General features: G+C 33.9%; 52 protein-coding genes. 36 read left to right on the forward strand and 16 right to left on the reverse strand.

Annotated features, from left to right (window positions below; genetic code table 11):
• Nucleotides 1-273: 273 nt before the first annotated feature.
• On the reverse strand, nt 274-855 hold the full coding sequence (locus tag ACODSB_RS20675) for a Crp/Fnr family transcriptional regulator (RefSeq protein WP_053472331.1): 582 nt from the start codon (nt 853-855) through the stop codon (nt 274-276).
• A 300-nt stretch (nt 856-1155) separates the two neighbouring features.
• Here ACODSB_RS20675 and ACODSB_RS20680 point away from each other — a divergent pair, with 300 nt between their 5' ends.
• From ACODSB_RS20680 to ACODSB_RS20695, 4 genes are all read left to right on the forward strand, one after another.
• On the forward strand, nt 1156-1596 hold the full coding sequence (locus ACODSB_RS20680) for a GlcG/HbpS family heme-binding protein (RefSeq protein WP_256635960.1): 441 nt from the start codon (nt 1156-1158) through the stop codon (nt 1594-1596).
• Nucleotides 1597-1807: 211 nt separating this feature from the next.
• A complete protein-coding gene (mgrA, locus tag ACODSB_RS20685) occupies nt 1808-2803 on the forward strand; it encodes an L-glyceraldehyde 3-phosphate reductase (protein ID WP_488938407.1) in 996 nt (331 codons plus the stop codon).
• A gap of 27 nt (nt 2804-2830) precedes the next feature.
• Entirely contained in the window at nt 2831-4294 is a 1464-nt protein-coding gene (locus ACODSB_RS20690; protein WP_488938408.1) for a glycoside hydrolase family 30 protein, read from the forward strand.
• A gap of 10 nt (nt 4295-4304) precedes the next feature.
• Nucleotides 4305-4958 carry a hypothetical protein gene (locus ACODSB_RS20695; protein WP_488938409.1) on the forward strand — a complete coding sequence of 218 codons (654 nt, stop codon included), beginning with the start codon at nt 4305-4307 and terminating at the stop codon, nt 4956-4958.
• Nucleotides 4959-5025: 67 nt separating this feature from the next.
• On the opposite strand, the gene ACODSB_RS20700 is transcribed toward ACODSB_RS20695, so the two are convergent.
• The gene (locus tag ACODSB_RS20700; RefSeq protein ID WP_488938410.1) at nt 5026-6051 is read right to left on the reverse strand and encodes a hypothetical protein; all 1026 of its coding nucleotides are present in this window, start codon (nt 6049-6051) and stop codon (nt 5026-5028) included.
• A gap of 197 nt (nt 6052-6248) precedes the next feature.
• Here ACODSB_RS20700 and ACODSB_RS20705 point away from each other — a divergent pair, with 197 nt between their 5' ends.
• From ACODSB_RS20705 to ACODSB_RS20740, 8 genes are all read left to right on the forward strand, one after another.
• Nucleotides 6249-6764 carry an RNA polymerase sigma factor gene (locus ACODSB_RS20705; RefSeq protein WP_053472336.1) on the forward strand — a complete coding sequence of 172 codons (516 nt, stop codon included), beginning with the start codon at nt 6249-6251 and terminating at the stop codon, nt 6762-6764.
• A gap of 49 nt (nt 6765-6813) precedes the next feature.
• Nucleotides 6814-7713: a FecR family protein gene (locus ACODSB_RS20710; protein WP_488938411.1), complete on the forward strand. Its 900-nt coding sequence runs from the start codon at nt 6814-6816 to the stop codon at nt 7711-7713.
• An 84-nt stretch (nt 7714-7797) separates the two neighbouring features.
• Entirely contained in the window at nt 7798-10245 is a 2448-nt protein-coding gene (locus tag ACODSB_RS20715) for a carboxypeptidase-like regulatory domain-containing protein (RefSeq protein WP_488938412.1), read from the forward strand.
• Nucleotides 10246-10573: 328 nt separating this feature from the next.
• Nucleotides 10574-11491 carry a COG4315 family predicted lipoprotein gene (locus ACODSB_RS20720; RefSeq protein ID WP_488938413.1) on the forward strand — a complete coding sequence of 306 codons (918 nt, stop codon included), beginning with the start codon at nt 10574-10576 and terminating at the stop codon, nt 11489-11491.
• Nucleotides 11492-11720: 229 nt separating this feature from the next.
• Nucleotides 11721-12116, forward strand: coding sequence for an OB-fold protein (locus tag ACODSB_RS20725; protein WP_053472340.1), 396 nt, complete (start codon nt 11721-11723; stop codon nt 12114-12116).
• Between the two features lie 2 nt (nt 12117-12118).
• Nucleotides 12119-12961 carry a DUF5777 family beta-barrel protein gene (locus ACODSB_RS20730; RefSeq protein ID WP_488938414.1) on the forward strand — a complete coding sequence of 281 codons (843 nt, stop codon included), beginning with the start codon at nt 12119-12121 and terminating at the stop codon, nt 12959-12961.
• A gap of 11 nt (nt 12962-12972) precedes the next feature.
• A complete protein-coding gene (locus ACODSB_RS20735; protein WP_488938415.1) occupies nt 12973-13323 on the forward strand; it encodes a cytochrome c in 351 nt (116 codons plus the stop codon).
• Nucleotides 13324-13334: 11 nt separating this feature from the next.
• Nucleotides 13335-13880, forward strand: a complete 546-nt coding sequence (locus ACODSB_RS20740) for a YceI family protein (RefSeq protein ID WP_488938416.1) — start codon at nt 13335-13337, stop codon at nt 13878-13880.
• Nucleotides 13881-14353: 473 nt separating this feature from the next.
• On the opposite strand, the gene ACODSB_RS20745 is transcribed toward ACODSB_RS20740, so the two are convergent.
• Complete coding sequence (locus ACODSB_RS20745; protein WP_488938417.1) at nt 14354-15334, reverse strand: aldo/keto reductase; 981 nt, start codon at nt 15332-15334, stop codon at nt 14354-14356.
• A 180-nt stretch (nt 15335-15514) separates the two neighbouring features.
• Between ACODSB_RS20745 and ACODSB_RS20750 the strand changes: the two genes are divergently transcribed.
• Both ACODSB_RS20750 and ACODSB_RS20755 read left to right on the forward strand, forming a co-directional pair.
• The gene (locus ACODSB_RS20750) at nt 15515-16408 is read left to right on the forward strand and encodes a helix-turn-helix domain-containing protein (protein ID WP_488938418.1); all 894 of its coding nucleotides are present in this window, start codon (nt 15515-15517) and stop codon (nt 16406-16408) included.
• Between the two features lie 4 nt (nt 16409-16412).
• Nucleotides 16413-17984: a Na+/H+ antiporter gene (locus tag ACODSB_RS20755; RefSeq protein WP_488938419.1), complete on the forward strand. Its 1572-nt coding sequence runs from the start codon at nt 16413-16415 to the stop codon at nt 17982-17984.
• A 69-nt stretch (nt 17985-18053) separates the two neighbouring features.
• Here ACODSB_RS20755 and ACODSB_RS20760 read toward each other — a convergent pair whose 3' ends face one another.
• Nucleotides 18054-19025 carry an alpha/beta fold hydrolase gene (locus ACODSB_RS20760; RefSeq protein WP_488938420.1) on the reverse strand — a complete coding sequence of 324 codons (972 nt, stop codon included), beginning with the start codon at nt 19023-19025 and terminating at the stop codon, nt 18054-18056.
• A gap of 59 nt (nt 19026-19084) precedes the next feature.
• Here ACODSB_RS20760 and ACODSB_RS20765 point away from each other — a divergent pair, with 59 nt between their 5' ends.
• The 5 genes from ACODSB_RS20765 to ACODSB_RS20785 all read left to right on the forward strand — a co-directional run bounded on the left by ACODSB_RS20765 (nt 19085) and on the right by ACODSB_RS20785 (nt 23345).
• Nucleotides 19085-19987 (forward strand): LysR family transcriptional regulator, encoded by a 903-nt coding sequence (locus ACODSB_RS20765; protein WP_488938421.1) that lies wholly within the window; start codon nt 19085-19087, stop codon nt 19985-19987.
• Between the two features lie 230 nt (nt 19988-20217).
• Nucleotides 20218-21684 carry a glycoside hydrolase family 130 protein gene (locus ACODSB_RS20770; RefSeq protein ID WP_053472346.1) on the forward strand — a complete coding sequence of 489 codons (1467 nt, stop codon included), beginning with the start codon at nt 20218-20220 and terminating at the stop codon, nt 21682-21684.
• 77 nt (nt 21685-21761) lie between these two features.
• Entirely contained in the window at nt 21762-22337 is a 576-nt protein-coding gene (locus ACODSB_RS20775; protein ID WP_309843682.1) for a Crp/Fnr family transcriptional regulator, read from the forward strand.
• 52 nt (nt 22338-22389) lie between these two features.
• Complete coding sequence (locus ACODSB_RS20780; protein WP_488938422.1) at nt 22390-22800, forward strand: tautomerase family protein; 411 nt, start codon at nt 22390-22392, stop codon at nt 22798-22800.
• Nucleotides 22797-23345: a YybH family protein gene (locus ACODSB_RS20785; protein ID WP_488938423.1), complete on the forward strand. Its 549-nt coding sequence runs from the start codon at nt 22797-22799 to the stop codon at nt 23343-23345. The genes ACODSB_RS20780 and ACODSB_RS20785 overlap by 4 nt, the downstream gene beginning before the upstream one ends.
• A 74-nt stretch (nt 23346-23419) precedes the next feature.
• Here the strand turns inward: ACODSB_RS20785 and ACODSB_RS20790 are convergent, their stop codons facing one another.
• Both ACODSB_RS20790 and ACODSB_RS20795 read right to left on the reverse strand, forming a co-directional pair.
• Entirely contained in the window at nt 23420-24088 is a 669-nt protein-coding gene (locus tag ACODSB_RS20790) for an SDR family NAD(P)-dependent oxidoreductase (RefSeq protein WP_488938424.1), read from the reverse strand.
• Nucleotides 24089-24104: 16 nt separating this feature from the next.
• On the reverse strand, nt 24105-24554 hold the full coding sequence (locus tag ACODSB_RS20795) for an ester cyclase (RefSeq protein ID WP_488938425.1): 450 nt from the start codon (nt 24552-24554) through the stop codon (nt 24105-24107).
• A 162-nt stretch (nt 24555-24716) separates the two neighbouring features.
• Here ACODSB_RS20795 and ACODSB_RS20800 point away from each other — a divergent pair, with 162 nt between their 5' ends.
• The gene (locus ACODSB_RS20800) at nt 24717-25085 is read left to right on the forward strand and encodes a winged helix-turn-helix transcriptional regulator (RefSeq protein WP_256635983.1); all 369 of its coding nucleotides are present in this window, start codon (nt 24717-24719) and stop codon (nt 25083-25085) included.
• Nucleotides 25086-25099: 14 nt separating this feature from the next.
• On the opposite strand, the gene ACODSB_RS20805 is transcribed toward ACODSB_RS20800, so the two are convergent.
• Together ACODSB_RS20805 and ACODSB_RS20810 are read right to left on the reverse strand one after the other, a co-directional pair.
• Nucleotides 25100-25876 carry a TIGR03915 family putative DNA repair protein gene (locus ACODSB_RS20805; RefSeq protein WP_488938426.1) on the reverse strand — a complete coding sequence of 259 codons (777 nt, stop codon included), beginning with the start codon at nt 25874-25876 and terminating at the stop codon, nt 25100-25102.
• 5 nt (nt 25877-25881) lie between these two features.
• Nucleotides 25882-27141: a putative DNA modification/repair radical SAM protein gene (locus ACODSB_RS20810; RefSeq protein WP_488938427.1), complete on the reverse strand. Its 1260-nt coding sequence runs from the start codon at nt 27139-27141 to the stop codon at nt 25882-25884.
• Nucleotides 27142-27487: 346 nt separating this feature from the next.
• On the opposite strand from ACODSB_RS20810, the gene ACODSB_RS20815 reads away from it, so the two are divergent.
• Nucleotides 27488-27730 carry a hypothetical protein gene (locus ACODSB_RS20815; protein WP_488938428.1) on the forward strand — a complete coding sequence of 81 codons (243 nt, stop codon included), beginning with the start codon at nt 27488-27490 and terminating at the stop codon, nt 27728-27730.
• Nucleotides 27731-27746: 16 nt separating this feature from the next.
• Here the strand turns inward: ACODSB_RS20815 and ACODSB_RS20820 are convergent, their stop codons facing one another.
• Nucleotides 27747-28349 (reverse strand): 5'-methylthioadenosine/S-adenosylhomocysteine nucleosidase family protein, encoded by a 603-nt coding sequence (locus tag ACODSB_RS20820; RefSeq protein WP_488938429.1) that lies wholly within the window; start codon nt 28347-28349, stop codon nt 27747-27749.
• Nucleotides 28350-28520: 171 nt separating this feature from the next.
• On the opposite strand from ACODSB_RS20820, the gene ACODSB_RS20825 reads away from it, so the two are divergent.
• From ACODSB_RS20825 to ACODSB_RS20840, 4 genes are all read left to right on the forward strand, one after another.
• A complete protein-coding gene (locus tag ACODSB_RS20825; protein ID WP_053472360.1) occupies nt 28521-29084 on the forward strand; it encodes a DUF6642 family protein in 564 nt (187 codons plus the stop codon).
• A gap of 2 nt (nt 29085-29086) precedes the next feature.
• Nucleotides 29087-30007: an AraC family transcriptional regulator gene (locus ACODSB_RS20830; protein WP_488938430.1), complete on the forward strand. Its 921-nt coding sequence runs from the start codon at nt 29087-29089 to the stop codon at nt 30005-30007.
• A 71-nt stretch (nt 30008-30078) separates the two neighbouring features.
• A complete protein-coding gene (locus ACODSB_RS20835) occupies nt 30079-30279 on the forward strand; it encodes a hypothetical protein (protein WP_488938431.1) in 201 nt (66 codons plus the stop codon).
• 45 nt (nt 30280-30324) lie between these two features.
• Entirely contained in the window at nt 30325-30897 is a 573-nt protein-coding gene (locus ACODSB_RS20840; RefSeq protein WP_488938432.1) for a pentapeptide repeat-containing protein, read from the forward strand.
• A gap of 147 nt (nt 30898-31044) precedes the next feature.
• Here the strand turns inward: ACODSB_RS20840 and ACODSB_RS20845 are convergent, their stop codons facing one another.
• From ACODSB_RS20845 to ACODSB_RS20860, 4 genes are all read right to left on the reverse strand, one after another.
• A complete protein-coding gene (locus tag ACODSB_RS20845) occupies nt 31045-32607 on the reverse strand; it encodes a DUF5123 domain-containing protein (RefSeq protein WP_488938433.1) in 1563 nt (520 codons plus the stop codon).
• A 48-nt stretch (nt 32608-32655) separates the two neighbouring features.
• Nucleotides 32656-34437 (reverse strand): RagB/SusD family nutrient uptake outer membrane protein, encoded by a 1782-nt coding sequence (locus ACODSB_RS20850; protein ID WP_488938434.1) that lies wholly within the window; start codon nt 34435-34437, stop codon nt 32656-32658.
• Nucleotides 34438-34457: 20 nt separating this feature from the next.
• Entirely contained in the window at nt 34458-37571 is a 3114-nt protein-coding gene (locus ACODSB_RS20855; RefSeq protein ID WP_488938435.1) for a SusC/RagA family TonB-linked outer membrane protein, read from the reverse strand.
• 721 nt (nt 37572-38292) lie between these two features.
• Nucleotides 38293-39459, reverse strand: coding sequence for an MFS transporter (locus tag ACODSB_RS20860; protein WP_488938436.1), 1167 nt, complete (start codon nt 39457-39459; stop codon nt 38293-38295).
• Between the two features lie 103 nt (nt 39460-39562).
• On the opposite strand from ACODSB_RS20860, the gene ACODSB_RS20865 reads away from it, so the two are divergent.
• From ACODSB_RS20865 to ACODSB_RS20890, 6 genes are all read left to right on the forward strand, one after another.
• Nucleotides 39563-40396: an AraC family transcriptional regulator gene (locus ACODSB_RS20865; protein ID WP_232682709.1), complete on the forward strand. Its 834-nt coding sequence runs from the start codon at nt 39563-39565 to the stop codon at nt 40394-40396.
• Between the two features lie 70 nt (nt 40397-40466).
• On the forward strand, nt 40467-40850 hold the full coding sequence (locus tag ACODSB_RS20870; RefSeq protein WP_488938437.1) for a hypothetical protein: 384 nt from the start codon (nt 40467-40469) through the stop codon (nt 40848-40850).
• Between the two features lie 160 nt (nt 40851-41010).
• Nucleotides 41011-41541 (forward strand): DUF3347 domain-containing protein, encoded by a 531-nt coding sequence (locus ACODSB_RS20875; protein WP_488938438.1) that lies wholly within the window; start codon nt 41011-41013, stop codon nt 41539-41541.
• Between the two features lie 2 nt (nt 41542-41543).
• Complete coding sequence (locus tag ACODSB_RS20880) at nt 41544-42104, forward strand: helix-turn-helix domain-containing protein (RefSeq protein WP_488938439.1); 561 nt, start codon at nt 41544-41546, stop codon at nt 42102-42104.
• A gap of 438 nt (nt 42105-42542) precedes the next feature.
• Nucleotides 42543-43256, forward strand: coding sequence for a heavy-metal-associated domain-containing protein (locus tag ACODSB_RS20885; protein ID WP_488938440.1), 714 nt, complete (start codon nt 42543-42545; stop codon nt 43254-43256).
• Nucleotides 43257-43376: 120 nt separating this feature from the next.
• Nucleotides 43377-43532 (forward strand): hypothetical protein, encoded by a 156-nt coding sequence (locus tag ACODSB_RS20890; RefSeq protein WP_165590691.1) that lies wholly within the window; start codon nt 43377-43379, stop codon nt 43530-43532.
• Between the two features lie 238 nt (nt 43533-43770).
• Here the strand turns inward: ACODSB_RS20890 and ACODSB_RS20895 are convergent, their stop codons facing one another.
• Both ACODSB_RS20895 and ACODSB_RS20900 read right to left on the reverse strand, forming a co-directional pair.
• Nucleotides 43771-47166 (reverse strand): trifunctional glycoside hydrolase family 18/polysaccharide deacetylase/glycosyltransferase family 2 protein, encoded by a 3396-nt coding sequence (locus tag ACODSB_RS20895; protein WP_488938441.1) that lies wholly within the window; start codon nt 47164-47166, stop codon nt 43771-43773.
• 426 nt (nt 47167-47592) lie between these two features.
• Entirely contained in the window at nt 47593-48045 is a 453-nt protein-coding gene (locus ACODSB_RS20900) for a DUF4442 domain-containing protein (protein WP_180860058.1), read from the reverse strand.
• A 251-nt stretch (nt 48046-48296) separates the two neighbouring features.
• On the opposite strand from ACODSB_RS20900, the gene ACODSB_RS20905 reads away from it, so the two are divergent.
• The 5 genes from ACODSB_RS20905 (at nt 48297) to ACODSB_RS20925 (ending at nt 52622) form a co-directional block, all read left to right on the forward strand.
• Complete coding sequence (locus tag ACODSB_RS20905; RefSeq protein ID WP_488938442.1) at nt 48297-48755, forward strand: DUF4870 domain-containing protein; 459 nt, start codon at nt 48297-48299, stop codon at nt 48753-48755.
• A 125-nt stretch (nt 48756-48880) separates the two neighbouring features.
• The gene (locus ACODSB_RS20910) at nt 48881-49213 is read left to right on the forward strand and encodes a PadR family transcriptional regulator (RefSeq protein ID WP_017498072.1); all 333 of its coding nucleotides are present in this window, start codon (nt 48881-48883) and stop codon (nt 49211-49213) included.
• 3 nt (nt 49214-49216) lie between these two features.
• Nucleotides 49217-50962, forward strand: a complete 1746-nt coding sequence (locus ACODSB_RS20915; protein WP_180860060.1) for a PspC domain-containing protein — start codon at nt 49217-49219, stop codon at nt 50960-50962.
• 3 nt (nt 50963-50965) lie between these two features.
• On the forward strand, nt 50966-51703 hold the full coding sequence (locus tag ACODSB_RS20920) for a head GIN domain-containing protein (protein WP_053472376.1): 738 nt from the start codon (nt 50966-50968) through the stop codon (nt 51701-51703).
• A gap of 85 nt (nt 51704-51788) precedes the next feature.
• Nucleotides 51789-52622 (forward strand): GIN domain-containing protein, encoded by an 834-nt coding sequence (locus ACODSB_RS20925; protein ID WP_488938443.1) that lies wholly within the window; start codon nt 51789-51791, stop codon nt 52620-52622.
• 157 nt (nt 52623-52779) lie between these two features.
• Here the strand turns inward: ACODSB_RS20925 and trxB are convergent, their stop codons facing one another.
• Nucleotides 52780-53727: a thioredoxin-disulfide reductase gene (gene trxB, locus ACODSB_RS20930; protein WP_053472378.1), complete on the reverse strand. Its 948-nt coding sequence runs from the start codon at nt 53725-53727 to the stop codon at nt 52780-52782.
• Nucleotides 53728-53957: the final 230 nt, after the last annotated feature.

The raw sequence follows: 53957 nt of genomic DNA on the forward strand, positions 1-53957 counted from the left end.
ACTTTTTGATATTCAGTTATCATTCCGTTAGGAATGTTTCATCGGTAGAAAAAAAATAACGATTGACCGTATTTACGTTCCGTAGGAACGTTTCATATGTTAGGTTATTAAAAAATGATGTCTAAATCAAACGTTCCTACGGAACGTAAACGGTGATAATAATATAATTTTTCTACCGACGAGATGTTCCTACGGAACAAAGAAATATATAAATTTAAAAAGGGCTGTTTCGATTTTGAGACAGCCCTTTTTTATTGTTTTTCAAATCTAAATTCATCCATTCTTCAAATGCTTCGCACGTAATCTGCTTAAAAATTCAGGCGTAATTCCTAAATAAGAAGCAATATACTGCTGAGAAACCCTTTGCGAAATTGTTGGATAACGCGTAACGAATTCAATATACTGATCCATTGCCGTTGAAGAAACGGTTTTAAACAATCTCTTTTGCAATTTCGATAAATGCCTTTGAATCATCAAACGGAACATTCTTTCTAACTGCGGAACTTCGTTAATCAAATTTTCTTTAGACTGACGGGTTAAAACCAATAATTCGCAGTCTTCAAGCGTTTCAATATACATATCACTCGGAATCTGGTCTTCAAAACTCGTAATATCACTTACCCACCAATCTTCGGTTGCAAATTGCAGCGTCAGTTCAATTCCTGCATCATCAATAAAATATTCGCGAATACAGCCTTTATTAATATAAGCTTCAAAATTGCATACTTCGCCAGCCTGCAGTAAGATTGTTTTTTTCGGAACCAGTCTCAATTCCAGACTGTTTTCAAAAATTTTAATCTCTTTTTCAGAAAGGCGGACAGACCTTGAAAGATATTCTCGTATTTTTTGAAACATTGTTTTACTGATTTACAAGATGTAAATATAAGATGATTTATTTAACTCATTGAATGTAATAATTTAAACACATAGAAACATAGGTTTTGTTATTGTTAAAGGCGTTTCACTTGCATTAACAAACATAGGCTATGTGCAAATGATGTCATTTATTTTAATCTTTTTCAACTTGAATATAAAAACTATGTTTCTATGTGTTTAATAAAATTTTTATTTATTATAATTTCTTGATCTAGTTTAAGAAATTAGGAAACAAAATATTTCATCTTTGAAATCCCTAACATTTTATAAATCAAAATAATGAATGATCAAATTCTACACTTAAGAATTGCTTTAGCTTTATTGGCTATTGAAGATCTGATCCCCAGTTACATGGACGTTCAGGAAGACAAAGTAATTTCAAACGGAAATGTAGCCGTATGTATTATTGACGAAGAAGGAACCGTTTACGGACGCATGTACGGAAATGATAAAGCCAGAAAAAGACAATCGTATAAAATTGCGTGGACAAAAGCAAGTCAGGTTTGGCTTACCGGAGTAAAAACGGGAGATTATGAAAAATTGGTTTTTAATAATATTGTAGATGAAAACGCTAACGGAATTGAAGCCCCAGATCTTATTGGCTGGCAGGGCGGACAACCTTTAACTTTATCTGACGGAACAAAACTTTCTGTTGGTTTTAGTGGTTTTAGAGGCACTAGCGATTTAGAAATTGTAATAAAAGCATTCAAAAAAATATAATAACCAACTCGTTTAACTGTAACATTTTTTTTAAACACATAGAAACATAGATTTATAGTATTTAAATAAAAAGATTAAAATAAATGACACATCATTTACACATAGACTATGTTTGTTAATGCAAGTGAAATGCCTTTTTAGATTTATAAAAACTATGTTTCTATGTGTTTAAATAAATTACACCCAAAGAAAAAGCAATTAAAATAAAAATATGAGTTACACACCTGATTCAAACCGATATCAAAAAATGGAATACCGCCGCAGCGGTAAAAGCGGATTAATGCTTCCTGCCCTTTCTCTTGGGTTGTGGCACAACTTTGGCGCGATTGACAATATCGAAAACGCCCGTAAAATATTGCATACTGCATTTGATAATGGTATAAGTCACTTTGATTTGGCCAATAATTATGGTCCGCCGGCGGGATCTGCAGAGCAGACTTTTGGTCAATTATTTAAAGAAGATTTCAAACCTTTCCGTGATGAACTTGTGATTTCTACCAAAGCTGGATGGCCTATGTGGGATGGCCCTTACGGCGATTGGGGATCAAAAAAACATTTAGTTGCGAGTTTAGATCAGAGTCTTTCCCGCCTCGGATTAGATTATGTTGATATTTTTTATCACCACAGACCAGATCCAAATACGCCATTAGAAGAAACTATGGCAGCACTTGACTTAATTGTACGTCAGGGAAAAGCACTTTATGTGGGAATTTCGAGCTACAGCCCGGAAGAAACTCAAAATGCAATTAAAATTTTGAAAGAATTAGGAACACCTTGCTTAATTCATCAGCCGAAATATTCGATGCTGGAACGTACAATTGAAAAAGGTTTACTGGATGTTTTGGAAACTAACGGAGTTGGCGGCATTGCTTTTTCTCCTTTGGCACAAGGACTTCTTACGAATAAATATTTAAACGGAATTCCTGAAAATTCAAGAGCAAACGCACATCGCGGAAACGGAGCAATTGAAGAAGATGTGATTACTCCTGAAAATATTGCAAAAGTTCGTCTGCTAAATGAAATGGCATCAGAACGCGGACAAAGTCTGGCACAAATGGCATTATCATGGGTTTTAAAAGACAAACGTATCAGTTCGGTTATTATTGGCGCAAGCAAACCAGAACAGGTTTTAGATTCTGTTGGATGTCTTAAAAACACAGCTTTTTCTGCAGATGAACTTCAGAAAATTGATAACATTCTAGCATAAAACGATACTAACTATTTAACCATAATTATGAAAACATACCAAATCAATACATGCCTGACCATCATGTTATCGGGGTTTCTGACGGCAAGTTTAACGGCGCAGAAAAAGCAGACTAAAGCATCCGATTATAAAAGTGTAACGGTTTTTGTAACGGCAAAAAACACGGATAATAAATTAACAAAAACCGAAACTTTATCGTTTTTTGACAAACCTCAGCCAACAGAAAAAGAAACTTCTGTTTTTGTTGATCCTTCAAAAACCTATCAAACTCTGCTTGGAATTGGCGGTGCACTTACTGACGCTTCCGCAGAAGTTTTTTATGCACTTCCAAAAGATAAACAAGAAGAAATCCTGACGGCTTATTACGATAAAGACAAAGGAATTGGTTATACTCTGGCGCGTACGAATATGCAAAGCTGTGATTTCTCAAGTGATATTTACAGTTATATTGCGGAAGGTGATAAAGATTTAAAAACCTTTGATATCAGCCACGACAGAAAATACAGAATTCCGTTGATTAAAGAAGCGATTGCAAAAGCCGGAGGAAAATTAACTTTATACGCTTCGCCTTGGAGTCCGCCCGCGTGGATGAAAACCAATAATAATGTTTTGCAGGGCGGAACTTTAAAACCGGAATATCACCAAAGCTGGGCTAACTTTTTTGTAAAATTCATCAATGAATACGAAAAAAAAGGAATTCCTATTTGGGGTTATACCGTTCAAAACGAACCAATGGCGGTTCAAAAATGGGAATCGTGCATCTTTACAGCCGAAGAAGAACGTGATTTTATAAAAAACTTTCTTGGGCCAACGATGCAAAAAGCCGGAATGTCTAAAAAGAAACTGATTATGTGGGATCACAATCGTGATTTAATGTATCAGCGTGTTAGTACTGTTTTAGAAGATAAAGATGCTGCAAAATATGTTTGGGGAGTTGGATATCACTGGTACGAAGACTGGATGAAAAACGGAATGAACTTTGAAGGCGAACGCCGCGTTGCAGAAGCTTTTCCAGACAAACCTCTTATTCTTACGGAAGGCTGTGCTGCTGATTTTGACCAAAAATTATTAACGGAATGGAGTTATGGTGAAAAATACGGAATGTCGATGATTAACGATTTCAACATTGGAACGGTTGCCTGGACAGACTGGAATATTTTACTGGATGAAAGAGGCGGACCAAATCACGTTCAAAACTTTTGCATGTCGCCTATTCACGCTGATTTAAAAACCGGAAAGCTGATTTACACGAACGGATATTACTATTTAGGACATTTTTCTAAATTCATTAAACCGGGTGCAAAACGCGTAGCTTGTAATTCGAGCAGTAATAAATTGTTGTCGACTGCTTTTGTAAATCAGGATAATAATCTTGAAGTTGTGGTGATGAACCAAACTGATAATGACGTAGAATATTTTCTATGGATAAAAGGAAAAGCTTCAAAAATCACGAGTTTGGCGCATTCAATTGCAACTTTAGAAATACGCTAAAAATCACATTATGAAAAAAGTATTATTATTTCTGAATGCTTTCGTTTTGATGAATGGTTTTTCAACATTTGCTCAAACATCGGCTGAAAAGCCAAAACCTTTTAAGACACAACAAATTCCCGGAAAAATAGAATGCGAATTTTATGATTTGGGAGGCGAAGGCGTTGCTTATCACGATACGGATGCCGTTAATAACGGAAGCGGAAAACTGAATCCGGTAAACGGAAATCCGTTAAACGAATTCCGATTAAAAGAAGGTGTTGATATTTCGTATACCAAAACAGACAGTATTGACGATACGGCTTATACCAAAGTTCCGATTAAGATAAAACAGCTTTACGTAGGCTGGACGCAGCCAACAGAATGGATTAATTATACGGTTGAGGTTAAAAAATCCGGCACTTATAAAATTGGTGTTTTATATACGGCAAACGGCGATGGAACAATTGCTATTGCTGTAAACGGAAAAGATGCCACCGGAAACATGAAAATTATTTCAACGCACGATGATAAAGATCCTGTTGCCTGGAGACAATGGCATCATTGGAACAGTTCTGAAAATATTGGTACAATTAAATTAGAAAAAGGAAAGCAATTGCTCACTTTACATATCGTAGAAAACGGTAATATGAATTTAGATTATTTGACCTTTACGCCCAATTAATAATGATTTATGATTAGTTAACTTGATTTGGCCGCATGATTCAAACCAAATTGTGCGGTCATTTTTTTTATAACTTTTCAAAGTAAAGATAATTGGTACTGCTGCTTACATCGCGCAATCTAATCTGCGAATTATTAAATTCAAACAATTTCCAGCTGTTGTTCAATTTACTTAATAACGCTGAACTGAAAGTCAGTTTTAATTCCCTAACATTATTTTGTACGCTGCTTTCCCATTGGCCTGTTTCTGAAGCTCCCGCTTTTGTTGCCACTACAGAATTATCGTTTTTAAATACAAAGGAATAACCACTGTAAGACGAAGTTTTCTCAGAATCATCAAAATAATACGGAATATCCCAGGAACCTTTTGTAATTACATCATTCAAATCAAGCGTTACAATATTATTTTCCGGGCAGTAATCAATCGCATATTTTATAGCATTTTCGAAATCCAGATTATTGTTAATAGTTCTCGTTTGACCATGATAATCAACTATCGAAATTGGATATTTTAAAGAAATATACTGGCTGGCATTCAAATTTTTAATAAAATTAAAAAAGGCCTGATCGCTTATAATTGATTGGGAACTTCCTATTTGATTAGCGCTGTTATAAATATTTATTGTTATAGGATAATTGATATTTAGTCCGTTAATTTTAGATAAAAGATCAGGATATTGATTCCAGTAATCAATTAGAGAATCAAAATCAGCTTCATTCGGAATCAGTTTTTGGATGTAATTATAATAAACCATCGTTACCGGAAAATCTATTTTTACAATATCGTCATCATAATTATTTGCATTGATATTGTCTATTACTTTTTGATAATCGGCAGTAGTATTAACGGCAATTTGAGTATTATTTACAGTAACCGTATAAGGTAGTTTTATAGTACAATAAGTAGAACCGTCAATTACATTATCCTGCACGGTTGGCACCATAGCAACCCTTTGCAGATAAGAAGTAAGCGGAGAAGCATTTGTAATTGTTCCTTGTCCACTATTATCCTGATCGTCAGGCGATTCATTTTGACAAGATAACAAAAGCAGGAAAACTGCTGCTAGTGATAAATATTTTTTAAAAGGGAACATATTTATATTTTTACAAAGGTAATAAAATTTAAGAAACTGCTTTTTAATAAATTCTTGATCAAGGAGTTTGAATTGTTTTTTCATTTTTAATTATCATACGAAATTTCATTTCATACTACTATAAAACAATCTGCATTGCTTTTACCCTACTTAAAGTAAAAACAAATACTTTTGCATCATACCAATCACAAATATAAATGCCAACTAAGAACCAATCAGATACTTGCGATGAAATAATTTTTTCGTCTTTTTTCAAAAGTCATGTAAAAGCACTTCGAAATTTTCTTTTTTACAAATTTGGCAATATCAATCAGGCAGAAGATGTGGCACAGGAAGCATTTGTAAAACTTTGGCAAAATTGTGCATCTGTACCGTTGGAAAAAGCAAAATCTTACGTATATACCATTGCTAACAACAGCAGTCTCAACGAAATTGCACACCAGAAAGTGGTTTTGAAATATGAAAAAAACTTTACGGGTTTAGACAAGACAAATGAAAGTCCCGAATATATTCTGGAAGAAAAACAATTTCAGGCTAAACTTTTAAAAGCCATAGAAAATCTGAACGAAAAACAGCGTGAAGCTTTTTTAATGCACAGAATTGACGGAAAAAAATACAGCGAAATTGCCTTAGAATTAAATATCAGCGTAAAGGCAGTAGAAAAGCGCATTCATCTCGCTTTATTAAGCCTGCGTAAAGAAATTGATTTATAAAAGTAGGGTAAATTTAGTTTTAATTGTTTTAATAATATAGTACAGTACAATGAAAAAAGATCGCTTATTAGCAAAATGGCTCAACGATGATTTATCTCCGGATGAATTGGCTGAATTTGAAGCAAGTCCCGATTTTGAAAAATACCGAAAAATAAAAGATTATACAGCTCATTTAGAGGTAGGTGATTTGGACGAAAATGCGATGCTGTCGAACATTTTAAGTCAGAAAAAAGCGGCTCCAAAAGTAGTTCCGCTATACAAAAAATGGGCGTTTAGAGCGGCGGCCATATTTGTTCTGGCACTTGGGATTACGTTTGCAATGAAGGTTTTAGTACCGCAGACAGAAACAGCAGATTTTGGAAAAAAGACTACTTTTTCATTACCTGATAATTCTGAAGTGGTATTAAATTCCGGTTCTGAAATAAATTATAAAAAATGGAACTGGGACAACAACAGGCATCTGGAACTAAAAGGAGAAGCTTATTTCAGAGTAGCCAAAGGCCGAAAATTTGAAGTACAAACTAATTTAGGGAAAGTAACGGTTTTAGGAACTCAGTTTAATGTAAAAGCCAGAAAAAACAGGTTTGATATAGTGTGTTTTGAAGGACGTGTAAAAGTAAATTATGAACATACTCAAATTTTATTAACGCACGGACAAAGCGTTAGTTTTGAAAACGGAAAACAAATTAAGACGGTTGTAAGTTTAACGCAGCCAGAATGGATAGGCAATGAAATCGCTTTTTATAAAGAAAATATCAGAAGCATTCTTGACGAAGTTGAAAGACAATATGACATTACAATTGAATTAAATACAAAAGATACAACATCATTATTTACAGGGAAATTACCTGCTAACGATTTAAACACAGCCTTGCAGATTATTAGTACAACTTATCATTTAGAAGCTAAAAAAGCTTCAGAAAATAAAATAATTTTTGACGAAAAATAAATGTTGCTCCCCAAACAATTTCATTTTTTGTTTCTTCTGTTTTTACTTGTCCTGAATGCTTTTGCTCAGGACAAAGGAAAACTTATGCCTTTTAAAAAAATCATACTTGAAATTGAACAGCAGCATCAGGTCAGTTTTAATTATACCGAAAATAATATTGCCGGACTGGAATTAATTCCGCCAAAAAAATCACTTTCTTTAGTCGAAAAGCTGGAATACCTGGCCCAAAAAACCCATTTATCTTTTGAAAACATCGACAACAAATTCATTAATATTTATAAAAAAGAAAATCAGGAACCGCTAATTTGCGGTTATGTTTTTTCTAATACGGATAAAAAACCAATTGAAAACGCCAATATTAATCTGTCTAACAAAACTCAGGTTACAACAAATGCAAACGGTTATTTTGAGTTTACAAAAGAAGACAAAAATACATTCGTAATTAGTCACGTAGGATTTGTAACAAAAAAAATTACTGCAACAAATACGGACTCTAAAGATTGTCTCCAACTATTTTTAGAACCAGAAATCATGCAGCTTCAGGAAATTAAGGCGAATGCTATTTTGGCTTCGGGGATTTCAAAAAACAAAGACGGATCTTTCGAAATTAAACCCAAAAAATTTGGTATTCTTCCCGGACTTATTGAGCCCGATGCTTTGCAGACCATGCAGCAAATTCCGGGTGTAAACAGTATTGACGAAAGTGTTTCAAGCATTAACGTTCGCGGCGGCACACACGACCAGAATTTATTTTTATGGAATGGTATACGAATGTTTCAAACGGGACATTTTTTTGGTTTAATATCGGCATTCAATCCTAATCTGGCCCATACAATTTCTATTTATAAAAACGGAAGTTCTGCTTTTTATGGAGAAAGTGTATCGAGCGTTGTAGCAATTTCTTCTACTCCGGAAACGGCTGAAAAAAACTCGTTTAGCGCAGGATTAAATATGATCAATGCTGATGTTTACGGAAAATACAATATTTCACCAAAAGGTTATATTGAGATTTCGGCACGTAAATCAATCACTGATTTTGTAGAAACTCCTACTTATAAAGAGTATTTCAATAAAGTATTTCAAAACACTACTATAACTGATTTTTCAGATAAACAAAATGTCGATTATCACAGCGACAAGAAATTCGGTTTTTATGATGCGACGCTAAAATACGCTCAAAAAATAGGACTTAAAGATCAAATCGTTTTAGATCTTATTACGATTAAAGATAATCTGGAAGTTTTTCAAAGTGCAAAAGTTTACGACATCAACAGTTCTGAAAACAATATTTTACGTCAGCAAAATTATGGAGGAAATTTGTCCTGGAAACGAAACTGGAACAGCTTTAATACCACTAAAATTAATATTTACAATTCTGCTTACGAGCTTCGCGCGAATCAATCTACCAGCGAAGGTCAAATTGTAATTCAGGAAAATACGGTGAACAATAACGGAGTTAATTTAGAAAATAATCATATCCTTAATTCTAAATTTACCATAAACGATGGGTATCAGTTTAATGAAATTGGTGTTACTAATTTAGAGCAGGTTACAAATCCGGATTTCTACCGTAAAGTAAAAGACGTTTTGAGAACCCACGCTTTAATTGCAGAAGTAAAATACAACGATACCATTTCGAGAATCTATTTTAAGGCCGGAAGCCGAATTAATTATATCGAAAAGTTCAAAAAATATATTATCGAACCGCGCGCGCAGTTTAGTTACGGCATTAGCAAAAGTTTAAATGCAGAATTACTAGGCGAACTAAAAAGCCAAAATTCACAGCAAATAATTGATTTACAAAAGGATTATTTCGGAATTGAAAAAAGACGCTGGATTATTTCTAATAACTCCACAATTCCTATTCAAAAAAGCAGACAGTTGTCTTTAAATTTATCTTATATAAAAAATGACTGGCTTTTTGATATCGAAAATTTTTATAAAAAAGTAATCGGAATTACAACTTCAAGCCAGGGATTTCAAAACCAGTTAGAGTTTGTTAAAACTACGGGCGATTATGAGGTTTGGGGAACCGAAATGCTGATTCAAAAAAAAATGAACCACTTTTTGACCTGGTTAAGTTATACGTATAATCATAATAATTATCATTTTTCTAATTACGAATACCCAATTTTCCCTAACAATTTTGAGGTAATGCACACAGCATCATGGGCAGGTATTTATGAGAAAAACAATTTTAAAATTGCTCTGGGCACAAAATGGACTTCGGGCAGGCCAAAAACTTCTCCTGATAATACACAAATCGATCCTTCAAATCCTACTTTAATTTATCGTAAGCCAAACAGTGATAATCTGCATATATTTTCGCAGGTAAACTTTTCTTCAACCTATAAATGGGAAACAGCTAATGGCATTCAATACAAATTAGGGATCTCTATCTTAAATATTTTAAACAGAAGAAACGAAATCAGCGAATATTACAGAGTAAGTTCGTTGACAAATTCTATCGAAGAAGTCGAGACTTTCTCACTGCAAAGAACTCCAAACGTGAGTTTTAGGGTTTCCTACTAATTTTCTTCAAGTCGGGATTTAAAAAATCCTACATTAATTTTTCATTTTTTTTTACAAAAACTTCAATTCTTTGGTAGGGTAATCTACATCAAGGCTGTTTTACTATTGAACCCTATCAAAAAAATAAAAATGACCGCCTTACAAAACTTCAAAAAATACCACGAAGGCTATTTTATTTATGACTCTTCGTAGCATAAACTAAAACAGGAAACAAAATGCTCATTAAAGCACGATTTCCTGATGTAGAATTTTAAAACAAAACACTTTACAATTTTCTGTAAAGTTTCAATTCCCTTATCAATATCAAAATAACTTAAATTAAAAAACGATGAAATTAAAACAACTTAAATTCGCTGCGGCCCTTGTAATTACAACATTCTTTATAAGCTGCAGTAGTGACAGTGGAGATAGTGGAGACAATGGTGGAAATAATAACCCGCCAACTCCAGAAGTTAAAAAAGAGGTCAGCCTTGCTACAAGCACTACATTAGGTTCTTACCTTGTAGATAAAGACGGAAGATCTTTATATTTTTTCTCAACAGATTCAAAAGGACAAGTATCTTGTACTGGTGACTGTGAAAAAGTTTGGCCTCCATTTTATTTAGATAATTTAACTGCAGATAAATTGGGTGCAGGATTATCATTATCAGATTTTGGAACTGTTACTGTTGGCACAAAAAAACAAGTTACTTACAAAGGATGGCCTTTATACTATTACTCCCCAAGTTCTGGAGATGATGGATATGGAAATGTAACTAATACTCCTGAAGCTGCCGGAAAAACAGGCGGGGACGGAATTGGCGGTATTTGGTTTATCGCAAAACCAGATTATTCTATCATGATTGTTCGAAGCCAGCTTGTGGGGCATGACGGTAAAAACTACAAATCAGATTATACTGTTGGAGACGGTGCTACAACTTACTTTACAGATGCTAAAGGTATTACGCTGTACACTTTTAAAAACGATAAATTCAACAAAAACAACTACACAAAAGAAGATTTTTCTAACAATGCAGTTTGGCCAATATATGAGACAGACAAAATTGTAGTTCCTTCTACTCTTGATAAAACTAAATTCTCAGTTATTACTGTATTTGGTAAATCTCAATTGGTTTACAACGGATGGCCTTTATACTATTTTGGACAAGATGCAAATGTAAGAGGTGCTAATAAAGGAATTAGTTTCCCTGCTCCTGGTGTTTGGCCGGTTCCTGTAAAAGATATTGTGGCTGCGGTTGCGCCATAACATAATTTACCTACTGAGTGTAAATTAATTTCAACACATAGGGACATAGATTTTAGATTCTTAAAAAGGCGTTTCATTTATTTAAAATTCACAGCGCTTACTATGTGAAAGAAACGAGTTTCTTTTTTATCCTTTTTAAGTATAAAATCAATGTTATTATGTGTTAAATAAAAAATCAATACATAATAAATTCTGGTAAACTGCTGTAAAATTTAAATCCCAAATTGACATGAACAAACGAAAAATCACGATTTTAATCGTACTGCTTTTGGTAAGTTTTGGTCCTTACTATATCTACCAAAACATTATTTACAAAGATGCCAGAGACATCAATAATGAAAAATCAATACTTACCATTTCTGCTAAAAACTTAGAAAACCACTATGCAAAAAACGCTTTGCAGGCAGATTCAAAATACTTAAATAAAACAATTGAAATTGAAGGAACAGCCACAGAAGTTACTGATTCTTCAATGGTAATTGACGGAAAAGTATTTTGTAAAATGAATGAAATAGTAAAAACGAACTTCACCAATAAACCAATCAATATAAAAGGAAGATGTATAGGTTTTGATGATTTATTTGGAGTTGTAAAATTGGATCAATGCAGTATACAACAAAACTAAATATGAAAAAAATATTCTTAATAGCCAGCTTTTTAATCTGCTTATGTGCAAATGCCCAAGAAGATTTACTTTCCAGTCTGGACTCAACACAAGTAGTTGATAAAAACGCAACTGCCACTTTTAAAGGTCTGCAGATTATAACATTGCAGTCGACAAAAATGGCGGCCAAAAAAGAGCTTTATATTGTTATATCGCATCGATTTGGTTCTGTAAAAGGCGGAATCTCTGAGTTTTTTGGTTTTGATGATGCCACGACAAAAATTGGCGGAATTTATGGTGTAACCGATTGGCTTTCTGTAAGTGCATCACGTCATACACTTTTGAAAATTTACGAAACATCGGTTAAATATCGATTAGCGAGACAAAACGACGAATTCCCGTTTGACATTGTGGGTTACAATACAATTGATATTAACAGCGGATTAAAAAAAGATGATTATCCTAAAATTGAATTCTCTGACCGATTAACCTATATTAATCAGCTTTTGATTTCAAGAAAATTCTCTGATAAATTATCACTTGAATTAGCCCCTTCTTATATCCATAAAAATCTATATAATCCGGATAATGAAAATGATAATCAATTTACTTTAAGTGCGGGCGGAAGATTAAAATTAACCAAAAGACTTTCTTTAAATCTTGAATATGGTGAAAATTTCAATAAACCTGACTTTTATAACAATCCATTATCTGTTGGCCTGGACATAGAAACCGGCGGTCATATTTTTCAGTTGATTTTTACCAATTCACAATCTATGACGGAGAGCGGCTACTTGACCAATGCAACCGGTGATTGGGGAAAAGGCGATTTTTTCTTTGGATTTAATTTATATAGAGTTTTTTAAAAGTATACAATATGAAAAAATTTATCTTCTTATCTGGCATTATATTATCATTATACAGCTGCGAATCTACTACTTATGAAAGTCTGGAAGAATCAGAAGTTATAACAGGCCCCGTTACCTACAACGCCAATGTGAAATCTATCATTGATGCAAACTGTATTGCCTGCCATAATTCTGAGTCCCAGCTTATCCCTTTAGAAACGTATGCTCAGGTGAAAGACGCCACTTTAAATACGAATTTGATAGACCGAATTCAGCGTCAAAATGGAACTCCGGGACAAATGCCAAAAGCAGGAAGAATGTCTCAGGATAAAATCAATACAATTCTACAATGGAGTACGGACGGATTATTAGAAAATTAAATCGATAGAAAATGAAAAAACGAATTGTACTGCTATTTTTATTGGCTGGAATATTTCATGTTTCCGCACAAAAATATGCAACAAAAACAGGAAACCTAAAGTTTGAAGCTTCTGTTGATTCTTTTGAAGAAGTGGCAGCAGAAAACAAGAACACATCGGCCATTTTAGATTCAGGAACGGGAGATATTGCGGTGTTAACACTTATGAAAGGATTTCGGTTTAAAGTGGCCTTAATGGAAGAGCATTTTAATGAAAATTATGTAGAATCAGATAAATTTCCTAAAGCTTCATTTAAAGGAAAAATTGAAGATTTTGATGCATCTAAACTTTCAGCGACAGCCAAAACAGTAAAGATTTCGGGAGATTTAACGCTGCACGGAAAAACAAAAAAAGTAACGACAAATGCCAAAATTTCAAAGCCTGATGACAAGATTACCTTAACTGGAAACTTTGAAGTAAAAGCAGAAGATTTTGATATTCAAATTCCAAAACTGGTGTCTAAAAAAGTGGCCGATAAAATAAAAGTGAATTTTAACCTGCCGCTTACAAAAATGTAATACTTTTTTAGTTCATGGTTGTTAGTTATGGGGCTGTCTCAAAAGTCAGCCCTTTATCTATAATTTATTATATCCAATTATCATTCCATTAGGAATGTTTCGTAGGTAGAAAAAAATAAAGATCAGCAACATTTGCGTTCTATAGGAACGTTTGACAGATCAGATTATTAAAAAACAATATCGAAATCAAACGTTCCTACGGAACGTAATCCATTAAAACAATATAATTTTTCTACCGATGAAATGTTCTTACAGAACAAATAAACATGTAAAATAAAAAGAGGCTGTCTCAACTTTTGAGACAGCCTCTTAATATGCTAGATTATTAAAAAATGATGCAATTCAAACGTTCCTACGGAACGCAAACCATGATAACAATATAATCTTCTACCTATGAAATGTTCCTACGGAACAAAAAATATATAAAATAAAAGGGTCTGTCTCAAAAGTTGAGACAGCCCTTTTTCAAAAGATTATTTCCCTACTGTTTGCTGCAACTGAGCAGGATATCGATCTCCTTGTATTGTAGTTTGAGCAAAAGCATCGTCGATTTTTTTCACATCTTCTACAGATAAATAAATAGAAGCGCCGCCAATATTTTCTGTTAATCGGTGTGATTTTGTTGTTCCCGGAATTGGAGCAATCCATGGTTTTTGAGCCAAAAGCCAGCCTAATGCAATTTGTGCAGGAGTTGCTTGTTTTTGAGAAGCAATTGCAGACAATAAATCAACTAATTTTTGATTGGCTTTTCTGTTTTCTTCACTAAAACGAGGTAAATTATTTCTAAAATCTGTCGCTTCAAAACTGGTACTTTCAGTTATTGCTCCAGTTAAAAATCCTCTTCCCAATGGGCTAAACGGCACAAAACCAATTCCTAATTCTTCTAATACCGGTAAAACTTCTAACTCCGGTTCTCTCCACCAAATAGAATATTCACTTTGCAAAGCTGATACTGGTTGAACGGCATGCGCTTTTCTAATTGATGTTGCACCCGCTTCAGACATTCCAAAATATTTTACTTTTCCTTCCTGAATCAAATCTTTAACTGTTCCGGCAACATCTTCAATTGGTACATTTTGATCTACTCTATGTTGGTAAAACAAATCAATAACATCTGTTTTTAAACGTCTTAAAGATTCTTCGGCAACAGCCCTGATATTTTCTGGTCGGCTGTCTTGTCCGTTAAAGGCCTGTCCGCCTTTAAAACCAAATTTAGTTGCAATAACAACATCTTTTCGAAACGGAGCCAGAGCCTCTCCTACCAATTCTTCATTGGCAATACCATAAGCTTCGGCAGTATCAAAAAAAGTAATTCCCTGTTCGTATGCTTCTCTAATTAATTTTATTCCTTGTTCTTTATCTAACGCTGTACCATAAGCAAAACTCAATCCCATACAGCCCAACCCTAATGCAGAAACCTCTAATCCTTGTGTTCCTAATATTCTCTTTTCCATAATTTTATTTATATAAAAGTTTATTGTTGTTTTTAACAGTACAAATTTCCTTCAATAAAACCAGTCGTATATAATACAGATTACTGCTATTATTACCATTTTTACTGATTTGAATAATCACGCTAAGTTATTAAGAATCTGAATAGTATATTTGTGTAGATATTTTTTTTCAAATACATCATGGACCAATTAAAACTCGAACAAGTTTCACAGTACAATCAGTTAAAAGGTGTTGAAACGCAGCATCCTTTAATTAGTGTTTTTGATAATTCTAATAGTAACGCATTACCTAACAATACGCGTTTGCACTTTGGTTTTTATGCCGTATTTTTAAAAGCCGGTCATTGCGGCGAATTAAAATACGGACGTAATAATTACGACTACGATGATGGCACAATGCTTTTTGTAGCACCCGGACAAGTTCTCGAAGTTAATAATACAGACAATTATAAATCGACAGGTTTAACATTGCTTTTTCATCCTGATTTGATAAAAGGAACTGCACTGGCTAAAAATATAAATCAATATTCGTTTTTTTCTTATGATTCGCACGAAGCGCTTCATTTATCTTTAAAAGAACAGCAGATTATAAAAGATTTATTCAGTAAATTAGACTACGAATTAAGCCAGTCTATTGATAAACACAGTAAAAATATTATAAGTAATACGATTGATTTGCTTTTAAATCATTGCGTGCGTTTTTATGACAGACAGTTTATAACCCGCGAAAACATCAATTCTGATATTTTATCCAAGTTTGAGAATTTGTTAAACGATTATTTTCAGTCAGAAATGGCACAAGATTCCGGTTTGCCTTCAGTTGGCTATTTTGCAGACCATTTGCATCTTTCTTCTAATTATTTTGGAGATTTAATCAAAAAAGAAACAGGGAAATCGGCTCAGGAACACATTCATCTTAAATTGATAAATCTGGCCAAAGAACGAATTTTCGATGCAGAAAAATCAGTTAGTCAGATTGCCTCAGAATTAGGGTTTAAATATCCGCAGCATTTCAACCGAATGTTTAAAAAGAATACCGGTTACACACCAATTGAATATAGAAACCTAAACTAAACGAATGCTGGACGATTTTCCATTTTATCTCGGTCTTTTAATTATCATTTTATTGCTCATTATGCTGGGCAATAAAATAAAAGTAGCTTATCCTGTACTTTTAGTATTGGCAGGATTAGTGATTAGTTTTATTCCGGGCATTCCCGCGATAAACATTGAGCCGGAGCTTATCTTTTTTATTTTCCTTCCTCCGCTATTATACGAAGCGGCGTGGACAATTTCATGGAAAGAGTTGTGGCGCTGGCGGCGAATTATTACAAGTTTTGCTTTTATTGTCGTTTTTATCTCGGCACTTTCTGTCGCATTAGTGGCTAATTATATTATTCCCGGATTTTCATTAGCATTAGGTTTTGTGTTGGGCGGAATTGTTTCGCCGCCGGATGCCGTAAGTGCCGGAGCGATTTTAAAATTTGTTAAAGTTCCCAAAACCATTTCGTCCATATTAGAAGGCGAAAGTTTATTGAATGACGCATCTTCCCTTATTATTTTCAGATTTGCGATGATTGCCGTAGCGACCGAGCAGTTTATATTTTACAAAGCAGCAATAAGTTTTAGCTGGATGATTTTTGGCGGTGTTGCCATTGGTTTATTAATTGGCTGGCTTTTTATGAAAGCGCATAAATATTTACCAACTGATGCGAATGCTGATATTGTCCTGTCATTATTAACACCTTATATTATTTATCTCGCTGCAGAAGAAGTGCATAGTTCCGGAGTATTGGCGGTTGTAAGCTGTGGGTTGCTTTTGTCTAATAACAGACATCGTTTTTTGAGCAGCAGATCGCGGATACAAGGTGTAAATGTCTGGGAAAGTTTATGTTTTATTTTAAACGGATTGGTCTTTATGCTGATTGGGTTAGATTTACCTCAAATTACAAAAGGTCTTGAAGGCGTAAGTCTTTTAACCGCAATTGTATATGGCGTATTAATTACGCTTGTTTTGATTGTAAGCCGAATGATATCATCTTACGGTGCGGTAATTGTCACTTTAATTGCCCGAAATTTTATCACCGTTGCAGACAGAAGACATCCCGGTTACAAAACGCCTTTTATTCTGGGCTGGACAGGAATGCGCGGCGTTGTATCATTAGCCGCAGCATTATCAATTCCGGTTTATTTGAATAATGGCAACGGATTTCCGCAGCGTAATCTTATTTTGTTTATCACTTTTATTGTGATTCTTTTGACTTTGTTGATTCAGGGATTAACGCTTCCTTATTTTATCCGAAAAATTAAACTGCCTAATATCTACGATGTACCTCGTGAAGAGGCTTATCATCAAATAAGACAAGAATTAGCCGAATTTGCTTTACATTATTTAAAGACAAATTATGAAGGTCAGGTAGAAAATAACACTTCATTGCAGCATCTTATTCAAAAATGGGAACAGCATATTAAAGGAATTGATGATGAATCGATAAGTCAGGATCTTAAACATATTTATCTAGATTTATTAAATCAGCAGAGACAATGGCTCATCAACAGAAATAAAGAAGATCAGACTTTAGACGAATCCATTATTCGCAGACAAATGCATTATCTGGATATTGAAGAAGAAAAACTGCGATATCTTTAAGATTTATATAATAAAAAAACAGCCCAATTAGAGGCTGTTTTTTTATTAAGACTAAAAAGTTATTTCGCCTTACTTAGGAAGTTTAGCAAGAAACTTTAAAATATCATTCCCTATTTCGTTTACATGTGTTTCAAGCGCAAAATGTCCGGTATCATAAAATTTTACTTCTGCATTTGGGCTGTCTTTTTTATACGCTTTTGCTCCGGCAGGTAAAAAATAAGGATCTTTATCTCCCCAAACAGCTAATATCATTGGTTTTTTAGTTCTAAAATATTCCTGAAATTTTGGGTAAAGCGCCACATTAGTTCTGTAATCTTTTACAAGATCAAGCTGTATTTCAACATTTCCAGGTCGATCTAAAAAGTGCTGGTCCAAAGTATAAGTTTCGGGAGCAATAAGGCTTTTATCCGCTACTCCGTGAAAGTATTGAAATTGGGTAACTTCTTTAGAAACAAAAATATTAAGTGCGTCGCGATTCGCTTGAGTTGGCTCTTTCCAATATTTCTGAATTGGATTCCATTCGTTGCTTAAACCTTCTTCATAAGCATTTCCGTTTTGAGATATAATCCCTGTAATTTTTTCCGGGTTAGCCAGAGCAAGTCTAAAACCAGTTGGCGCTCCGTAATCAAAAACATAAATCGCAAAACGTTTTAAACCAAGCTGATCAATAAAACCCTGCATTGTTTTAGCCAAATTATCAAAAGTATAATCAAACTTCGTATGATCTGGCGCATCAGAATAACCAAATCCAGGTAAATCCGGAGCAATCACACGGTATTTTTTACTTAAAATAGGAATCAGGTTTCTATACATATGCGATGAAGTTGGATATCCGTGAAGCAATAATACAACTGGAGCATCTTTTTGTCCCGCTTCACGATAAAAAATATTCAGTCCGTCTACCTTTATGGTATTAAAATGTGTTGTCTGAATTTCAGTATTACTTTTTGCTGCAGAAGATTTTTCTTGTGCATTTACATCTATTCCCGATAGCGCTGTTAATGTTAATATTAGCGCTGTAGATTTAATTGTGTTTTTCATATTTTCAATTGTTTGATACAAATTTACTTTGTATTTTTGATATCTAAATATGATATGTTATGATCATATTAATCACTAATAATGATGTTATGAATAGTAATGATCTTAAAATATTTGAAGCTGCCGCAACACTCGGAAGCTTTACAAAAGCTGCTGAAGCTACTTTTACCGTACAATCGAATGTTACGGCACGCATAAAAAGTCTGGAAGAAGAATTTGAAACCGAACTTTTCAAAAGAGTTTCCCGAAAGGTTGTACTTACGGAAGCCGGCGAAACATTATTAAAATATGCGAAGAAAATAGGCAATCTGCTGAACGATGCAAAAAATGATATTCAGAACTCAGATCAAATTGGAGGAACGGTACGTATTGGCTGTATTGAAACTACGATGGCCTTAAAAGCACCTGATATTATTAATAGTTTCAGCGAAAGTTATCCGGCGGTTGAACTCGAGTTTCATTCTGCCGCATTATCGACACTTGTTCATGATGTATTAAATTATAAGCTCGATGCCGCATTTGTTATAGCGCCTATAAATATTCCAGAACTGGAACAAGTAGTTGTGCGCAACGAAAAGCTTCTTATACTTTCTCCACCGGGAACAAATAAATTAGAAGATATTCTTAAAGAAGATCCTTTAAAAATTGTAGTTTTTGAAAAAGGCTGTGTTTTTAGGTCCCGACTTGAAACCTGGTTAAGCTCAAAAGGAATCACACGTTACAAAAGCACCGTACTTAATTCTATTGAAGGAATTATCAATTTTGTTGAAGCAGGTTTAGGAATCAGCATTCTTCCAGAAGAAGTAATTAATACCTATTACAGCGGCAGGAATATAAAAACTTTTCCGGTAAGCAAGGAGTTAAATACGATGACAACTTTATTAATTTATCGAAATGAAGAGCTCCATTCTAAAGCCCTAAATGCTTTTATTGAACAATACAGAGAACCTGCAGCAGTTTAAACTTTGATCCTTGACTTCCTTTTAAAATAAATAGAGAAGGAAATACAGCCAAATAGTTCATAAAAAAGTTTTTTTTAGTGACCAAAATCATTAACTTGTTATAGAATTAGAACTAATACCCCCTTATTTATGAGGTTTATTTCTAAAATTTTTCAAAACAAATTATACACGAAGTAATCATTCTAACATTAGAAAACACAATTACTCATTGTGCTAAAAAACCAAAAACTATGCGAGTATCAGTAGTCCGAAAAAGTATAAAATTCACCCCAGATTCCAGAAGAGTTGTTGCCCGATATTTTATGAATGGTTATGAGCGAACCCAGCAAATGGTGCTTCGGATTATGACATTGGATGAAAAACAAGTGTTGGAAACTTTAGAGCAGACTCTTCGTGAATTTGCCAGACGCCATCGCAATATTTCGGCTATATTTTTTAGACACTGCGAAAAAATCAGGCCTATTATCGAATCCATGCAAGTCGATTATGAAGCGATGTCTTTGAATCGAAAAATGCTTATTGGTTCTTATTGCACTATGGAATATGCGATTGAATCTGCTGCTATTTTTAATCCCTCAATTGTAGAAGATTTTGATCAGTCGGGTCTCGAAGTGGGCGAAAAACGTGTTATTATTTCTTTTCGTGCCACGGGCGAAGGGCATATTTCATCTATTGTTTTTAGAAGAGGAATCCTGGACAGAGACAACAATCTTCAGATAATGAAAATTGGTCATCATATTGATAAGGCCGAAATTGAACATAAAACTTTATTCAATAAAGAGCGATTTTTGACCAAACTGATCGAAATGCATACGCAGGACAAATACATCGATCAAATTATGCAGGGTTTACCGGATGAATTTGAGTTTGCTGTCCTTAAAAGTTTATTAACTACAGCATTGGGCGATCCGTTGATTCGTCAGGAAAGAAGAGTTGCTCTTGAAGAAATTCTTTGGCTGGCCAATTCGTTTTACGATTTGCAATTCAAACACGATTCTGATATTACGGAACGTGTTATTTTCCCAATATCCGATTCTGAAAGCCGCGGAATTGAAGATGCGCGTTTTGTTCGTTTTACCGATGACGATGATTCTGTTCGTGTAATGGCAACTTACACCGCCTATAACGGTCATGCTATTTTACCAAAACTAATTTCTACAGAAGATTTTTATTCTTTTAGAGTAATGCCTTTACACGGAGAAGGCGCCCAAAATAAAAACCTGGCTTTGTTTCCAAGAAAAATAAAAGGAAAATATGCCATGCTTGCCCGAATCGACGGTGTAAACAATTACATTATGTATTCAAACCGCGCAACGCAATGGAACAATCCTGTTTTATTACAGCAGCCGCGTTACACTTGGGAACTTACCCAAATAGGAAATTGCGGTTCTCCGCTTTGGACCGAGGAAGGCTGGCTTGTCATCACACACGGTGTTGGTACAATGCGTCGTTACTGCATTGGCGCATCGTTATTTGATCTTGATGATCCATCAAAAGAAATTGGAAGACTTAGCGAACCGTTACTTTCTCCATTAGAAGATGAACGTGAAGGTTATGTTCCAAATGTGGTATATTCCTGCGGGGCAATTATTCATAACAATAGTTTGATATTACCGTATGCAGTTTCTGATTATTCGTCTACTTATGGCGTGGTTGATATGGTTGAATTGTTGGATGCTTTGAAGAAGAGTAAGTAGAAAATTTATCTTTTATTCAATCAGTACTAAAGTGAGATTACATTATCTTTACCTAGATTATTGTACATCAATTAGTAATGGAATCACTACGCGCTATTTTTACCGAAACCTTAGGATTAAGTTCCAATCATTTTGAAGAATTCTTAAAAGAATTACATCTTAAAACACTGAAGAAAAAAGAACATTTAATTCAGGAAGGTTCTGTTTGCGATTTTATTGCTATCGTGATTTCGGGAACCTTGAGATCGTATGTGCAAAATAATGACGGAGAATTCAATAATGATTTTTATCTCGAAAATAGTTTTGCGAGCGCTTACACCAGTTTTTTAACGCAAATGCCAACGAACTGTAATATAGAAGCTTTAACGGATGTTGAATTATATTACATCACGCATAAGCAGTTTCATTCGTTAATCGAAAAAGACACTAATTATTTAAAACTTGCTAAATACATTTCTGATAATTATTTCATCAGAAAATGTAAAAGAGAAACTTCTTTCCTAAAAAATTCTGCAGCCGAAAGATTAGAAATGATCAGAAAGCTTTATCCTGAAATTGAGCAGAAAGTGCCTCAATATCATATTGCCTCGTATTTAGGAATTAAACCGGAGTCTTTAAGCAGAATAAAACTCTTAACATACATCAATAAATAAGTCTGCTGTTATAATGAGCTTTGTACTTCATTAATTATTAAATATTTGAAGTATGCCTATTATAAATTTAAAAGTCAGCGGCGAAGAAGACGCAGCTTTAGCAAAAGAATTAGCGGTAATTATTAGCGGCCTTACCAAAAAGGTGCTGAATAAAAAACCCGAAGTTACGGTTGTAACGGTATCATTTGTTCCAGACAATTTTTGGTTTATTAATTCTGAATCGCTGGAAGATTTACAAACAAAAAGTTTTCATCTTACAATTAAAATTTCTGATTCTACCAATCTAAAAAACGATAAAACCAATTATATCGATGCTGTTCACGAAGCATTGGCACTTCGATTAGGCGGAATCCATCCGGTAAGTTATACTGCAATTGAAGAAATGAAAGCTGATGCGTATGGTTATGAAGGATTAACTATTGAATACAAACTGATTCATAATCGTATAAAATTAGAAAAATGAAATATATAAAACCATTGATTTTGGGGTGTTTGATTTTCATCCAAAATATAAGCGCTCAGCAAAAAACAGATAACAAAAAAGAAATAAATGCCATTATAGAAAAGTACAGCGAAAGCGTAATCAAAAAAGATTCTATCGCTTTTTACGATTTATTTAATGACGGAACTGTTACCTGGTGCGCTGCGCTTATGGATAAATCACAAAATAAAGAAATAGAAACAAACGGAAAAGAAAAAGTCCGATCGAATTATTTTTCCGGGACTTATAAAGGTTTTATGAGAAGTTTATTCCGCCACAAATCTACCGAAGATAAGTTTGATAACATTCATATTATTGAAGATGGAACTGTCGCCGCCGTAACAATGGATTATAGTTTTTGGGCAGATAATAAAATGACCAATTTTGGCGGTAAATATTTAACCTTAATAAAAAGAGACGGAAAATGGAAAATTACCAGCGTCATTTATTCCTTAGAACTTACTTCTTATTTTGAACAGCCTTCGCTAATAGACAGACAAAAAGAGAAGAAATTACAATTATTATAAACCTTGAATCAGAAAAACAAAACCCTTAAACATTGATTTGTTTAAGGGTTTTATAGTTTAAAATTCAGAAATAATTAATCTAAACCAGGAATGGTAATATCCCAAAATTTACCTGATGCTGTGTTTAAAAGAATAGCATTATAAATTCCGTCTGCAGAATCTTCTGTAGTAAATGGCGCTTGATTTCCGCCTAATTTAGTTTGAACCCAGCCCGGATGAATTGGTGTTACAATAATTTCTTTATCAATTACTCTGGTTGCCAGCATTGCCGCATACATATTAATTGCGTTTTTTGACAATCGATAAGCTGTTCCATTTGGAGCTGCATTTTTCAATAATCCCATACTGCTTGAAATAAAAGTAATTTTTCCGCCCGTTTTAATATTTTTCAATAACGACTCTGTAAAGAAAATTACACTCGTTACATTTGTATTTATGGTTGCTGTAAAAGAATCAAAATCGGGTTCGTTTGAAAAAGCATCGGGAGCAATTCCGGCATTGTTTACCAATAAATCAATATCTGTTGTAATAGCTAAAATTTCATTAATCGCATTATTTCTGCTTTCCTGATTGGTAGCTTCTAACGGAATTACTTGCAAATTAGAATGCGAAAAATCATCTAACTTTCCAGATCTTGTTGTTCCTATTACATTATAATTTTCGCTTAGTAATTTTTTTGTTAAGGCTAAACCTATTCCGCTGCTAATTCCTGTTATTACAGCTGTTTTATATAATTTGTTCATTTTGTTTTTATCTTAATTAATTATTGGGTTTAAATCCGCCGCTTTGCATTAGTAAACCAAACCAGTCTTCTAAATGCCAGGTATGTGTTATTTTTCCATCTTTTAAATAATGAAATTCATGTATTGCGACCGACACTTTTTTGTCCGTTGCCGGTATGCCAATCAATTCTTTATTGTGTGTAAATACAATTTCAGCTCTTACCGCCGCACGTTCATGCGTTCCGAAGATTTCTAAAATATTGATTTCGATATCGGGAAAATCAGTTGTAAAACCTTTAATAATATCTTGTAAACCTTTTGGACCTGCTGCCTGATTGGGTAAAAGCGGCATATCCTTCCAGTCCGGCGTACAGATTTCATCTAATAATTCAGGTTGTTTTGTTCCCCAAATTGTATAAAAGGTTTTGATTGATTCTATTTCGGATGTTGTTAATCCTTTCACCATTTCTTCCTTATTTGTCTCCATAATTTTTCATTTTTTTAGTCGTTTTTTCTGCAGAAAAATGGCTTATTACTATTTCTTAACTACTTTTGTTTCCAATAGTTCTACAAATAAACTATCAATAGTTTATATTTGCAACTAATGCAGTTTGATTTAAGAAAAATTGCGGTAACTAAAAAGTAACTTATGGCACGAAAACTCCTTGAGAATAAAGATTCTTGTTCAATGCTTCACACAATAAATATAATTGGCACTAAATGGAAGCCTCTTATCCTGTATTTACTGGCTAATAAAAGCGTACGTTTTGGAAAACTACTTTTCTTTATGGAAGGTGTTTCGAGAAAAGTATTAACTGATCAGCTTCGTGAACTTGAAGAGGATGGTTTTATTTTGAGACAGAAATTTGGAGAAGTACCGCCAAGAGTAGAATATTCCTTAACAGAAAAAGGAAAATCTTTTCTTCCGGTTTTAAAACAAATGTGCGACTGGACGATTCAATGGAATCCGGAAATTTCGTTTATGGATTGTAAGATAGTTTTGCCTTCAGAAGATTAAATTCGTCCAAATTATTATGTTTTTAAATTCGGGATTTTCTCTGTCAAATTCTTCCAATAACGTTTCGGCATGTGCTGTAAATGCAGTTTGGTATTTTTTCTCGATTCGATATTGACGCTGCTAAAATAACGGCGCCAGAGATTCTGAAAAAACTCTTCGTTGTCGTCACATATTTCGGCTAAAAATTTAGAAGAATTGGAATCAGCATTAAACTCTAATTGTACCGATGTTGTATTTTCGAGGTCGTAATAAATTCCATATTTGCGTTTGGCATCATAAATTAACCAGCGCTGATCGGCATAACGGTTTTTAAAGTGACTTTCTATCAAAGGCAAAACATCGCAGTCTGGTTCTACGATTGCGTAATACAAATTGTCTTTGGTTAATTTAAACCGAACAAAAGCTTCCATCCGGTGGCTTTCTCTTCCCGTCAAGTGAGCGGCTTTTCTAACTTCTAAAACTGGTGAATTGGACAAATCACCTTCCACATTTATGGAACTAGAAAAAATATATTTTACGTATTGAAATAAGGTTTCGTCAATTTTATCATTTTCAGATAAAAATGCTCTGTAAATATTCGCAAAACCTTCTTTTGACAGCTTTTGTTTCAATCCGTTTAAAACCCGTTTTGCTTTTACTAAATCTGTTGATACAAAATGTTTATCCGAAAAAAGCAAAGCATTTGAAACTTCGCTTTTAGCAAAAACCACATCTTCGAGTTTAAGTTCGTAGATTTCAAATACAGCCGAAAGCCAGCCTTCAAAAGTACTATCGTAAATTACTTGTGTCATTTGGTTTAAAATAAAGAAAGCTGATTCGAAAAATCGTTTTTGTATTTGCTTTTCTGTGTATTCAAAATATGATCTTTTATTTGGATGGAAGTCAAATCCCGCTGCAATTGAAAAGGCGAAGCAAAAGCCAAAAAATATTTTGACCTGCTGTAGGCAATTCCTAATTTCTGTAAATGTTCGGGCTGTAATCTTTTAAATTTTCTGGCGGCGACAATCTTATAAGCACTTCTAACTCCAATTCCCGGAATTCGAAGAATTAATTCTAAATCGGCAGTATTGATATCAACCGGAAATTGGTTTAAGTTTCGCAAAGCCCAGCCCAGTTTTGGGTCAATATCCAAATCCAGATTCGGCTGATCGAAACCTACAATTTCATTTACATTAAATCCGTAAAAGCGAATTAACCAATCGGCCTGATACAATCGGTTTTCCCTAATCATAGGAACTGGTGTGCCAATTGCCGGAAGGCGATTGTCGTAACTTATAGGCACATATCCCGAATAATAAACTCGTTTCATGTTCATTTGTTCGTAGAAATAATTCGCCATTCCTAGAATTTCGAGATCATTTTCTTTGGTTGCGCCAATAACCATTTGCGTACTTTGACCCGCCGGAGCAAAAAGAGGTGCTTTGTAGTTTAGCTTTTTTTCTTCTTTATGACCAACGATTTCATTTTTCAGATATTCCATTGGTTTGATCACATCGATATGATTTTTATCGGGAGCCAATAGTTTAAGACTTTGTTCTGTTGGCATTTCGACATTTACGCTTAAACGATCGGCGTAAAGTCCTGCCTCTTTTAGTAATTCGTCGCTCGCACCCGGAATCGCTTTTAAATGAATGTATCCATTAAAGTTTTCTTCTAGCCGAAGTTTCTTTACAATTCTCACCAAACGTTCCATCGTATAATCGGGATTATCAAAAATACCCGAACTCAAAAATAAACCTTCGATATAATTTCTTCGGTAAAAACCAATGGCCAAATCCACCACTTCCTGAACGGTGAAAGCGGCGCGTTTTACATCATTGCTTTTTCTGCTCACACAATACGCACAATCAAAAATACAATGATTGGTCAGTAAAATTTTAAGTAAGGAAACGCAGCGTCCGTCTTCGGTATACGCATGACAAATTCCTTTTCCCATTGCATCGCCAAGTCCTTTACTTTTATTTTCCCGTTTGCTGCCGCTGGACGAACACGAAACATCATATTTTGCTGCATCGGCTAAAATTGCCAATTTCTCCATCACTCTTTCGTGTACCATTTTGACCTTTTTTATTTGTTTTTGGAATAAAATTTTATCAATTCAAAATTAGGGATTTGGTATGGAGAAGGGTTGAAAATTAGTGTTCTAAATTGTATCAAAAATTGAAGCCAAAGCCAACAATAACAAAGCTTTTCTTAATAATTATCTTACTCAGGATAAAATAGTTAAAGTTTAAAAACAGGTATAAATACGTGGTTCAAAATTTTTGAATATTTATACATTGCGCTAACAGTTTAGAAAGTTTTTTTAGCCCCCTTTAAAATTATTTTTCAACTCTTTTTTTGATAAAATGGAGACTACTGTATTAGCGAATAAAATTTAAGAAATAAAAAAAGCTAAAGCAATGAATTTTGAAAAAGGACAAGATGTATCCTACACAACTTTAAGCGGGAGATCTTACAGGGCTATTGTATTAGAAAGAAAATTAGATTTTAAAAAAGGACTTATCAAAAAATCTGCAATGAAAGAAATGACTTTTCATTATTTGATTGAAGTTTATAGAAATGATCTTAGGGAACAAATTCTTTGTTCAGAAGATCAGATTAAACTTTTAGAGAAAAAGGTATGTGTGCAGAAAGCGGCTTAGTATTCTTTTAATTTAACTATACTAAAACCTCTTCATTATTCAATCCTAAAATCTTACCGTAAGCTACGGCAGCTTTATGCACCTGAACAAACCAGTCTTCGGCAGCATTATCATCGGCACCATCCGAAATATATTTGAGACATAAAAACGGAATATTCTCTTTCATGGCGATCATGGCTAAAACATAGCCTTCCATATCTACAACATTGTAGACATCAGAGCAATGTCCCATTTCAAAATTATCGCCTGTTCCGCAAATACCTTCTTTCAGGTTATCCATTTTCAAACCGTATTCCAAGACTGTTGGCAGCCCCGACAATGGCGTTTCATATTGTGCATAACCTAATCCCTGAACATCCATGTCTCTTTGTACAAATTTAGTACAACAGATAACCTCTCCTTTTTGAAAAAAGCTGCTTCCTGCAGATCCTAAATTAACTATTAATGCAGGTTTTTTATTCTGAATAGCTTTAGACAATTCATACGCTGCATTAACTTTTCCAATTCCTGTAATTAATATATTATAGTTCTTAAAAACTTCTGCGGCCTCAGATTCAAGGGCAAAAGAGAATAATATATCATCAATGGGAAAAGATTGATTTTGATTAATTTGGATCATTTTTAATTTGGATTTTCAGTGTGCAAAAATACGTTTAAAAAAGTTTTTTTATTTAATGTATTTCTTCTAATTCTAAAAACCACGTTAAAATCCCAATCAAATAGCGGTTTTTCCATATAAAAAAATATATTTGTCAAAAGCAGTTTTCCTTAGAACCGAAAAGACATTTGTATGGATAATGAAAAATTTATTTTCTGCCTTGAAGGCGTACAGGACGTAGATACCGTTACGACTACTGATGTGGTTAAAAATCTGGAAGAAATAGCTATTGACCAGGGAATTGCAAGTATTTATAAAGCCTGCGATACGATTGAAGGTTTGGAGGAAAGTTTGAATACGCTGCTTTATGATGATCATAATTTTAAGGATTATGAAATCATTTATCTCGTGATGCCGGGACAGGAAAACAACATCTGCCTCCATGATTATTACTACAGTCTCGAAGAAATAGCCGAACTTTTTGAGGGAAAAATGAAAGGAAAGATTATTCATTTTGCCAATAAAAAAAGACTCGACCTCAACGACGAAGAAGCACAATATTTTTTGGACATAACAGGCGCACGTGCCATTTCGGGTTACGGTTCTACTTATAATAAAATTGCCAGCTGCAGTACGATTGATAAAGCGTTTTTTAGTTTGTATCAGGAAAACGATGACCTTACGGAAGTGGTAGAAGATTTGTACCAAAAACATTATGCGCTTTGCAAATTACTTGATTTTAGATTGTATTATTAAGTATGAGCGCCAAAACAACCGAAAAAATAAAAACCTATAATCCTTCAAGATTTCGGGAGAAGTTTCTGGGAGAGGACAACCCTATCCATTTACTTTTCAAATCAAATTCTGATCATTTTTTCTGTTTGGAGATTGAGGAAATCATGCAGATGCAATATCCGGTTCCGCCTTCTAAAAATTCTTGTCATACTTTAATTTTTATTACCTCAGGAAAACATGTTATGAAATTGGGTTATCAGGAATACATCACTACCGATAACGAAATGATTATGGTTCCGGCTGGTCAGATTTTCTCTCTTGATAATGTGAACAGTATACATAAAGGCTTTATCTGCCTGTTTCATCCTGATATTTTAATTGGCAAATACGGCAGCCGTGAAATGCTTAATGAATTTGATTTCATGAAAATTTCTGGTAATCCGAAAGTTGCTTTTGCCAGCAAAGATGTTCCTGATATTACCGCTATTTTGAATCGGTTGCAAAAAGAATATTCAGAAACGGAGAGTGCGAATTTGAATATTGTGCAATCGTATTTGATTGCTTTGTTTTATGAGATGAATAAAAATTTGGTTAAGAGTACTAAAAGTATTTCGGCCGCAGAGGTTATTACAAATAAGTTCAAAGAACTGATTCACGAGCATATTAAAACCAATCATTTTGTTCATTATTATGCTTCGCTCCTAAATGTCACGCCAAACCATTTGAATAAATCTGTTCGAACCGTTACCGGAAAATCGGCAGCAAAATGGATTGACGAAACCATATTGCTTGAAGCTAAATACCTGTTGTTTCAAACTACGCTTTCTGTAAGTGAAATCGGAATACAAGTGGGACTGGAAGACCAATCATACTTTAGTCGATTTTTCAAAAAAAATGAAGGGATTAGTCCTATTCAATATCGAAAAATGATTGATAAATCCTAATTATTGATTGTTGCATCCTAATAAATAACAATACATTTTTCTGAAATTTGCATCTCAAAAAAATGCATATTATGATTTATGTTTTTAAAACTTCCGTTGACAATCGATCCAAGTTTGAGTCGGCTTCTGCCCTGCTTCAGGAATTACTCCCAAATTCTTTATGGAATTTTGATCTTGAGGACTGCGATAATATTTTAAGAATCGACAGCGAACTTGATATTCCTAATTTAATTCAAAACAATGGCATTTTTGATTGTATCGAATTAGAATAAAATCATGTTCATTTCTTCAATTTTTCAATTTCTTCATACCCTTTAATGGAAACAAAATTATACCAAAACCGAACTTTTGACACGGTAGATTATGCTGATCAAAGTTTATCGAATACTGAATTTGTGAACTGCGAATTCATCAATTGCAACTTCTCTAAAAGTGATTTAAGCCATAATGATTTTCTGGATTCTACTTTTAAAAATTGCAATCTTTCATTGGCGATTCTGAAAAACACAGGATTAAAAAATATCAGGTTTATTGGCTGTAAACTGATGGGTTTGGATTTCAGCGCGAGTAACAGCTTTTTGTTTTCCATGAGTTTTCAGGATTGCCTTTTAGATTATTCGACTTTCATTTACAAGAAATTAAAGAAAACGAATTTTATTGACTGTTCTCTAAAAGATGTCGATTTCTCGAATACTGATTTGTCTTTGGCGGTTTTTAAAAACTGTGATTTATCGAATGCTACTTTCGTAGAATGTATTCTGGAAAAGACTGATTTTAGATCGTCCAGAAATTATGCTTTTGATCCTTCTGAAAATAAAATTAAAGGAACTAAGGTTTCACATATTGCCCTTGCGGGGCTGCTTGAGAAATTTGATTTGGAGATTGAGTAGTTTTTTTTAGTCTCGGTTTACAGTTATAGTTTTTGCGTGTAGGAACTTTGTCAAAGTTTAAAACTTTGACAAAGTTAGAAAACACAAAAAGGGATGCTGTTTTGCATCCCTTTTAAACCAATGAAAAAAAGAAAAAAAAATGAATTATTAATCCAGCCAGCGTGGATCTCCAATTTGGTTGTCGATCAGGGTTTGATTTTTTACTGTAAAGTCGCCACTTGCTGCATTTACAAACTGTGGGTCTGCAGTAGTTCCTGATGCATCGATTTTATTTAAAGGAATCGCTGCATCCATAAAACCTGGAGCATTGTAATAATAGGTTTTACTAAATACTGGCTGCTCAGTATTAGCCTGATTGGTATAAATAGCGCTTGTTCCCGCTATCAAAGTATTTTTTACTGTTGAAGCATTATCTAAAAATCTAACATATAAAATTCTTTTTGGAGCTGCTAAATTTGATACATTATACAAGGTACATTTATCAATCAAACTATTAGTTACTAAACCTTTACCGGATAAGTTAGCTGCCGCATCTGCTCTAATAAAATCACGAGATGCAGAGCAACTGTCGAATGTACTGTTTTTAAGCACTATGCTTGCAATGTAGGTATTTCTGAAATCGATAAAATCAGCACCAATATTTGTATTTACATTTTTAACAATACTGTTATCAACCGTAAATGATGTCACTTTTGCATTTGTTACGTTAGCAGAAATTAAAGCACGAGTATAATCATGAACATTACTTTTACTGATTAAAATATCTCCATAAGTTGATGCAGCTCCGCTGATTGCTATTACAGCTGCATTGTTTAACCCTGTTCCATTCAAATCTAAATCTACTAAAGAAAGATTTGTAACTCCCGGATTGACTGTAAACTTGACATTCAGTTTTGGTTTATCACCTGTTTTAAATCCTCTTATAATAAGTGATTTATTTAAGATTATTTCTCCAGTTGTACTAAAAGTTCCCGGCATTAATAATAATCTTGAACCAGCAGGTGCGGCTGCAATACTTGCTGCTAAATCATCTCCCGGATTCACTACAATTCCATTTGTAATATCGATTCCGGTTGTAAAAGTGGCAGTTCCTCTTGTTTTCGTTCCGTTTAATAATGTTGCTGTATAAGCTGTTTCACCAGTTAGTCCGTTTACGACTGCGACTCCTGCCGTTTTTTCTGCAGGCGTTATCGTATGAATGATATTGCCCGGAGCAACAGAAATTTGTGTAACGTTACTATTTGGTGTCCATCTCAAAGTAACAAATTTAGCATCGATATCAGCATCCTGAACCGGAAAGAAAATTTGTTCTGAAAGCGTAGTTGCTGTTACCACAGACCATTTTGAGTCTTCTAATCCTGTTGAACCAACTGCTTTTACTCTAATTGAATAAACGGTTTCACCCTCTAATGCAACCTGAATTGGCAATTGCTCGGTTGTAACGTTAATGGTTTTAAAAATCGTTTTAAAGTCCGGATCATCTGCACTAAATTCTACTACATAATGATCTGGAATTTCCTCTTGTTTTACAGTCCAGTTTAACTCAACTGTAGTCTGGTTTCTGACTTTTGCTGTTAAACCAATTGGAGAAAATTCCCTGCTTGTATTTATGCTGTCTATAACTTCTTCGTTATAATTTTCACAGCCCGAAATAACAGCTGTCAATACGATTGAAGCTATTAATCCTTTTATTATATATTTTGTTTTCATAAACATGATGCCTTATAATTAATAAATAATTGTATGAGATTAATAACCCTAATCATTAGTTAATTTACCGTTACTTCCGTCAATAAATACTTGCCAGATTGGCCAGAATTGTCTGTTATCAGGATTCACGCCGGCTTTATACAAACTATTGATTTTTGCATCGGTGGCAGCGCCTGTCCATGTCCATTCAAAAGAAGTATAAGCAGCTCCCGGATTAGCCGTTTCTCCACGGTTTAATCCGTAAATATCCAAGCTCACATTATCAGCTTTAAATTTATAATATAAGGTTGTTGGCACTGTAGCATATTCGCCCAAACGCTGCGATAAGTTTGTCATTTTAACTTTGGCTTCGTCTAGTTTTGTTTTAAGAAGATTCCAGCGAATTAGGGCTTGTTTACGCTCCATTTCTCCTGTAAACTCAAATTTATTTTCTTCTACCAATGCTTTAAACATAGCATCTTTGCTGGTTAAGGCACTTACATAAGCATCTACTTTTACTGGCTGAGCTGCTGCCGGGAATGCCCTTCTGCGGATTTCTTTTAAATATGGAGCTGCTGCACTTGGACCTTCTAATTCGTTAGCTGCTTCTGCTGCGATTAAAAGTACCTCAGCATAACGCATATAAATTTTGTTAACACCATCATCATTTGTTGAAGTAACTCTGCGGGTCATCCATTCGTAACGGTATTTTCCAAAATACCAGGTATTTAAAGCTCCTAATTCTTGTTTTGCAATATTGTTTACAGCTGTTCCATATTTGTACGGAACGCAGGTAACATCTCTACGCGTATCCGCCTGATCGTAGTCGTAAAAAACGAAAGGAAGCGGCCCCGCAGTTCCCCCGCGGTTTGGTCCGTTTGCATGAAATTGATCATCTGTAGTATGGCGTACTGCAAATGTAAACAGCATACGTCCTCTACCTTCAGAAAATGGAAGTTCCCACAATGATTCGCCACCTGCCACTAAATATTCCTGATTGTATTTTTTCCAGAATGTTTCAAAAGAAGACTCTAAATGTGCAGATCCGCTTTCAATTACCGAACGGGATTCTGCTAATGCCAATGCGTACATATTGGCAACAGAAAGCTGCGGATCTGTACTTCTTCTTACTCCGTCAGGATATTGCTGATAACCGCTCGCAGCCATTGCTAAACGCGCGCGGAAACCTTTTACGAAAGCTTTATTGATTCTTTCTACACTGCTTGTTGCTGTAGTTTCTCCAGGCCACGGCACTAATGTTGCTGCTTCACCTAAATCTTTAAGTAGTTGTTTGTAAATTTCGTCACGGCTTGTTTTTCCTATATAAAGTGTTTCATTTGTTAATGGCTCAAATCGGTACGGAACATCTCCCCACGCTTTTATTAAATCAGCATAATAAATAGCTCTTAAAGTTAAAGCTTCACCTAATAAATATCCTAAGTCAGATCCCGGTGTTGGGTTACCATAAGTACGTAAACCGCGAACACAAAGATTGGCACGTTCAATTCCTGAATACATCATTGCCCAGGCATTGTTGGTCGTGTTCATTTGTGAGTTATTTGACTTTGCATCATAGGTGCATAAATCTGAAGCATCACTTACGGTTTGCGAAGAATTATACCATTCTACATCTGTGTTTAATCCATAAAAAGGAAGAAAACGACCTCTGTAAGAGTTAGTTTCTGCAAACGGAATTTTAATTCCGTCTACTGCTCCCGCAGCTAAATCAGGACTTGAAAAAATAACTGATTCGTCTAATGTTGATTGTGCCGGAGCATCTAAGTAGTCATCTGAGCAAGAACAAAAAAGACTTGCAACAAACATTCCTGCTATTACTATTTTATGTTTCATCTTGTGAAAGTTTTACTGAATTAAAAATTAAGGTTTAAACCAAATATCAACTGTCTGCTTCTTGGATAAGCTGAATAATCAACCCCAGGAGTCAACGGTGTATTTCTTCTTGTTGAAGCTTCAGGATCTTGCCCGGTGTATTTTGTCCAGACAAATACGTTACTGGCAGTTAAGTAAAATCTTAACTTAGAAACGCCTAAAGCAGAAGTCAAATCATTTGGTGTAGTATAACCTAAACTCAAAGTATTAAGTCTTAAAAAAGACCCGTCTTCAACAGCCCAGTCACTAAAAACATAACGCGGCATATAAGGAGACCACATTGTAGTATTTGCATTTAAGGCAGTAAGTGCTGCAGGATCTGTTACTAATTGTCCTGTGTTAGGATCAAAGTTTGTCCATCTTGTTCCGTCAGCCATTTCAGTATTTAAATTTCTATATTGTCCATTTGGAATTGAAGTAGAAAATTCAATTTTGTTGGCATTATAAACATCATTCCCAATGCTGTAGTTAAATGCTGCAGAAAGATCAAATCCATATGCATTCGCATTCAATACAAAACCTCCTGTCGTTTTTGGGTTTGCATTTCCAATCACCGTAAGATCATTTGCATCTATTTTATTATCACCATTAATATCTTTCAATTTCATTGCACCCGGTTTCATAGGCCCAACAATTGTAGTACCATCTGGTACTCCGGTTTTTAAAGTGTAAGTTCCTGCGTTATAATTGAAATCAGATACTTCGTAACGTCCGTCACTTTTATATCCATACATAACACCTATTGACTGACCTACGTTTACTAAATAATCATTTCCAATAGCCGTAGAAGCCCATCCGGAACTTGCACCAAAGTTGCTCATTACACCAAGTGAGTTGATTTTATTGGTGTTGAATCCAGCATTAAACGATAAGCTTACACCATATTTTTCTCTTTCGATTAGGTTAAGATTTAAAGTAGCCTCAACTCCGCTATTTTGAACTTCACCCATGTTTCTGTATTGGAAATCATATCCTCCAGAAATTGGGAAGTTGATCAATAAATCTTTTGTAACGTTTTTATACACCTCAACAGAACCTGTAACACGGTTTTTAAACAAATCGAAATCTAAACCTAAGTTTTGCGTCACAGTAGTTTCCCATTTTAAATCCGGGTTTGCCATTGTTTTAGAAGGCGCCCAGTAATTATCAACACCATTAATCCAGGTAGATGTTGTAGAGGTAAAACTCTGAACCATTTGCCCTGTTGGGATATTGTTGTTTCCTGCTTCACCATAACTTGCTCTAAGTTTAAGCAAATTGATCCACGAAGCATTTTTCATAAATTCTTCTCCCGAAATTTTCCATGCTGCCGCAGCCGCCGGGAAAAATCCCCATTTGTTATCCCCTAAAAATTTACTTGAACCATCGGCACGATACGTTGCTGTAAAAAGGTAACGATCTTTATACTCGTAATTTACACGACCAAAAAATGAAAGCAATTTATCATCCGGGAAATAGAAATTATCCACTGAAACCGGTGTTCCCTGAGTCGTTAATTTTTTTGCCTGATCTAAACCAAAAGTTAATGGATAACCATGAATGGCAGTATTTACATCATTTCTTTTGTATTCAATAGATTCTTCACCCAAAAGTAATTTTAAACTATGATTTTCTCCAACAAATTTTTTCAAATCATAGTTCAGCGTATTAGCGTTTCTAAAACGAGTATCTTTTCTGTCTCCCATTATCATAGCCGGCATACCTTGTCTTTCTGCCGCCGGATTATTTTTTACATAATAAGTAGAACGTCCAAAATAACGATAGTCTAAATAATTGTAATTATCCCAGCCTAATTCTGTTTTAAAAATTAAATCTGAAGTAAGTTTCCATGAAAAACTTCCCAGCATATTAAAGTTTTTTCTAAACTGCTGACGGTCAGTGTCAGCAATAGCCACAAAAGGATGCGTTAAATTATCCGAAACCGCTTCATCAGTATCATCAGTTGTTAACCCCGGAACCGGAATTGGAGCATATCCCACAATATTTTTTAAACGAGAATCTGCCGATGAAACTTCATTTTGCTCGTTCATTCCACCACCATTAATTTCTGTATCTGAATAACGAACTGTAAAACTCAAATCAACTTTATCAGAAGCTTTACTGTTTAAAGCCAGCGACAAGTTATTTCTATTAAAATCTGATCCGTCCATGATTGCTTTTTCATCATAATGAGCATAATTGAAATTATAGTTCATTTTATCTGAACCGCCGCGAATAGATAAGTCACGGCTTTGAACTTCACCGGTACGCCCAAAAACCTGTCTTTGCCAGTCATTACCTTTCATGCCTTTATACATGTCATAATCATTCCATGAACCAAAATATTTCTCATAAGAATTTAAATTAGCACTATCCTTAAGCAAAGCATACTCATACTGCCATTTCACATAATCTTCCGGAGCTGTAACATCAATAGTATTGGCTAGTTTTTTCATACCGTAAAACATATTATAGTTTACGGAGATTTTACCATCTTTACCTTTCTTAGTTGTAACAATAACAACTCCATACGCTCCTCTTGAACCATAAATTGCGGTAGACGATGCATCTTTTAATATGGTCATCGTATCAATATCCGAAGAAGAAATGTCATTAATATTATTTACCGGAAATCCATCTACAATATACAACGGTGAAGCATCCTGCGTTAAAGAACCGTTTCCACGAATTCTAATCTGCACGTTTGAATCCGGTGAACCTTCCGAAGAAGTTACCTGAACTCCCGCTATACGTCCTGTTAAGGCTTCTGCTACGTTAGGAACAGGAATTTTACGCATTTCATTTCCAGAAAATGTCGCCACTGCACCCGTTAAATCAGATTTTTTTGAAGTTCCATACCCAATTACAACAACTTCGTTTAGGTTATTAGAATCTTCAGACATAGTTGCATTTACTTTGGCTTTTCCTTCTGTAGGTATTTCAATAGTTTTAAATCCTATAAATGAAAAGCTTAAAACCGCTTTTGGATTGGTTAATTTTAATTTATAGTGGCCGTCAAAATCTGTAGAAGTCCCGTTCTTCGTTCCTTTCTCCAGTACATTAACCCCTGGCAAAGAAAGTCCGGCTGCATCCTTAACGGTTCCTTCTATTGTCACTGTCTGAGCATTTGCTCGATTGCTCAACAGCAAGCACAATAAAAAAACAAATGCAAAGCAATGATTTGCTCCCTTGTTTAATAAATCTTTAAAATTCATGGTTGTTTGTTTAAGTTAGTAAATTGTTTAAAAGTGGTTTTTGTGGTTTCTTTTTTTGTTTGTCAGCCCAGTCTCTGCAATTATTCACAAAGATTAGGTCTACACTATTTTGGAATTTTAATCATTCTGTTTTTGTAAGAATCGAAACTTCTATTAACAATGCCTGAAAAAGTTGTAATCGATTACACAAACATAGATATTTTTTTTATATAAAAAATTAAAATTCATAAAAATTTCATAAATAGAATTATATATCAAAAATAAAACAGCTTTTTTATACGACTTCTGTAATTTTACCGATATATAAATATTAAATATATTATCGTAATTTGATAATTTGTTACGATTTTATCTAAAAAAACAATCGATTACAAGCTTACAATTTAATAAATTTTTAAGTGTATTTTTAACATTTAAAATTGCTGAAAAAATCAAATAAAATTTTTAACTAATGTCATTTTTAACAAGTTTTCTTTCAAAAAAGAAACCTACAACTTGTTTTTAAACTTATAGTACAGTCCTTAAATAAGCACTCAAAACCCTAAACAAATCCTAAAATATTTTTGGGCATAAAAAAACCCTTAGAAATAATCTAAGGGTTTGATATTTAGAAATATAAAATTTATGCGCTTTGAAGCTTCAAATCGTTCTTGCGCATTTTAATTAAAGTCACTGTGATAAGCATTCCAACAATAGACATTCCAACACCTATAAGATTTGGAGATTCGTAGCTGTATCCGGCTGTTAAAGGTAATCCGCCAAGGAAAGCTCCAAGAGCGTTTCCGATATTAAAACTTCCCTGCAAAGAAGCCGAAGCAATCATCTCTGCTCCTGTTGCAGTTCGTATCATTAACATTTGAATTGGCGCAATAACGGAGAAAGAAATAGCTCCCGTTAAGAATGTCAAAAACAATGAAATATATTGATTTGATGAGAAGAAGTAAACCAAAACCAAATCGATTGACATGATAAACAACAAGGCTAAAGTGGTTGGTGCAGGTGAATATTTATCTGCCAGTTTTCCTCCGGCAAAATTTCCAACAACCATTCCAAGTCCGGCAAGAATTAAAATATACGAAACATCGCCTTCGCCAAATTTCGAAACGTTAATCAATAAAGGAGCGATATAACTAATCCAGGCAAATAATCCCCCAAAACCAATAGCTGTGATTCCGATAATTAACCAAGCTTCGGTTCTTTTGAAAAATTCTAATTGTTTTTTCATATTTACCGTTTCGCCTTTATCTAACTTTGGCATCCATAAAGAGATAAGCAAAAAGGTTAACAGACCCACAACAGCAATTAATACAAAAGTATAACGCCAGATAAAGTTATGTCCAATGTAAGTTCCGATTGGGACACCAATTAAATTAGCAAGGGTTAAACCCGAAAACATAATCGCAATCGCCTGTGCTTCTTTTCCTTTATCGGCTAAACGGCTTGCGACTACCGCACCCACTCCAAAAAACGCTCCATGCGGTAATCCCGATAAAAATCGCGAAGCAAATAAAAAATTATAAGAAGGTGCAATAATCGAAAGCGCGTTAAAAACCGTTAACATTAAAGCTAAAATTAAAAGCATTTTTTTAGGTGGAAAATTTCTTCCAAGTATTACTAATAAAGGAGCGCCAATAACGACTCCAAGTGCATAAGCAGAAATTAAATATCCGGCAACGGGAATACTAACTTTCATATCTGAAGCTATATCAGGAAGAAGACCCATCATTACAAATTCGGTTATACCAATTGTTAAGCCTCCAAAAGAGAGTGCAATAAGACTTTTTTTCATTTTGATTGGATGAGAAAGGGAAAGACTTTCTACGTTGCAAATTTAACACTATTAGACAAGAAAAAAGTTGTACATTTACAACATAAACTTGTAATAATAAAACATGCCGAAATTAAATCAGTTTGAAACTCTTGTGATTCATGAGTTTGAAGATGAAAAATTTCATCTTCCGCCGCATACACATACCTATTACGAAATCATCTATATAAAGAAAGGAAGCGGCGTTCATCACCTCAACAATAATCTTCTTCCGTACAAATCCGGAGATTTATTTGTGATTTCGCCAGAAGACGAACATTATTTTGATATTAAAAAATCAACACGCTTTGTTTATATCAAATTCACGGATAATTATTTTAACTCCAAACAAAATTTAACCTGCGATGAATTCTTAATTCACACGCCTGAAAATTTTATGCGGGATAAATTATTAAAAGAAACTGTTTTAAAGTTAGACGATCCGTGCAAAACGATTCTTAAAAATACAATCGAAAATATTACGGCTTATAATTGTAAAACCGATGTTTCGACTTCACCAATTATCTTTTATCAGATTCTTTCGATTTTTGGAGTAATCAAAGAAACTATAAAATGTATGAATCTGCGAATGGAATCGACGCATATCGACAACGAACAAATTGCGACTTATATTCATCAGAATATTTATAACCCGAAATTGGTTCAGATAAAAGTCATCGCCAGTCATTTTAATATTGCCGAAACTTATTTTAGTGCTTATTTTAAAAGGACTTTTTCGATCAGTTATCGCGAATACATTAATAATCTGCGAACGACTTTAATTGAAAAACGGATTCATAACGACAAACTTTCTATAAAACAAATTGCTTATGAATTTGGTTTTACTGATGAAAGCCATCTTTCGAATTATTTTAAAAAGAAGAAAAACATGAAGCCGACTGATTTTAAGAAAACATAAAATTTGAAATCTTAAATAAGTAACGGCTCTTAAAAAAATTATCTAAATTTGTAATTCCAAAGCATTTTCATTGAAGAAAAAAGTTCACATATTATTTTTCCTTTTAACTCTTGGCTTCTTTTTGATGTCCAATTCAGGTTATGCGTGTGGAAAATCTGCTGAGAAAACTTCATGCGAAAAGAAAGCTGTTTCTAAAAAAGAGAATTCCCATTCTTGTCAGGAAGATTGCTGCAAAAAAGGTCATGATTCTAAAGATCAGCACGGCTGCAGCGGAAAATGCGATCATTCGAGCTGTACAACTACTGCTTTACAATTTAGTTTAATTACTACAAACGAATTTGAATTCGAAAATAATCTCTTTAATTTTTCTTCGGAGAAATCTATTTCTTACTATAAAACCGCCAGTATTTCTGATGGTTTCACCTCTATTTGGTTAATTCCTAAAATAAAGTAATTCTATTTCTGACAGCCATAATAGTGTTTTGCCGCTAAGGCACAAAGGCTCGAAGAAATATAAAACTTTGCTCCCGATAGCTATCGGAATTGCGAGATTAAAACATCCTAAATTATTTAACTTAGAGAAAAATTACATTCTCTATCAAAATTTACACACAATGAAAAACTTAATATCAACTATAGCAGCAATAATTACCTTATTATTTACTGCAAATACGATTCAGGCAAACACAATAAAAACAACAGAAACAGGAATTGAAATTACTGATTCAAGTCAGCTGCAATCTGTTTATGATGCTTATTTTACTGTAAAAGATGCGCTGATTAAAAGTGATGCAAAAGCAACTTCGGCGAAAGCCAAAGATTTATTAAATGCGATTACCGCCATAAAAATGGAAAAATTAAAAACTGACGAACATACAGCCTGGATGAAAGTGGTAAAAAAATTAACTGCCGATGCCAAAAGTATTTCGACTACAACAGATTTAAAAAAGCAGCGCGAGACTTTTAAATCACTTTCAAAAAATACTTATACCTTAATTAAAGTTTCAAAATCGACTGATGTTGTTTACAAACAATACTGCCCAATGGCTGATGCGGATTGGTTAAGCAAAGAAAAAGCAGTTAAGAATCCGTATTATGGTTCTTCGATGTTAACTTGCGGAAACGTGGTAGAAACCATCAAATAAATATGACGCTCTACATCAAAAACATGGTGTGCGCCCGCTGTAAAATGGTTGTGAAGTCTGAGTTTGAAAAACTCGGACTTCAGACTATTTCTGTCGAATTGGGCGAAGTCGAACTGCAAGATGATCTCAACGATTCTCAAAAACAACTGTTACTTAAAAACCTGCAGACTTTAGGTTTTGATTTATTGGATGATAAAAAAACGAAAACCATCGAGAAAATAAAAAACCTTATTGTCGATTTGGTTCATCATAAAAACAACGAACTCAAAATCAATTTATCTGATTATTTAGTAGAAAACCTTCATCATGATTATAATTCGCTAAGTAATCTTTTCTCTGAAATTGAAAATACTACAATTGAAAAGTATTTTATCAGTCAGAAAATAGAAAAGGTAAAAGAATTATTGATTTACAATGAGCTTTCTTTAAGTGAAATCGCTGATCTTTTAAACTACAGTAACGTAGCGCATTTAAGTAATCAGTTTAAGAAAATCACGGGTTTCACGCCTACTTATTTCAAACAGCTGAAAGATAAGAAACGCATTCAGATCGAGAATTTGTAAAAGAGTCTATTTCTCGCAAAGTCGCAAAAGCGGAAAGTTTTTTTTAAGTTAACAATTAAGCATCTAGTTTGTCATTTCGAAGAACGAGAAATCGCACTCGTAAATCGACAAAGATTGACGCTTTTAGGAATGGAATTTCTAGTACGATTTCTCGTTCCTCGAAATGACAAAAATGACGACTCCCTTTGCGTTCCTTCGACTTCGCTCAGGATGACAAAAGAAAAAACTTTGCGCTTTTGCGACTTTGCGAGATTATTATTTAGGCAAAAGCTTTGCGAACTTTGCACTTTTTATAAAACCCAGCATATCAAAAAAACCTTAGCGCTCTTTGCGTTAAAAAAACCTTTTAGTAAATCTTACAAATCATTCTCAAAATTATACAAACCGTTGTAGATCTTACTTCGGAAATTTGCATTGTAATATATAATAAATAAAACAATGACCCATACATATCAACTTAACGGAATGACTTGTACAAGCTGCGAAGACAAAGTAAAAAAAGCGCTTGAGCTTGTAGATAACGTGAACGATGTTACCGTTTCTAAAGATAATAATACCGCAACAATATCGATGAACAAGCACATTGCGCTGGCCGAATTGCAAAACGCATTAGAAAGTAAATACGAGATCAAAGCTGTCAATCACAATGAAAACACTGAAGAAGTAAAATCATGGTTTGCTACTTACAAACCTATTTTGCTAATTTTTTTCTACATCAGTTTAGTTACCTTATTAATACAATATACCAATCATCATTTTGATTATATGCAGGCAATGCCACACTTTATGGCAGGTTTTTTTCTGGTTTTTTCGTTTTTTAAATTATTAAATCTAAAAGGTTTTGCCGAAAGTTATATGATGTATGATGTGCTGGCAAAAAAAAATCCTGCCTGGGGATATGTCTATGCTTTTATTGAACTTGGTTTGGGAATTTCATATTTGTTAAATTTCAATCCCTTATTAACCAATGCCATTACCTTTATCGTCATGACCATTAGTATCGTTGGTGTTTTGCAATCGGTATTAAATAAAAAGAAAATTCAGTGTGCTTGTTTAGGTGCTGTTTTCAATTTACCAATGAGTACCGTAACGATTATAGAAGATGGTTTGATGATCCTAATGAGTTTAATTATGCTGATTACCATGCTGTAATTAAAATCATTTTTTCATATTAACTTATCGTTGACAAATTCCAAAACTAAATCGTATTATATTTGAACCATCATCTTCAATCAAAAAACGAAAATTATTAACAATTAAATTTTACAAAAAATGCAAAAATTATTTACCGTTTTAACCATCGCGTTATTTACAATTGGATTACAAGCTCAGGATACAACGCCTGCTAAGAAAGAAAAAGCTAAAAAAGAATCTTGCTGCAAAAAAACAGATGCAAAAAAAGACAAAAAATGCTGCGCTAAGAAATAATCGCAACATGCATTAAATTTAAAAGGCCTCAAATATTTGAGGCTTTTTTTATGTTGTTTTGCCACGAATTACACGAATTTTCACGAATTATTTTTTTATAAAATGCTTTAGCATTTTAATTTTAACTTTAAAAATTTGTGGAAATTCGTGTAATTCGTGGCGAAAACTCGTCCAACTTTGTCAAAGTTCTTCCCAAAGAAATCTTTTTAATCCTTTTAATCTGTGGCAAAAAACAAAACTATTTCACTGTTGCAACATTTCCTGTTCGCGTGAGAACTCCCCAGCTTTGGCTTTCTCCTTTTATGGCTCTTCTTAATGCTCTAAATAAAATCACATACATCAATTGTCGGTACACAAATCGCTGCGGAATCAACCATATTAATTTGGTCAGTTTTTCTTTTTCGAAAATAAAAGCAATAACACTAACCAGCATATCTACCACCATAAAAGCGATATAATAAACCAATATTTTATGAAGACTCTCAGGATCATTGAAATTCCAAATTAAACTTAAAATAAGAATTAAATCTGCTAAAGGCGCAAAGATTGGCAAAACGATTTGGAAAAGAAGAATATTGGGCAGAGCAACCATTCCTAATCCTTTATATCTTGGATTAAAACATGCATCTCTGTTTTTAAAAAATGCCTGCATAATCCCATAACTCCATCGGAAACGTTGTTTCATAAATTCTTTCAAACTTTCCGGAGCTTCTGTTATGGCAACGGCTTCAATACAATTTATAATACGGTAATTGTTTCTTAAAATCCGAATCGTCAAATCGCAATCTTCAGCAAGTGTATCGGTTGTAAATCCTCCTGCTTTTTCAATTGCTTCTTTCTTAAAGGCACCAATTGCTCCTGGAACAACCGTAATTCCGTTTATTAAATCAAAAGCCCTGCGGTCAAAATTTTGTGCGGTCGTGTATTCAATACTCTGCCATTTGGTAAGCATTGTATTTTCGTTACCAACTTTTACATTTCCAGCAATCGCACCAATTTCTTCATTGTTTTTTAATTGAATCCTAAAGCCTTTCATTAATTGCGAAATGGCATCTGTTTTTAATTGCGTATCGGCATCGATGCAAACCACATACTCATTTTGGGTTAATCTAATTCCGTAATTTAAGGCAGATGCTTTTCCTCCATTTGGTTTGGTATTGATTTTTACTTTTGGATTATTGCCAAAAGCTTCATTGATCATGGCAAAAGTTTTGTCTTTCGATCCATCATCTACAAAAACGATATCAAAATCAGGATAATCCTGGCCTAATAAATTTTCGATAGTTTTTACTGCATTTATTTCTTCATTATAAGCCGGAACAATAATACTCACTTTTGGGACAACTCTGTTTAAAGGTTTATAAACCGGCGGGTATTTGTGATCTTTCCATTTTTTAATAAAAGCCATAACAGCCATTAATGCAATTCGGAAAAAACCCAGAAAAATAGCCACCCAAAATGTCGCCGTAATAAAATGTCCAAACCAATATCCGAAATCGAAAATAAAATTATCGACTGAAATAAACGGCCCTTTTGCTTCTGGCATAATCTCATCTTTGGTTTTACCAAGCAAGTGAGCAACCGTTGTAAACTGAATATGTCTGTCTTTAAAATATTTAATAATTCGTGGTAAAGCTTTAACTGTAGCTTCTCTGTTCCCTCCGGCATCATGAAGCAAAATAATTCCTTTATCGGGATTTGCTTCATATTGTTGTATGGTTCTAATGTAAACAGAATCGGCACTTACTCCTTTTTCCCAATCATTTGGGTCGATACTTTCTCCCACTGTATAGTAATTTTGTGCTTTGCTTAACGCAATTGGTTTCAGTTCGGCTTCTGTTGTGGGCTCGGCATCTGCATTATAAGGCGCTCTAAAAAGAACTGTACTTTTTCCGGTAACGGCTTCGATTAATAATCGGGTCGTTTCCATTTCTTTGGCCGCGCGTTCCGGACTTACCAAAGCAATATTTGGATGCGTAAAAGTATGATTGCCTATTTCATGACCTTCTTTATAAATTCTTTGCAGCAACGGAATATTATTTTCTCCCTGAATACCAATCACAAAAAATACTGCGGGTACTTTTTCTTTTTTTAAAATATCTAAAATCTGCGGTGTATAGGCCGGATCCGGTCCGTCATCAAAAGTTAAAATAACTTGTTTGTTTACATTTCCAAATTTGCTGATGACGTATTTTGTTGGTAATTCTACATATTTCTGTTCAGTAATAATGTCTTCGTCATTATTGATTTCTAATTCTATTTTTCCCGCTGCAGGAGCTGCAATCACATTTAATATTTCGCCGTCTCCAATATAAGCAGGACTTTCGATTCGGGTATCGACACGTTTCATTATATTAAAATCGAAAGGTTTTTTATTGATGCTTTCATCTGTTAAGCTGCGCTGGTAAAAACTCCACAAACGTTGATCTTCACTTCCTAAGCGCCACAAAGCTGTTCCTCCCAAACCATATTCGTCACTAAACCTTATGGTATTAAAATTAGTTGCTGCATCTTCAAAATTAACGACGTGTTTTTTGCCATTACTATCTGTATAATTAAAAGAGTTACTATAGCTGTTATTATCAAATTTTATCGTGGCATTATGCTGCTTTGCAATGGCAATTGCCTGATCGTATGTTATTGTTTCTCCTTCTTGTTTTTCCTGCCAGTCGTAACCATAACCGGCAAAACAAAGAATAATTTTCTCTGATGGAATTTCCTGCGCTGTTTTGTCTACAATGCGTTCTATCCATTTCTGACTGCTTACATCTCCCGGAACACTGCCGGCATAATGTTCATCATAAGCCATCAAAAACATATAATCATTGTATTTTGCCAATGCTTTTACGTTAAAATCATCGTCTGATGCCATAATATCCTGCGAAACAAGATATCCAAGCGGATGGAGTTTTTCATATAAAGCTTTTTGAAAAGCAATTATAGGTTCATCGCTATTTTCTTTAAACTCTTCAAAATCGATATTTATTCCTTGTAAATCATATTTTTTTAATGCCTTTACAATATCATTAATTAGTCTTTCTCTTTTATTTTTGTCATGAAGAATGCGATGAATAAGATCGCCGTCGAATTCACCTTCGCCTAAAGATTCGTTGATATTATTGATTAACGGAAGGATTTTTACTTTCCCTTTTTTCATTACTTTCAATGCTGCCGTATCAATTTCTGTTCGCAGTAAATCGGTTTTTGGGTCAATAAAAAACCATTCCGGAACTACCATATTGAGTTTGTCAATATTTTTTTGAAGTGAAAATAAACTCTGCGGATCCCAGTCGACATAAAAAGCTGACCGAATTTCTTCAGTTGTTTTTGGTACAACAGGTTGTTTTCGTAATTTTTCTATTTTCTTTTTTTCTCTTAAGAAATAATCAAATCCTTTAAACTTTTTGAGTTCTTTATCGCTTAAGTCTTTTGGTGTAATGGGATTTTCTAAACTATGTCCAGCTCGACTGTTGTTGGCCAAAAGCGGCAATGGTGGTTTTAATCCTCTTTTTAAAGTGATAAAGAAAATGGGAACCATTAAAATAAGAAGAAACAAAATAAGTCTGCTTGACCATTGAAATGTTTTCCAGCGTTTTTGGGTAACCGTCTGAAATATTTGTTTTTTATCATCCATATACTTTACTTTTTTAGATAAATGCTATTAAAAGATAAATCAAAACATAATCTGTAAATCCTGAAGATTTAGACAACTTGAAAATTCTGCTTTTCTTTTATGAAATATTTATCTTACAAATGTAATTTAATTTAGATACAAAACTAGTGTTGATAAATGAAGATAAAATTAGCAGACTAAATATTTCCGGAACAGAAACTATAGAATAAAATTACGAAAGAAAAAGTTCAAAAAAACAAAGCATCGCAACAAAACTTATTGATTAGCAAATAAATACAAAAAAAGACCTCAATTGCCTGAGGTCTTTCTTTATGTTTGTTTCGCCACGAATTTCTCGAATTTCCACGAATTATTTATCTACATTGAAGCTGTATAGATTTAAAACTTTAAAATTCGTGCTAATTCGAGAAATTCGTGGCAAAAAAATTATTTCAATCTAACGCTCCATTCAAAATCCATTTCTGAAACCTGAACGCCTTCTTCATTTGTTCCTATAGATTTCATCCAAAAGGTTTGTCCCTCGCCTGTTGCGATTGTCTGCTGAATGGCTTCGGCAATTAAATGTCCGTCGTTGCATACAAAAGTTATTCTTCCGGTTGCTTTTTTTGTGAAGTTCCCTTTATTGTTAGCGACAAGCATTGAGATTTTTTTACCGCTTTGCTGAATTTGTGAAATAACCAAAGCGCCTGTTGTTAACTCGGCAGCCATTGCCTGAACTGCGAAATACATCGAATTAAAAGGGTTTTGATTTATCCAGCGGTGTTTTACACTTACTACACATCTGTCTTTATCGATTGCTTTTACACGTACGCCGCAAAAGTATGCCGACGGTAATTTGAATAATACAAATTTGTTAAGTTTAGATACAGATATTGCCATTTGATATATTTTTTATGTAAAAATACAAAAAAACTATGCACGCACAATAAATTGATATTACTTTCTAAAACCATCAGTAAAATCAATACTTAACAATGATTTTCAATTATTTATGATTCAAAAACTTATTTTGTATTTGTTAATATTTTGTTAATATTTGGTACTATGTAAAACAAGATACTGTCTTTTAGATATATATTTGCATAAGAAATTACTATATGCTTTTAATCATTCAATCAAAACCACTCATCATGGAAAAATCATCAGAAAAGAATATTTCGGCATTCGCACATTTAAGTACATTAAGTCAATACATTATTCCGTTTGGAAATTATATTTTTCCAATCATCATTTGGTCAAGTTATAAAGACAAATCGGAGTTTGTAGATCATCACGGAAAACAAGCTTTGAACTTTCAGTTAAGTTTATTGCTTTACACGTTAATCTTAGCTTTAATCGCAATTCCGGTTTTTGTTACGTTTTTTTTACAGAACCTTCCAATCGAAGCTGTTTTTAATGACCATGAAGATTTCTACATCAGAAATTTCAATTTTGAAGGAAACATTGGCCTTTTAAGTATTGGAGCTACGGCAGTAGTACTTTTTGGACTTTTAAAATTTGTTGAATTCTTTTTAGTGATTTATGCTTCTATAAAAGCTTCAAACGGAGAATTATACAAATATCCGTTAACGATTTCTTTTATAAAGTAACACTTCGACTTCGCTCAGTGTGACAAAACAGGTTAAAGGTTATAGCACAAAAAACAATCATTCATCAATCAATTATCATCAATCAAAAAACGAATTGTTCAATCTAAAAAAAACAAAATGAAATTATGAACATTGAAAACACAAAAGCACAGATGCGCAAAGGTGTTCTTGAGTTTTGCATCTTATCTGTTCTAAAAGAAAAAGACGCATATACATCTGAAATATTAGACACTTTAAAAAACGCAAAATTACTAGTTGTTGAGGGAACAGTTTATCCGCTTTTAACTAGATTGAAAAACGACGGTTTACTAAATTATCGATGGGAAGAATCGACATCTGGACCACCTAGAAAATATTACGGATTAACCGAAATAGGGCAAACATTTTTAAACGAACTTAGCGGTACCTGGACAGAATTGTCTGACGCCGTAAAACTAATCACCAATCAAAATCAATAAGTCATGAACAAAACAGTAAATATTAACTTAGGCGGTATGTTTTTTCACATCGATGAAGATGCATATTTAAAATTGACACGCTATTTTGACGCTATAAAAAGATCACTTAACAACTCGTCTGGACAGGATGAAATTATTAAAGATATCGAAATGCGTGTTTCTGAATTATTAACAGAAAAACAAAAAAGCGAGAAACATGTTGTTGGACTGAAAGACGTTGACGAAGTGATTGCGGTGATGGGACAACCAGAAGACTATATCATTGACGAGGAAGAAAAATCAAATCAGTCTTTTAATAATTATAGTGGAAGAAGTCACAAAAAATTATACCGTGACAAAGAAAATGGTATGATTGGCGGTGTTGCAACTGGTTTGGCTCACTACTTTGGAATTGATGCTGTTTGGATCAAAATCGTATTCTTAATCTTTGTTTTTGCAGGTTTTGGAACTGGGATTTTAGCTTATTTCGTTCTTTGGATTGTAACGCCTGAGGCTGTTACAACTTCTGAAAAGCTAGAAATGACAGGAGAACCGGTTACGATTTCGAACATTGAAAAAAAAGTTCGTGAAGAAATAGATTCATTATCTGATAAATTTAAAAATGCAGATTATGACAAAATGGGAAACCAGGTAAAATCGGGAGCTGAGAGAATAAGTAGTTCATTTGGAGACTTTATCATCACGGTTTTTAAAATCTTCGCTAAGTTTTTAGGAGTAGTTTTAATTATGTCTGGTATTGCGGTTTTAATCATGTTAATGGTTGGGGTTTTTACCTTAGGAACGAATGCTTTTGTTGAATTCCCATGGCAGAACTTTATAGAAGCCGGAAACTTTACAGAATATCCTATTTGGTCTTTTGGTTTATTAATGCTTTTTGTATTTGGGATTCCGTTTTTCTTCTTAACATTATTAGGATTTAAATTGTTGTCTCCAAACTTAAAATCAATTGGTAACATTACAAAATATACTTTATTAGCTGTATGGATTATCGCTCTTGCAATTGCAATTAGTTTTGGAATTAAGCAGGCTACAGAGATCTCTCGTGACAATAAAGTGGTAGAAAAGAAAATAATTGCCATTACTCCAAAAGACACTTTGTATGTAAAATTCAGATACAATGACTATTACGCTAAAGATTTATATCGTCACGGAGATTTTCAATTTGTACAGGATTCAGCTGGAAATGATTTGATTTATTCAACAGATGTACGTTTACATGTTTTACGTACTGATGAAACTTCTCCTTATATTCAGATAGAAAAAAGCGCCAGAGGAAATTCATTAACTAACGCTAAAAAAAGAGCAGAAAAAATCAATTTTAAATACCAGGTTAATGGAAATCGTTTAATTTTGGATAATTATTTTCTGACAGATGTTAAAAACAAATTCAGAGGTCAGGAAGTAGACGTGTTCTTATATTTACCAGAAGGTCAATTATTTAAACCAGATGCATCAATACAGGAATATGATGATACTGATGATAATTTCTTTAACTTACACTTTAGCGGGAATTACAACTATAAAGTAGAAGGTTCAAAAATTAAATGTTTGAACTGCCCTGCAGATGAAATGGACGATGAAGATCATGACGGAGATTATAATGAAGATTACAATGAAGAAAATCATATTGAAAAAGATACTGTAAACGAAGTTTCTATTAAAGTAAATGGTAAAGAAATTTTAAACGGTAAAAAAACTAACGGAAAGCTAACCACTGATAAAAACGGAGTTATAATTAAAATTAACTAAGCCATGATAAAAATAATCATTCATATTACGAAATTTGTTATTGCCACTATTACCGCTTTATTATTTGCTTCATGCAATAACTTAAACCTGAACACAATTGAAGGCAGCGGGAATGTAACCACTGAAAAAAGAATTGTTCAGGGAGATTTTAAAAACATCGAAGTAAGCAATGCAATAGATTTAGTTATTCAGCAATCTGATTCGGTAGACATTACTGTTGAAGCTGATGATAATTTACAGAAAGAAATCATTACAAAAGTTGAAAACGGAACTTTGATCATTGAATGTAAATTCTCTTCTTTCCGTAATGTAACTCAGAAAAAAGTAACAGTGAAAATGCCTCATGTTAACAGAGTTGAAGCATCAAGCGCTGCGAGTGTGTTAAGTAAAAATACACTTCAGGGAGAAAACATAGAGTTAGAAACTTCAAGTGCAGCGTCAATGCATGTAGATGTAGAGTCTGATAATATTTCTTGTAATTCAAGCAGCGGAAGCTCAATTGACATTAAAGGAAAAGCATTAAAAGTGCAGACTTCAGCGTCAAGCGGATCTTCAATCGAAGCGGGAAAATTATTAGCAAATGATGTTGATGCCGATGTTTCGAGCGGAGCAGTAATAAACGTTCATCCTATTTTAAAATTAAAAGCACAAGCGAGCAGCGGCGGAAACATTAACTATAACAATGTTCCTAAGACTATCGAGAAAACAGCAAGTTCTGGAGGAAGCGTTAGTCAAAGCTAACATTTTTAAACTGTTAAATATAAAAGAAATCATTCATCTAAAGTGGATGATTTTTTTATATTTGCCAAAATCAAATCTAGAATAAATGAAAAAAAATACAGCCCTGTTCCTACTGCTTTTGGTTACAACGTTAACTTTTGCTCAAAAGAGAGAAAAAGTAAAAGGATCTAAAATTGTAACTACCTCTATTAAAGACGTAGGAAGTTTTGATGCTCTTGAAGCCGATGATAATATTGAAGTTTATCTTGAAAAAGGAGAGAAAAACGAAATCAAAATTGAAGCCGATGACAATCTTCATGAAATCATTGGAATGGACTTAAGAGATAAAACGCTTCGTTTATATACATCAAAAGAAAGTACAATTTTCAAAAAGCTTTCTGTAAAGGTTACTTATACGAGTTCACTAACGAAAGTAATTGCAAAAAATGAGGCTAAAATTTATGCTATTCAGGAAGTTCAATTAGATGATATTACTTTTAGCAGTTTTGATTATTCCAGATTATACCTGAATGTCAATTCAAAAAAATTCAATTTAATTGCTGATGACAAATCAAGAACGGAGTTAAACTTAAAAGCTGATGATGGTAGTTTACAATTAAGCAAAAGTGCTTCTATTAAAACTTTGGTTTCTGCTATTAAATTTAAATGTGATTTGTACCAAAAAGCAAATGCCGCTATTGAAGGAATTGCTGAAAAAGCAACAATACGTTTAGATAATAATTCGGTTTTCACCGGAACAAAATTTACTTTGAAAGAGGCTAATGTAACAGCTGAAAACAATTCTGTTGGAAGCATTTTAGCCGAAACAACTGTTTCAATTGCCGTTGGAGATAAAGCAGAATTATCTTTATTCGGAAATCCAAAAATTGAATTAACCCGTTTCTCTGAAGAAGCTAAGCTGATTAAGAAGATTAAATAATTTGTTTCAGGTTTTCTTTGTTTCAGGTTTCAAGTTGAAATTAGGAATATTTATTATAAAAGAAAATCCCAGTCTAAAATCTAGACTGGGATTTTTTATTTTAAGTTTTACGTTCCAATAACTTGAAACAAAGAAAACCTGAAACCTGAAACAAAATTTACTCTTTAGAAGCTAAATAACGTTCTGCGTCAAGTGCAGCCATACAACCTGTACCTGCAGCAGTAATTGCCTGACGGTAAACGTGATCTGCAGCATCTCCGGCAACGAAAACACCTGCTACATTTGTATTAGAAGTTCCCGGTGTATTTATGATATATCCAGTTTCATCAAGAGTGATGTAATCTTTAAAAATATCTGTGTTTGGTTTGTGACCAATTGCTACGAAAAATCCAGTTGCAGGAATTTCAATAACTTCTCCAGTAGTTTTATTTAATGCTTTAATAGCATGTACTACATTTGAATCTCCTAAAACTTCAACAGTATCGTGATTCATTAAAATCTCGATATTTTCTGTTTTGCGAACGCGTTCTTCCATAATTTTTGAAGCTCTGAATTTCTCGCTTCTTACTAACATCGTTACTTTTTTACAAAGTTTAGATAAGTAATGTGCTTCTTCACAAGCAGAATCTCCTGCTCCAACAATCACAACTTCTTGGTTACGGTAGAAAAATCCATCGCAGACAGCGCACGCAGAAACGCCGCCACCCATATTTAAATAGTGCTGTTCTGATGGTAATCCTAAATATTTAGCTGTAGCACCTGTAGAAATAATAACAGTTTCACAGTGCAATTCGATTGAATCGTTAATCCAAACTTTATGAATATCTCCAGAAAAATCAACCTTTGTAGCCCAGCCATCACGGATATCAGCTCCGAAACGTTTTGCTTGTTCTTGTAACTGAACCATCATTTCTGGTCCTGTAACACCATCAACATAACCAGGGAAATTTTCTACTTCATTAGTCGTTGTCAATTGACCTCCAGGCTGCATACCTTGATATAAAACCGGATTCATGTTTGCTCTGGCTGCGTAAATTGCTGCAGTATAACCTGCAGGGCCAGAACCTATAATAAGGCATTTAATTTTTTCGATTGTATCTGACATAATGTGTATTGTTTTTTTGTGATGCAAATGTAAACTTTATTATAAAAAATAACACCGAAAATAAATCTGAAATAGCTATGTTAAAATAAGTTTTATTTATTTTCATTTTTTCCTTTTGTAAACAAATTTTATTTATATCTTTGCATCCGCTTTCGGGCACTACAATAAATACATCTTCGGGGTGTAGCGTAGCCCGGTTATCGCGCCTGCTTTGGGAGCAGGAGGCCGCA

The organism is Flavobacterium sp. FG68 (assembly GCF_057808895.1).

What these genes read in the sequence shown, in the direction of transcription:
- ACODSB_RS20785 (WP_488938423.1), top strand. Translation starts at nt 22,797, where the DNA reads ATGAAATATATAAAACCATTGATTTTGGGGTGTTTGATTTTCATCCAA.
- ACODSB_RS20840 (WP_488938432.1), top strand. Translation starts at nt 30,325, where the DNA reads ATGGAAACAAAATTATACCAAAACCGAACTTTTGACACGGTAGATTAT.
- ACODSB_RS20845 (WP_488938433.1), bottom strand. Translation starts at nt 32,607, where the DNA reads ATGAAAACAAAATATATAATAAAAGGATTAATAGCTTCAATCGTATTG.
- ACODSB_RS20810 (WP_488938427.1), bottom strand. Translation starts at nt 27,141, where the DNA reads ATGGTACACGAAAGAGTGATGGAGAAATTGGCAATTTTAGCCGATGCA.
- ACODSB_RS20760 (WP_488938420.1), bottom strand. Translation starts at nt 19,025, where the DNA reads ATGAAAAACACAATTAAATCTACAGCGCTAATATTAACATTAACAGCG.
- ACODSB_RS20920 (WP_053472376.1), top strand. Translation starts at nt 50,966, where the DNA reads ATGATAAAAATAATCATTCATATTACGAAATTTGTTATTGCCACTATT.
- ACODSB_RS20850 (WP_488938434.1), bottom strand. Translation starts at nt 34,437, where the DNA reads ATGAAACATAAAATAGTAATAGCAGGAATGTTTGTTGCAAGTCTTTTT.
- ACODSB_RS20710 (WP_488938411.1), top strand. Translation starts at nt 6,814, where the DNA reads ATGAAAAAAGATCGCTTATTAGCAAAATGGCTCAACGATGATTTATCT.
- ACODSB_RS20750 (WP_488938418.1), top strand. Translation starts at nt 15,515, where the DNA reads ATGGACCAATTAAAACTCGAACAAGTTTCACAGTACAATCAGTTAAAA.
- ACODSB_RS20805 (WP_488938426.1), bottom strand. Translation starts at nt 25,876, where the DNA reads ATGACACAAGTAATTTACGATAGTACTTTTGAAGGCTGGCTTTCGGCT.
- ACODSB_RS20675 (WP_053472331.1), bottom strand. Translation starts at nt 855, where the DNA reads ATGTTTCAAAAAATACGAGAATATCTTTCAAGGTCTGTCCGCCTTTCT.
- ACODSB_RS20755 (WP_488938419.1), top strand. Translation starts at nt 16,413, where the DNA reads ATGCTGGACGATTTTCCATTTTATCTCGGTCTTTTAATTATCATTTTA.
- ACODSB_RS20910 (WP_017498072.1), top strand. Translation starts at nt 48,881, where the DNA reads ATGAACATTGAAAACACAAAAGCACAGATGCGCAAAGGTGTTCTTGAG.
- ACODSB_RS20770 (WP_053472346.1), top strand. Translation starts at nt 20,218, where the DNA reads ATGCGAGTATCAGTAGTCCGAAAAAGTATAAAATTCACCCCAGATTCC.
- ACODSB_RS20800 (WP_256635983.1), top strand. Translation starts at nt 24,717, where the DNA reads ATGGCACGAAAACTCCTTGAGAATAAAGATTCTTGTTCAATGCTTCAC.
- ACODSB_RS20875 (WP_488938438.1), top strand. Translation starts at nt 41,011, where the DNA reads ATGAAAAACTTAATATCAACTATAGCAGCAATAATTACCTTATTATTT.
- ACODSB_RS20880 (WP_488938439.1), top strand. Translation starts at nt 41,544, where the DNA reads ATGACGCTCTACATCAAAAACATGGTGTGCGCCCGCTGTAAAATGGTT.
- ACODSB_RS20905 (WP_488938442.1), top strand. Translation starts at nt 48,297, where the DNA reads ATGGAAAAATCATCAGAAAAGAATATTTCGGCATTCGCACATTTAAGT.
- ACODSB_RS20915 (WP_180860060.1), top strand. Translation starts at nt 49,217, where the DNA reads ATGAACAAAACAGTAAATATTAACTTAGGCGGTATGTTTTTTCACATC.
- ACODSB_RS20765 (WP_488938421.1), top strand. Translation starts at nt 19,085, where the DNA reads ATGATCATATTAATCACTAATAATGATGTTATGAATAGTAATGATCTT.
- ACODSB_RS20725 (WP_053472340.1), top strand. Translation starts at nt 11,721, where the DNA reads ATGAACAAACGAAAAATCACGATTTTAATCGTACTGCTTTTGGTAAGT.
- ACODSB_RS20700 (WP_488938410.1), bottom strand. Translation starts at nt 6,051, where the DNA reads ATGTTCCCTTTTAAAAAATATTTATCACTAGCAGCAGTTTTCCTGCTT.
- ACODSB_RS20680 (WP_256635960.1), top strand. Translation starts at nt 1,156, where the DNA reads ATGAATGATCAAATTCTACACTTAAGAATTGCTTTAGCTTTATTGGCT.
- ACODSB_RS20745 (WP_488938417.1), bottom strand. Translation starts at nt 15,334, where the DNA reads ATGGAAAAGAGAATATTAGGAACACAAGGATTAGAGGTTTCTGCATTA.
- ACODSB_RS20740 (WP_488938416.1), top strand. Translation starts at nt 13,335, where the DNA reads ATGAAAAAACGAATTGTACTGCTATTTTTATTGGCTGGAATATTTCAT.
- ACODSB_RS20795 (WP_488938425.1), bottom strand. Translation starts at nt 24,554, where the DNA reads ATGGAGACAAATAAGGAAGAAATGGTGAAAGGATTAACAACATCCGAA.
- ACODSB_RS20720 (WP_488938413.1), top strand. Translation starts at nt 10,574, where the DNA reads ATGAAATTAAAACAACTTAAATTCGCTGCGGCCCTTGTAATTACAACA.
- ACODSB_RS20830 (WP_488938430.1), top strand. Translation starts at nt 29,087, where the DNA reads ATGAGCGCCAAAACAACCGAAAAAATAAAAACCTATAATCCTTCAAGA.
- mgrA (WP_488938407.1), top strand. Translation starts at nt 1,808, where the DNA reads ATGAGTTACACACCTGATTCAAACCGATATCAAAAAATGGAATACCGC.
- ACODSB_RS20820 (WP_488938429.1), bottom strand. Translation starts at nt 28,349, where the DNA reads ATGATCCAAATTAATCAAAATCAATCTTTTCCCATTGATGATATATTA.
- ACODSB_RS20815 (WP_488938428.1), top strand. Translation starts at nt 27,488, where the DNA reads ATGAATTTTGAAAAAGGACAAGATGTATCCTACACAACTTTAAGCGGG.
- ACODSB_RS20825 (WP_053472360.1), top strand. Translation starts at nt 28,521, where the DNA reads ATGGATAATGAAAAATTTATTTTCTGCCTTGAAGGCGTACAGGACGTA.
- ACODSB_RS20900 (WP_180860058.1), bottom strand. Translation starts at nt 48,045, where the DNA reads ATGGCAATATCTGTATCTAAACTTAACAAATTTGTATTATTCAAATTA.
- trxB (WP_053472378.1), bottom strand. Translation starts at nt 53,727, where the DNA reads ATGTCAGATACAATCGAAAAAATTAAATGCCTTATTATAGGTTCTGGC.
- ACODSB_RS20860 (WP_488938436.1), bottom strand. Translation starts at nt 39,459, where the DNA reads ATGAAAAAAAGTCTTATTGCACTCTCTTTTGGAGGCTTAACAATTGGT.
- ACODSB_RS20730 (WP_488938414.1), top strand. Translation starts at nt 12,119, where the DNA reads ATGAAAAAAATATTCTTAATAGCCAGCTTTTTAATCTGCTTATGTGCA.
- ACODSB_RS20705 (WP_053472336.1), top strand. Translation starts at nt 6,249, where the DNA reads ATGCCAACTAAGAACCAATCAGATACTTGCGATGAAATAATTTTTTCG.
- ACODSB_RS20690 (WP_488938408.1), top strand. Translation starts at nt 2,831, where the DNA reads ATGAAAACATACCAAATCAATACATGCCTGACCATCATGTTATCGGGG.
- ACODSB_RS20695 (WP_488938409.1), top strand. Translation starts at nt 4,305, where the DNA reads ATGAAAAAAGTATTATTATTTCTGAATGCTTTCGTTTTGATGAATGGT.
- ACODSB_RS20775 (WP_309843682.1), top strand. Translation starts at nt 21,762, where the DNA reads ATGGAATCACTACGCGCTATTTTTACCGAAACCTTAGGATTAAGTTCC.
- ACODSB_RS20835 (WP_488938431.1), top strand. Translation starts at nt 30,079, where the DNA reads ATGATTTATGTTTTTAAAACTTCCGTTGACAATCGATCCAAGTTTGAG.
- ACODSB_RS20790 (WP_488938424.1), bottom strand. Translation starts at nt 24,088, where the DNA reads ATGAACAAATTATATAAAACAGCTGTAATAACAGGAATTAGCAGCGGA.
- ACODSB_RS20895 (WP_488938441.1), bottom strand. Translation starts at nt 47,166, where the DNA reads ATGGATGATAAAAAACAAATATTTCAGACGGTTACCCAAAAACGCTGG.
- ACODSB_RS20715 (WP_488938412.1), top strand. Translation starts at nt 7,798, where the DNA reads ATGCCTTTTAAAAAAATCATACTTGAAATTGAACAGCAGCATCAGGTC.
- ACODSB_RS20780 (WP_488938422.1), top strand. Translation starts at nt 22,390, where the DNA reads ATGCCTATTATAAATTTAAAAGTCAGCGGCGAAGAAGACGCAGCTTTA.
- ACODSB_RS20735 (WP_488938415.1), top strand. Translation starts at nt 12,973, where the DNA reads ATGAAAAAATTTATCTTCTTATCTGGCATTATATTATCATTATACAGC.
- ACODSB_RS20890 (WP_165590691.1), top strand. Translation starts at nt 43,377, where the DNA reads ATGCAAAAATTATTTACCGTTTTAACCATCGCGTTATTTACAATTGGA.
- ACODSB_RS20885 (WP_488938440.1), top strand. Translation starts at nt 42,543, where the DNA reads ATGACCCATACATATCAACTTAACGGAATGACTTGTACAAGCTGCGAA.
- ACODSB_RS20865 (WP_232682709.1), top strand. Translation starts at nt 39,563, where the DNA reads ATGCCGAAATTAAATCAGTTTGAAACTCTTGTGATTCATGAGTTTGAA.
- ACODSB_RS20925 (WP_488938443.1), top strand. Translation starts at nt 51,789, where the DNA reads ATGAAAAAAAATACAGCCCTGTTCCTACTGCTTTTGGTTACAACGTTA.